We start from the raw sequence: 55,952 nt of genomic DNA on the forward strand, positions 1-55,952 counted from the left end.
AACCTATTATCAACAGAGCTCCAGCGATGGGGCTTTTTATTTTTCTAACCAAAACTAACTTTTTTAAAGCCAAAATCCCCCTAAACAATCAGGGGGATTTCGAGTAGTTTAACATGATGAAAGACTAGGTGCTTAAGCTTATATTCACCAATAGCTCAAATATTATTCCATTTAACCGAATTGACACAATTCCCCAACCCTACAACCTTTATACTGGAAATATAAAACAGTATGGGGGAATGTATATGATGCCCGCGAATACAGGTAAATGGGTAAGGTTGTATATGGATAGACTCAAGGAAGAGGATATTGATCTAGCCAACTGGGGAGCGGTCTACAAAGATATGTATCATTACTTCACGAAAATAGACGAGTTAAGACCTGATGAAGCGTTGAAGATCATGGATGCTTTCCAGGAGGAAGTGAAAGATGAATATATGAGGTTTAAGATGGGGATAGGTGTAGAATAGCAAAAAATAAACGCTCATTTGGAACGTTTTGTAAGAATAACCGCTCAACCCTCAATTGAGGAAGATGTAACCATTGTAACACTTTTCAGCCAATAGTGGTTTAGGTAAGTATTGGAATATTGGTAAATATGAAACCTTTGTTACTTCTTATACGTCTAATTAATAACTAAACTAACTTTTAGTTTAGGGTGAGAGTTTGGGACATTAGTCTGTGTGGCTAATGTCTCTTTTTTGTTTGCTTTCTTGTCCGGTGACATATTATAATGAAATTAATAAATATTAATTCAAGTATATGGTAATACGCCAATGTCGAGGTACTATACAATCTTCATTAATGCTTAGTATGTCCAATATACCTGAATTTATCGAACTTAAACGGATATCGATAATTTACCATTGATAACCCTAACGCCATCGCGACTTGCGGCTGCGGAACCAGCTATAAAACCGCTACAGAAGAGGGTACTCCGGAGAAGTGTGAATAGTTCGTTAAGTAATCGAAATAGCAAAAGCCTGTCAGTTTACGACAGGCTTTTTTAGCGTTCTTTTTATGAATTTCTGTTCCCTAAGATCAACGTATAGACAACGTAAGCTGCCATGGTGCCAAAGGATAGAACAGCAGCAATGATGCCTTCTATGGAAGCACTAGTCCCCCAGAGGAGGAGAGCAGGCAATACCAGGGTCATAAGGACGAGAAACGCAATGTAGAGGATATTGGCGGTACTTCTTGTCATGAGGTCAACCCTCCAATAATGACTTTTTCCTTTACTTTGTCTCATTGGGCGACTCAATATGTACATATTTAAAAATAAAAGGCTAACCCGCATGGCAAATGGGTCAGCCCTTTTTGTCAGTTTACATGTGCATGGAACTGCTGTGGCCCGGTTGAACTTTCGCTTCCGGATCAATGTAGGACTTGGCGTTATTGACCGCTGTTGGGGCCTCACCGAATCCTACGGCAATCAGTTTCACCTTTCCTGGGTAAGTGGCAATATCACCGGCAGCATAGATTCCGGGAATGTTGGTCTCCATCTTAGAATTGACAACGATGCTGCCCTTTTCGAATTCGAGTCCCCAATTCTTGATCGGTCCTAAAGAAGAGATGAAGCCAAAGTTAACGATGACAGCATCCACGTCAAGCACTTTATTTTCTTTCGTTTTGCTGTTTTGGATAGCAACTTGCTCAACGGCATCAGTTCCCACGAGGTCTGTCAGCTCAAAAGGAGTCAGTACATTGACCTCGGAGTTCATGAGATTTTCTACACTGTGCTCATGGGCGCGGAACTTATCTCGACGATGGATGAGATGAACGTGTTTGGCGATCGGTTCAAGCATCAATGCCCAGTCTACAGCAGAGTCCCCTCCGCCAAAAACAGCCACGCGTTGTCCAGCAAACATATTTAAATCGTTTACGAAGTAGTGAAGGTTTTTTCCTTCAAACTGAGGTGCCTTTTCATGTTCTAAGCGCCTTGGTTCAAAGGCGCCAACGCCCGCCGTAATGATAATAGCCTTGGAAAAATGGACGCCCTTATCGGTTGTGATTTCGAATTTGTCTTCTTGTTTTTCTACATTCTGAACGCGTTCTTCTAAGGAGAGGGTAGTTTCAAATTGCATGGCTTGCTCTTTTAGTGCATCTACTAGTTCCTGTGCCCGTACTTTCGGGAATCCGGCTACATCGTAAATAAACTTCTCAGGGTAAAGAGCGGAAAGCTGTCCGCCTAATTGAGGCATGCTCTCAATAATTTTGACGCTGCATTGACGCATCCCGCCATAAAAAGCGGTAAACAAGCCAGCAGGTCCGCCACCGACGATGGTAAGGTCGTACACTTTCTCATCACGATAAAGACTCACTATTAAGGCACCTCCACTTGATACTGTTCTCCTGCGAAACATGTTCTATATTTCAAAAACAAGCTTCCAACTATGAGGCCCATAAGGGAAATAAACTTACCTTATTATACCTGCGAGTTCCATTTAAGGAAAGATAAATTCGAAAAAAATAAGCAAAAGCGAATTATTTTATATTGACATGGTCCTATTGTTAATCTTAAAATTTTGTATAGAAATTCACGAGCTTTGTGCAAAAATTCACTTGTCAAATTTTCATTTCCATTTTACAATAGAAATGTGAATAGATTGTGAAAAAATTCTCAATAGAAGATAGGCTATGCAGATTAGGTAAAACCTGCCAGGAGTTAGCCCTTATCTGCAGGAGAAAATAAGTGAAAAAAGCTACAAGTTTCCTTCACCTGTCGAACTTCATATAGACAGATACATTCAGACAGGAGCAGGAGCACAAAGTAAAATTATCATGATAAATGGATGTGATGGCATTGAGTACGAAGATTGTTATTTTAGGTGCAGGGTACGGCGGAATTATGACAGCAGTTCGATTGCAGAAGCTATTGAACTACAATGAAGCAGAAGTAACATTAGTTAACAAGCATAACTATCACTATCTTACCACCTGGCTTCATGAGCCGGCGGCTGGAACGCTTCATCATGATAACTGCCGCATCGAAATTGATACGGTAATTGACAAGAATAAGGTGAACTTTGTTCAGGGTACTGTTGAGAGCATTCAACATGCAGAAAGAAAAGTGACCCTAGCGGATGGCAGTACCTTAGATTATGATTATTTGGTTATCGGACTCGGAAGCGAGCCTGAAACTTTCGGAATCCAGGGATTGAAAGAGCATGCCTTCAGCATTCGCAGCATTAACAGTGTAAGAATGATTAAGGAACACATTGAATATATGTTCTCCAAGTTCCGCAATGAGCCTGAGCGCACAGATTACTTGACCTTTATCGTGGGTGGCGCTGGTTTCACTGGAATCGAGTTCGTTGGGGAGTTATCGGACCGCATCCCTGAATTGTGCAGCGAATTTGACGTAGACCCTAGCTTGGTTAAGATCTACAACATCGAAGCCGCTCCAACTGCCCTTCCTGGCTTTGACCCGGAATTAGTTGAGTACGCTATGAATGTATTGCGTGAAAAGGGAGTTACCTTCAAGATTAATACGCCAATTAAGGAATGTAATCCAGATGGCGTTATCTTAGCGGATGGGGAAGAAATCAAGGCGGGTACCATCGTTTGGACAGGTGGAGTTCGCGGAAATTCCATCATTGAAAAATCCGGCTTTGAAGTTATGCGCGGAAGAGTCAAGGTGGATGATTTCCTTCATGCGCCAGGACATGATAATGTATTCGTAGTGGGTGACGGCGCGTTGATCTTTAATGAAGAAAATGGACGCCCATATCCGCCAACAGCGCAAATCGCGATCCAGCAGGGAGAAACATTGGCTGCCAACTTAGTCACGTTGCTTCGCGGCGGCGGAGAAATGAAGAAGTTTGTACCAGACCTCAAAGGTACGGTAGCATCTCTTGGCAAGGGCGAAGCGATTGGGATTGTTGGAAACAAGAAGATCTTTGGAAATACAGCAGCTCTCATGAAAAAAGTGATCGATCACCGCTATCTGTATATGCTTGGCGGCGTAGGTCTGGTATTGAAGAAATCTAAGTTCTAGGTGGTTAACCCATGCGCCATGCCAGTATTCAGGTTCGTTCCAAGATGACGAAAGAAGAGCTTGAACGATATGAAAACCTGTTCGAAGTGGGCAAGTTTTTAGAAACTCAGAATCGCTATGACCTGGCCTATACTGTCCAGAGAGAAGTGGATACCTTAATTCTTCCGGCGATTGAGCGGCTAAAGGAAGGAAGCAAGGAGAGGGACCGCCTCACTCAGGATTTTATAGAGCAACAAGATGAAGAGTAGCAATCGAGCGAGCGACTTCCTCAAGAGAGGGGTTGCTCGTTTTTCTTTTGGAGTTGACCAAGCCTTTCGATTCCAGTAAACTGAGGAATGAAAGCTGCAAGGAGGTGTCGTGCGTGAATATTGCTCAATTGATTATTTCGGTTCCTCTATTTCTTGTTTTAGCCTTTGGGATTGGCTTTATCCTGAATATGCTGATCAAGACGACTTGGCTGCCATTAGTGATGTACGCCTTGCTATTGGTTTACCTATTAATAAGTATGGGAAAATTGCTCCCTGTTGACTATATTATCCTAACTTCCGGATTAGCTGGTGCTGTCCTTAGTGGGGTAACGATTCGCTTTTTGAGAGCAAAGGGATACCGAATGTTCTAAAGGACGCTGATGAGGCGTCTTTTTTTGTGCCTTTTTATCCAATTCCTCTTAAATCTGTATATTTCTCTTTTTTTCTGGGGAAATTGTGAATACGGAGAGGAATCAAATAAGAAGGTGAAATGAAAAGTGAAAATCGTACACACAACTTATATAATAACAACGGCGTTATTTGTTATTGCCGCATCGTTTCTATTAAGTGAAAAGCCCGTTCCTTTGCAGGAGACAGAGCGCCCTCAGATCCAAAGCATAGAGAAGGGACCAGAGGCTGTGTCTAAACCGCAACAAGGGATAGAGAGCTCGCATGACTTCTTGGGCCATCTTCAAAAGTACCACGTCGTGGCGACGGGCTATACGGCCGGGATAGAGTCGACAGGGAAAGAAGTTGGACATCCCCAATATGGCATTACATATTCCGGTGCTAAAGTTATCCGAGATGAATATTCAACTATAGCTGCAGATTTAAATGTCTTTCCATTAGGCACGATCCTGTATATCCCTGGATATGGGTATGGAGTTGTAGCGGATATCGGGTCAGCTATCAAAGGGAATAAAATAGATTTGTTTTTTGATACAAAAGAGGATGTTTATAGTCAGTGGGGGAAAAAGAACCTCGATGTCTATGTCGTTCAGCGCGGCGAGGGAGTTGTTACCGACGCCATGATCCAAGAGCTGAACTCGAAAAAAGTGGTGCAGGCAAATGTTCAAGTCAACTGACATGGAGGGGCAAGTTATACTTGCCCTCATTTTTATGTTTATTGAAATTCGAATACAAAGCCGAGTCCAAGTGCAATGAGAATCCCCAGAGATCCTCCGATGAGAACTTCAATCGGCTGATGTCCAAGAAGCTCTTTGAGTTTTTCCTGCTTCACCTGTTGCGCTCCTTCACGCAGCAGCTTAAGTTCTTCTTTGATGGCATGAAATTCCGCCCACAGTATGTTGAGAAGCGCAGCATGCTGACCAGCGTGACGGCGTACGCCAGCCGCATCAAACATGGTTATGACAGCAAAAATAGCAGCAATGGCAAAAAGGCTGGATCCAAATCCTTCAGTCATCCCCACGGCAGTGGCAAGTCCAGTTACTGCGGCGGAGTGGGAGCTAGGCATTCCTCCTGTGCTGAACAGTAAACCCCACTTCCAAGTCCCATGGGTGAAAAAGTGCAAGGGAATCTTGATAGCCTGGGCTAGGCAAATCCCAGTAAGGGAAGCCCATAAAGGATAGTTTTGCAATAATGACATGAGGTCCTTCCTTTCTATTTCCGATCCATACTACCATGGTAATATACTTTGGCCTGTTTATAAAGGGCAATATCGCAGTGTTTGTCTCTCATTGTATCCATTGTTGTATATGGTTATCAACAATTGGTAATATAGTAGGAGTTTGGCTTTTAGATGTTTATGGAGGTGGTCAGGATGCAGGTAAGTGTATTAGCAAAACCGCTGAATGAGGTACAGGCAGATTGCCTTGTTGTTGGTCTGAAACAAGATTTAAAGCAGCCCACGGGAATGTTGGTTGAGTTGGATCAATCGCTGGATGGGCAATTAGCAACTCTTTTGGCTGAAGGGGACTTGTCGGGTAAAAAGAAAGAAACCTTCATCCACTTTACCTTCGGAAAGTTAAAGTGCAAGCGAATTCTATTTATAGGTATGGGACAGCATGCAACGTATGAAACGTTGCGCGAGGTGGCGGCCCGTGCGGTCAGAACCGCATTGAAAAGTGAGGTGAAGCATATAAATGTTGCATTAAATAGTTTAATGGCGGACGGGCTTAGTGCACAAGAGGCTGCGCAAGCGTTTGTCGAGGGTGCCTTGTTAGGGGGCTACCGATATAAAGGGTTTGCTTCCGAGCAAAAAGAGTTTCGTCAAATCGCCAGCCTTTCTCTCGTTTGCGGCGAGGAACAGGAGGAAGAAATAGAACAAGGGTGCTTGGCAGGGGAAGCATTGGCCTCTGGAACGAACCTGGCTAGGGAGCTCGTCAATACTCCCGGTAATCTATTAACACCCGCAGGCATTGCCGAAGCGGCGGTTGAAGTGGCAGCGCGATACGGAATGGAATATGAGATTCTCGAAAAAGCGGATATGGAAAAGTACGGAATGGGCGGATTGCTTGGAGTTTCTCAAGGAAGTGCACAGCCGCCGAAGCTGGTGGCCATCAAGTATAAAGGCCGCCAAAAGTGGGAGGATGTGCTTGGGCTTGTCGGCAAAGGCATCAGCTTTGATACCGGGGGGATCTCCCTAAAGCCTCGGGAAGGCATGGAAGAAATGATCGGGGATATGGGGGGAGCTGCAGCGGTGATTGGCTGCCTAGAGGTCATCGGACGCCTAAAGCCTGAGGTGAATGTACTGGCAGTCCTTCCTTGTGCAGAAAACATGCCTTCGGGTACAGCCCTCAAACCAGGGGATGTCATTACCACGATGAGCGGAAAAACGGTGGAGATCCTCAATACCGATGCTGAAGGGCGATTGGTTCTCGCTGATGGGGTAACTTATGCGAAGAAATTGGGAGCCGATTATATTGTGGATATTGCGACTCTCACAGGAGCGGTGCTTGTTGCTTTGGGTACGTGTACAACCGGTGTCGTAACCAATAATGAAGATTTCGTTGAAGAAGTGATGGAAGCGGCAGCTGAAGCGGGAGAGCCCGTTTGGAGATTGCCGGCTTTTGATCCGTACAAGGAGCAAATCAAAAGCAAAGTGGCGGACTTAAAGAATACTGGAGGACGATATGCGGGAAGCATAACGGCGGGTTTATTCGTCGGAGCCTTTGCGGAAGAAACACCGTGGGTTCACTTAGATATTGCAGGAACATCTTGGGCGGAGAAGGAAACGGATTTTTCTCCTACAGGAGGAACGGGTGCCATGGTCCGAACGTTAGCCCTTTTGGCCATTGGAAGAGGGTTGTAAGCGAATAATAAATGATTTTTATTAAATAAAGTTCGTGATTTTTTAATTTCGGACTTTATTTTTTTATTTTCTTCCGTTATAATGGGTCCATAAACGAATAAATGACTCGTATAATCGCAGGGATACGGCCTGCAAGTCTCTACCGGTCTACCGTAAATGGACCGACTACGAGTGATTGCGATCTTTTGGGGATACTCTTTACCCGGAATGATGGTCTTTCACTTGAAGAAGACTATCGTTCCGGGTTTTTGGCATTTTGAGGAGATCGTAGCCATTTGAGTTGGAGGGACAAACAGATGCAATTGCTAAAAGAGAAAATCTTGAAAGAAGGAATCGCTCTTTCTGAGGAAGTGCTCAAGGTAGATGCCTTCCTGAACCATCAGATCGATCCGGTCTTAATGGTGGAGATGGGAAAGGAGTTTGCCAGGTACTTTAATGAAGGAAAGAAAATCACCAGGGTGCTGACGATCGAGTCATCCGGGATTGCGATCGGAATGACGACGGCATTGGAACTAGGAGTGCCCTTAGTCTTTGCAAGAAAGAAAAAGTCACTTACGATGTCCGATGATATCTTCGTGGCTAAAGTATACTCCTTTACGAAACAAGAAAGCAATGACATTACCGTATCGAAGCGGTTCTTATCTTCGGACGATCATGTTCTTGTCATAGATGACTTTTTGGCTCATGGTGAAGCTGCCCTAGGATTAGCTTCGGTGGTGAAGCAAGCCGGAGCTACGGTAGCGGGAATTGGAATTGTGATTGAAAAAGCGTTCCAAAACGGGGGCCAAAAATTAAGAGAAGCCGGATATGATGTATATTCCCTTGCTCAAATTAAAAGCATGCAAAAAGGACAACTAGAATTTATGGAGGAGGAATTGGTACAATGAAAAACCATCCGGCAAAAGTTTTTTCACTGGGATTTCAACACGTGCTTGCAATGTATGGGGGAGCGGTAGTTGTACCCTTGATCGTAGGTGGCGCGTTGGGTCTAACGACAGAGCAGCTTGCTTATTTGGTAGCCATTGATTTGCTCACCTGTGGGATTGCTACACTGCTTCAAGTGTGGACGAACCGATTTTTCGGAATCGGCTTGCCGGTGGTTTTGGGTTGTACCTTTACGGCAGTAGGGCCAATGATCGCAGTTGGGGGTTCGTACGGGATTCCAGCGATCTATGGATCGATTATTGCATCAGGAATTGTAGTTATTTTGATTGCAGGCTTTTTCGGAAAACTGCTGAAGTTCTTCCCTCCTGTTGTAACAGGCTCAGTTGTTACCATTATTGGACTTACCTTGATTCCTGTGGCTTTGAAGGATATGGCAGGTGGAGTAGGCAGCCCTGATTTCGGCAGCCTGGATAATTTAGCTTTGGCTTTTGGCGTATTGGCCTTTATCCTGATTCTTAATCGTTTCTTTACTGGATTCGTTAGAGCGGTATCGATCTTGTTGGGCTTAGTTGTGGGTACGGTTGTTGCATACGCAATGGGAAAAATTGATCTTTCTCCTGTGGCAGAAGCTTCTTGGTTCCATATGCCTCAGTTGTTCTACTTTGGGATGCCGACCTTTGAGTGGGGAGCCATCCTGACCATGAGCTTGGTGGCCATTGTGAGCATGGTGGAATCGACGGGTGTATTCTTGGCATTAGGCAAGATTTGTGATCGTGATCTTAAACCTGCTGATTTAACTAGAGGATATCGTGCAGAAGGATTAGCGGTTGTGTTGGGCGGGATTTTTAACGCTTTTCCGTATACGACTTTTTCTCAAAACGTTGGGTTAGTGCAGCTATCGAAGGTAAAAACAAGAGATGTTATCGTAGCAGCGGGAGTCATTTTGATTGTCTTGGGTCTATTGCCGAAGTTTGCTACGCTAGCTACCATCATTCCAAGCCCTGTGCTAGGGGGAGCCATGGTGGCTATGTTCGGAACCGTTGTGGCATCTGGTATCAAGATGTTGGGCGGCGTTGATTTCTCGAAGGACGAAAATCTATTAATTATTGCTTGCTCTGTGGGATTAGGATTAGGGGTCTCGGTGGTACCTGAGTTTTTTGCCCAGCTTCCATCTGGCATCCGCATCCTTTTCGATAATGGAATTGTAGCTGGTAGTATCACAGCCATCGCGTTGAATATCTTCTTTAATATGGGCAGCCGCACAGCGCGTGTGGAGGTGCCGCAGCAAAGCCGAGTCAAGGCTAGCTAGTGATTGGAGACGAATCGTCACCCGTAAGGGTGGCGATTTTTGTTTTCATGCCTGCAGACGCAAAAAAGGAAAAACTGGCGCAATGAACCTGCAAATAGATGCAATAAAATAAAAATCGACGCAATTCACCCAAGAAGTGACGCAATTCTTCTGTGGCATGCTCCCCCCATGGAAGGATTTTCCGCAAGAAAATAGAACAAGATAAGAGATGAAAAAAATGGGGAGGAACTAAGATGCCATTTCAAAATCCAAGCAATGAAGAACGGAAAGAAATTCTAGTCAATGCCAAAACGATTGCGGTCGTTGGTTTATCCGATAAACCGGATAGAACAAGCTACATGGTTGCTAAAGCGATGCAGGATAAGGGATATAAAATCATCCCCGTGAACCCGGCGGTGAGCGAAGTCTTAGGGGAAAAGGCAGTGGCTTCCTTAACCGATATCGAAGAACCGGTAGATATCATCAATGTATTCCGCAGAAGCGAGCAAATCATGCCGGTCGCAGAAGAGGCTGTAAAGTATGGAAAGGCGAAGGTGTTTTGGCTTCAGCTAGGGATCGTTAATGAAGAGGCGGCAGAGTATTGCCAGCAGCATGGCATGAAAGTGGTCATGGATACTTGCATCAAAGTAGACCACGCGATTTTGGTACGTTAATAAAGAAAAGTTCCACCTTCAAGTCCTGAAGGTGGTTTTTTCATTTTCTCATGTCCATTCGAATATTAATAGTAATAAGACAGGAGGGAACGGATTTGAAAATATTAATTAAAAACGCTGAGATCGTCACCATGAATCTTCAAGAAGAAATCCTGCATGGAGATATTTTAATAGAGAACGACCGGATTGCAGGGATCGGGGAATTGGGCGATGTCCAAGCGGATCAGATCATCGATGCCACCCACCGCACGGTTATTCCTGGATTCATTCAGACTCATATCCACTTATGCCAAACGTTATTTCGCGGGCAAGCGGATGATCTGGAGCTCATGGATTGGCTAAAGAAAAGAATATGGCCGCTAGAAGCCTCTCATGATGCCGAATCCAGCTATTATTCCGCCATGCTCGGGATTGGGGAGCTGATTCAAAGTGGAACGACATCGATCGTGGATATGGAGACGGTTCATCACGCCAATGAAGCCTTTCAAGCGATGGCTGATAGCGGCATGCGGGTGTTATCCGGAAAGGTGATGATGGATAAGGGGGATGAAGTCCCAGCAAGATTGCGAGAAAAGACGAATGAATCGATACAAGCTAGCGTAGATTTACTAGAGAAGTGGCATAATCATGACCAAGGAAGGATCCAGTATGCGTTTTGTCCACGCTTTGTCGTTTCTTGCACGGAAGAGCTTTTAATAGAAGTAAGAGATTTATCCGCTCAGTATAAAGTGAGAATCCATACCCATGCTTCGGAGAATCGCGGGGAGATCGAACTGGTAGAAAGAGAACGCGGGATGCGCAATGTCGTTTATTTGGATCACCTGGGTCTAGCCAATGAACGGCTGATTTTAGCCCATTGCGTATGGCTGAACGAAGAGGAAAAACGTATCATCCGGGAACGAGGGGTGAAGGTAAGCCACTGTCCAGGTTCAAATCTCAAGCTCGCTTCCGGTATTGCCGATGTCCCGGGATTGCTGGAGGGGGATGCGTTTGTCAGCTTGGGGGCCGACGGAGCCCCATGCAATAACAATTTGGATATGTTTAATGAAATGCGATTAGCAGCCATTATTCAAAAGCCTCACCATGGACCGACCTGCATGGATGCGCAAACGGTTTTTCGTATGGCAACGATCGGGGGAGCGAAGGCGATGGGGCTTGATCAGGAAATCGGCAGCCTTGAGGTCGGTAAAAAGGCCGATCTGGCCATCCTGAATCTCAACGGATTTCATATGTATCCCTCCTTTGGTGCTGACACCATTTCCCGGATCGTGTACTCGGCCACGAGGGCAGATGTGGAAACGACCATGGTCAATGGAAAGATCGTCATGCAAAACCGTGTCATGAAAACGATGGATGAATCGATTGTCTTAAAGGAAAGCAATAAATCGATCAAGAGATTGCTGGCAAAGCTGCCTCATCTTCATTACTAATATACCAACCTACCGTATAGCGTGGTGATTTTATGAGTAAAAAGGCGTTGATTGTGATCGATGTGATTAATGATTTTGTTAAAAATCTGGAGGGTCCGCTTTTTTGTCCCAAGGGCGAAGCGGTGACAGGAAAGATCAAGGAAAGTGTGGCGTACTTTCATGATTTGGACCAGCAGGTGATTTATGTTAATGACTCCCATAGGAAAAACGATGCGGAATTTCTGCTGCGCCCCCTGCATGCCCTGCAGGGAACATGGGGGGCTCAACTGGCTGACGAACTTAAGGCCTGCCAGGAAGAAGAAGACTATCACATCCTAAAGCGGAGACATAGTGCATTTTCTTACACCGACCTGGATCTTTTCTTAAGAGAGGAAAAAATTGAAGATGTCATCTTAGTGGGCGGAATGACGAATGTTTCGATTCGCAGTACCGCTTCCGATGCTTTTTACCAAGCTTATAGAGTAACCGTACTAAGCGATTGCTGCTTTTCTCAATCGGAAGACCTTCATCAATCGGGCTTGAGGGATATTGGAATGTTTGCGGGGATCTATACGTTTCAGGAGTACAAAGGGATTATCGAAAAAGAAAGATAAAGAGAAATAAATACTAGGGTAGAGGCGATCGAATGAAACAGATCAATCTTTGTCTATCTGAGCGGCATTTTCACGAAGAGCTTGGCAAGGAACTCAAGACGCTGGGCTATCTGGTCGTAGACCATCATGCGGAAAATCTCGCAAATCAACTCTCCATTGTGGATCAATATGTTTTGGAGCAGTACCCCTCTAAGTTCAATTATCCCATTTTATACACCGAGAAGATGGCCGAAGAAACCATTAAGGCGGTTGATCTCTATTCCTGCAGCGGAGTCATTGATTCTTCCTGTACGGGATTTTTGCTTAAAGGTGTTGTGGAAGTCTGTTGGGCCCGCAAAAAGGAACGAGATCAGCTGCTCAAGGAAAATCAAAAGCTGAATGCCAAGTTGCAGGATCGAAGAATTATCGAAAAGGCAAAGTTTGTCCTTATGAAACGTTTGCGGACTTCGGAGGAGGAAGCCTATCGGAAAATGCGGACGAAAGCGATGCGGGAGCAAAAGAGCCTAAGGGAAATTGCGGATCTGATTCTTATTCATGAAGAATAAGCGGAATAGGGGAGGAAGCGAGATGGGGCAGGCACTAGGCTTAGTGGAAACCAAAGGGCTAGTAGGGGCGATTGAAGCGGCTGACGCCATGGTGAAGGCGGCAAATGTAGAGATCTGCGGCTTTGAAAAAATCGGATATGGACTCGTTACTGTCATGGTGAAAGGAGACGTGGGAGCGGTGAAAGCGGCGATTGACGCCGGAGCTGAAGCCGTAAAGAGAGTAGGGGAGCTCGTTTCCGTCCATGTCATTCCCCGCCCCCATATTGAAGTGGAGAGGGCGATCCTTTCAAAGAAAGACTAGAACTTTTGTCAGTTCATAGAGAGGGAACGGTGCCATATGAATATCGGTTTGGTTATAGGCAGAGTGATTGCCACCAGAAAAGATGAACGTTTAGTAGGGACGAAGCTTCTTATCACCCATCCGATCGATCTGGAAGGAAGATTAAGCGGGCAGCCTCTGGTAACAGTCGATACCGTCGGCGCCGGAATCGGGGAGAAGGTCATTTTCGTTTCCGGCAGTATGGCTGCCCGTGCCATACATCAGAAAGAAGCTCCGGTTGATGCAGCGATTGTCGGGATTATTGATCAAGTGGAGATTCATAAACCAAGCGAGGGGTAAGACATGACGGAGGGAGGCGTTACTTCATGCCTGTGGCTTTTTTGCAGGAATTATTGCGGATCAATAGCTCCAATCCGCCCGGAAATGAACACGAGATCAGCAAGGTATTGGCCGCACGCGGCGAGAGGGTGGGATTAAAAGGGAAGTTCAGGATGCTCGATGAGAAGCGGAGCAATTATGAAGTGAGGTTGAAAGGAAAAGGGGACAAAGTCCTGTTCTTTTGTGGGCATATGGATACCGTATCTCCCGGCAAAATGGAATGGGAATATCCCCCTTACTCTGGTCGATTGGTGGACAACCGTTTGTATGGCAGAGGAGCATCGGATATGAAAAGTGGACTAGCTGCCATGCTTTTGGCCATGGAAGAGCTGCACAAGGAAGGGATGGTTCTAGCCGGGGATGTAGTGTTTCTGGCCACTGCCGGCGAAGAGGTGGACAGCTGTGGGGCACGCGACTATCAAGCCACGGTGGGCATGGAGGATGTGGATGCCATCGTGATTGCTGAACCCACTCATGAGAAAGTGGTGATTGGCCATAAGGGGGCGCTATGGCTGGAAATCATCACTTTCGGAAAGACCGCGCATGGCTCGATGCCTGATCTCGGAGTGAATGCCATTGAGCATATGATAAGAGTGATCGAGTTCATCCGATCCATGAATCTTGACTGGCGTTTGGAGAAAGCTCCCTTGGGAAAAAGCAGCATGACGGTCACGCAAATCGGAGCAGGAATTCAGACGAATGTGATTCCGGATCAGTGCTTCCTCCATGTGGATATCCGGAGTGTTCCCCCGCAATCCCATCATGAAATCGTCTCCGCCATCCGCGCAAAGCTGGAGGAGTGGCAAAAAACAGTGCCTGGATTTCAGGCGGAGTGTAGGGAGCTGCTTGATCGGGCGGCAGTATGGACGGAGCCGAAGGAATCGATTATTCAGACCGCACTAGAAATCAAAGGACAGAGTCAGAATGATTGCTACGGCGTTTCCTATTATACGGATGCTTCTGTCCTTAATCCTTATAGCAAAATTCCCACCCTCATCTATGGACCTGGAGATGAGAAGCTGGCCCACCAGCCGAATGAATGGGTCGATGTCCAAGCCTATTTGCGGTCGATTTCTTTTTATAAGGAGCTAGCGCTGCGGTTTCTGGGCAAAGCGGATTAACTTGCAAATAGGATTGAAAAAAGGGTGTCCGAAACAGACACCCTACTTCACTCACTACCCGTGGAACATGAAATTAATAATAAAGGCGGCACTCACCAAATATACAATCCATTTGACCTCTTTCGCACGGCCTGTAAATACTTTCAGCAGAGAATAAGATATAAATCCAAAAGCAAGACCCTCAGCGATACTGAATGTCAGTGGCATCATTATGATGGTGAGAAAGGCTGGAATCACATCTGTATAGTCGTCGAAGCGGATATGGGCAATCTCATTAAGCATGAGGGCTCCGACCAACACCAAGACAGGAGCGGTTGCAAAACCCGGAATAAGCATGACAAGTGGCGTAAAGAACAGAGCGAGCAAGAAGAAAGCAGCGACAAACAGCGCTTTTAACCCCGTTCGTCCTCCTTCTGCAATCCCAGTCGCGTTTTCGATATAAGCATTCATGGCGGTAGAACCCATAGCAGCACTGCTCATGGTCGCAATCGCATCAGCGGTAAGGGCGCGGTTCAAATGCTGGATTTTTCCGTCCTTATCCATTAATCCCGCTTTTTTGCTTAATCCGAGAAGCGTGGCCAGGTTATCAAACAACTCTACAATGGTAAAGGAAAAAATCACCGAAATGATCCCATAACTGATGGCGGCCATGATGTCCATTTGCATAAAGGTTTCAGACATGCTCGGCAAGGTAAAGGATACAATGTCTCCTAATCCTGTCGGTGTCTGGGCGGCACCCACGAGCATGGCGACAATGGTGGTAATGAGGATGCTGATGACAAGAGCGCCTTTTATCCTTCTGGTGAGCAGGACGGCTGCCAAAATAAAACCAAGCAAAGCGAGAAGGGGACCTGCTGTTGTAATCTGGCCTAAAGCCACGAAGGTCGCATCGCTTTGAACAATAATTCCTGCATTCTTTAAACCGATAAAAGCAATGAAAAGACCGATACCGACACCAATGGCTGATCGCAGGACTTCGGGAACACCCTCTACAAGCATTTTTCGGATGCCTGTCAGCGTTAAAATCAAGAACACGACACCGGAGATAAATACTGCGCCGAGCGCGGTTTGCCAGCTTAATCCCTGGCCGATGACAACCGTATACGTAAAGAAAGCATTTAAGCCCATGCCTGGAGCTACAGCGATCGGCATATTAGCCCATAAGGCGAATAACACTGTTCCAATGACGCTTGCCCAAATGGTGGCCGCGATAGCCGCTTCCTTTGGAATTCCTGCGTCGGCAAGAATGGCGGGATTGACAAAAATGATGTAGCTCATGGTCATGAACGTGGTTATTGCCGCAATGAATTCGGTTTTGACATTCGTATTCCGTTCCGTTAATTTAAAAAACCGGTCTAGACCCGACAAATTTTGCGTTGAGACATTCCGTGCGACTTCTTTCAATTGCGGTCCGTCGGACATTTTTCAGACCCCTTTCTCTTTTCAATTTAACGTTCCCCTAGAGAACATATCCCTTTAAGCTGTAAGCTGTCCTTGTTTCACCTCCTCTATATGGAATTCCTAAGGGGGAGAACGTCCACATTATATAAATATTGACTTAAATGAAAGTTATGTATATTATGAAAATAATAACTAAGGGGGTAACACAGGTGGTACAGTCTAAAGAAATAGAGACCATTTGCAGCTTTTGCGGAACGGGATGCGGACTCATGGTCCAAGTGGAAGAAGGCAAAATCACAAAAGTGAAAGGAAATCCAAACAATCCTTCAAGCCATGGGGAAACCTGTGTCAAGGGGGCTTTAGGCTGGGGATACATCTACAGCGATAAGAGATTGACACAGCCTCTCATTCGCAAGGAAGGCAAGCTGGTTCCGAGCACCTGGGATGAAGCCATGCAGCATATTGCTGCGAACTTTGGAAGGATCAAGACCGACTATGGTCCCGACGCTTTGGGCTGCTTCAGTTCTTCGCGCTCCACGAATGAGTTGAATTACCTGGCGGCCAAGCTGATGCGGGTGGTGATCGGCACAAACAATATTGACAGCTGCAACCGAACCTGACACGCCCCTAGCGTCACCGGTCTGGTGAACGTATTCGGCACAGGTGCAGCTACCGGATCTTATGATGAGATGGAACAAGCTGACCTCATCATCGCCTGGGGAAGCAATACGCAGGAATGCCATCCCATCATTTTTAACCATATTCGCAGAGGGATCAAAAACGGAGCCAAGATGATCGTGATCGACCCCAGGCAAATCGACCAGACGAAGCTGGCCGAGAAGTGGCTTCCCGTCCGGGTGGGCACGGATATCGCTTTAGCTAATGCCATGGCGCATGTCATCATTGAAGAGGGATTGCAAGATCGAGAATTTATTAACAGGGCGACGTTGGATTTTGATGCCTATCGGAAGCGTGTTGAGGCTTACACGCCTGAGGCTGCAGAAAAAATTACCGGGGTAGCAGCAGAGGATATAAGGGAAGTGGCAAAGATGTATGCCACGGCTGAGAAAGCGATCATCAACTGGACCCTTGGAATTACGGAGCATCACAACGGGACGGAAAATGTCTTTGCCTTGATTAATTTGGCCTTGCTGACCGGTCACATCGGAAAGCCAGGATCGGCGCTGAATCCCTTGCGGGGGCAGAACAATGTGCAAGGCGGAGGGGATATGGGGGCTTTGCCCAACCGACTAACGGGCGGATGGCCTTATAATGATTCCGAAGGAAGAGCGAGGTTTAAAAAGGTTTGGGGTGTCCCTGTTCCTGAAAAGGAAGGGAAGCACCAGACGGCTATGCTTGATGCCATGAGGAAAAAAGAAATCAAGGCACTGTATGTGATAGGGGAAAATCCCATTCAATCCGATGCTGACAGCCACCATATTGAAGAGATATTCGAGGGCCTTGAATTTTTAGTAGTACAGGACATCCTGATGACCAAAACAGCGGAGATGGCAGATGTCGTGCTGCCTGCTGCGGGTTGGGCGGAAAACGACGGGACCATCACAAATTCAGAGCGGCGGGTTCAGCGGGTTCGCCCTGCCATTCAACCGCCGGGTGAAGCTCTACAGGATCATGACATCGTTCAACTCATCGCCAATCAGATGGGAGCGAACTGGATCTACCAATCAGCGGAAGAAATTTGGGAGGAAATTCGCTTGGTTGCCCCTAATTTTGCCGGGATCACATATTCGCGCTTAGACAAGGAAGGCGGGTTGCAATGGCCGTGCCCAGATGAGTCCCATCCGGGAACCCCGTTTCTTCATGAACGCTTGTGGCGTGACGATGTGGGCTTGAAGGCGGCCTTCCATCCCACGGATTATCAAGCACCCGTGGAGGTGCCCGATGATCAATATCCTTTCCAGCTTACGACGGGGCGAAGGTTATCCTTTTATAATACGGGAGTCCAGACGCAGGACTATAAGAAAATAAAGGATGCAGAAGAGTTTTTGGAGATTTCCCTAGAGGATGCCGGAAAGCTGGGCTTGAGCGAAGGCGATTTGGCTCGCGTAACTTCAAGGCGGGGAATGGTCGAGACCAAAATCAAGATCAGCAAAAAGGTCTACCCGGGTCTTGTCTTTATGTCGTTTCATTTTCCAGATCAAACCAATACCAACCGCTTAACGATTAATGCCACCGACCCTCTTGCGGGTACGGCTGAGTTCAAGGCATGTGCCGTAAGGATTGAACCGCTTCAGGCAGGATAAAACTTAAATCTCATCTCGTATAACCCTAACAATATGGGTTGGGGGTCTCTACTGGAATCCTTAAACTTTCCTAGCTACGAGAAAAATCCGCTTGCTTGAAGTGGCTTTTTCTCGCTGCTAGGAATTTTTTTGTTCTTGGGACAATTGGGCAGAAAGTGTCGCATAAAATGAGTACCAACTTGACTTTTTATAAGGGGAGGGGTGCGATTGAAAACCATATCGTTTCGGGTAAACAGCCAGCCTGTTTCCGTCACTGTTCACCCGGCAAAACCGCTCTTGGATGTATTGCGTGAAGAACTGGAGCTTACCGGGAGCAAAGAATGCTGCGGAAAAGGCGAATGCGGGAGCTGTTCGGTCATCGTCGACGGCGAGGTGGTTTGTTCTTGTCTCGTTTTAGTGGGCCAGGTAGACGGAGAAGATATCAAGACCGTGGAGGGAATTGGAAGCGTAGAAAGGCTGGATCCCCTTCAACAGAGCTTTATCGAATGCGGAGCCGCGCAATGCGGATATTGTACGCCAGGAATTATTGTGGCTGCACGTTCGTATCTGGATCAGCTGCAACACCTTCCTTCCCATGAAGAGATCAAAGATGCGCTGGCCGGAAACCTTTGTCGATGCACGGGGTACACCAAAATTATCGAAGCTGTGCACCGAGCGGCTCAAAGGCAGTGGGTGAGCCCATGATCATAAGGGGATTTCATGCTGATCTTTTTCGGCGGCTGTTAACGGAAGTGAAGGCTGGGCGACACGCTTATCTCGGTACGGTCGTGGACGCGGAGGAGGAGCAAGGTGCTAGCCTTTTATGGGATCAGGCTGGGCATGTTATCGCTTCTTCCCTATCCGCCTCCCTCCCATTTCACAAGGATACGGGATTATATTCTGCCACCGTCCAAGGAAAATCCGTCAAGTGGCTTGTTGAGTCTTATTTCCCGCAGCCTACGCTGCTTGTATTTGGGAGTGGGCATATTGCGGAAAGCCTCGTGACGATGGGGAAGATGCTTTCTTACGAGGTAGTTGTCATTGATGATCGCCCTGAATATACGACGGCAGAAAGATTTCCTTTGGCGGATCGCCTCTTTTGCGGACCCTTCAAAGAAATCCTGCCCAAGATTCCCTCCCATTCCGGATGTTTTGCTGTCTTAGCCACCAGAGGGCATCAAACGGATGCCATTTGTTTATCTTTCATGCTTGAAAAGTCCCTGTCTTACATCGGATTAGTAGGCAGCAAACGGAAAATTCAAAGCATCTACTCCTTGCTGCATAATGAAGGAAAGGAGATCAAGGAAACATCCCCTATTTTTGCTCCAGCCGGAATTGATATTCATTCGGAGACTCCACAAGAAATTGCATTATCGATCTTAACGGAAATTCAGCTTCTTCGCTTCGGCGGGACAGGAGAGCTGTTATCCAAACTTCCGTCTCAACGGAAAGTCCATTCTCAAGACCATAAAAGGATGAGGCAGGAACTTCAAATCATTCAGATGATGAAGCAGGCCAGCATGGCCGGAGAAGTCTTCGCCACGATCACCGTGATCGAGTCTTTCGGCCATGTTCCAAGAGGAGTGGGGAGCAAGATGATCGTGTGGGAGGATGGCCGAACCTATCAAACCATAGGCGGAGGAAGAAGAGAACACGAGATGGTCGCCCTGGCCCTGGAATGTATCCGGGAAAAAAAGGCCATCCTTCGCGAAGTGGATTTCCATGGCGAGTATGATTCATTCCAGCCGGTTTGCGGAGGGCGATATACTGTTTTTGTCCAACCTTGCTTCCCGAATCCTTCTTCGGTTGAGGTCAAGCAATGATTGCCGCCATATTGCTCGCCGCAGGCCGTTCGTCTCGAATGGGACAGCCGAAGGGACTTCTTTCCTGGGAGGGAAAGCCGCTTTTTCTCCATCAGCTCGAACAATTTAGAGCGAGCTGCCTAGATCAGATTATCGTGGTATTGGGCCATCAGCCGGAAAGCTACCAGCCGCTCATCGACCCTTTAGGAGAGAGGTGTACTGTCATTTATAATGAGCAATGGAGCCAGGGCAAAAGCCTATCGATTCTTAAAGGGTTAGATGCGCTGCCTGCTTCAACAGAGGGGATCCTATTCGTCAATATTGATCAGCCATTGTCCGCTACTATCATCGAACCACTCCTTGCTTCTTTTGAAAACACGCGCTTCAAGATCCACATCCCCATTCACCAAGGACGAAGAGGTCACCCTATTCTAGTTTCCGCGGAGCTTCTAGCCGAACTGCGTTCTATATCAGAAGATACACAAGGGCTTAAGTCTATCGTTCGAGCCTATGAAAAACAAACCGCCTATGTGGAAATGGAAGATTCATCGATTCTCTATAACTTTAATACGCCAATGGATTATAAGTGCAAGGAGGGCAGCGGATGAGGGTGTCAGACATGGAGCTGGTTACGCCAAAGTCGATTTCGGAATGCCTGGGCTACTTGCAAGATCCGGATCGCAAGGTCCGGATTATCGCCGGCGGAACAGATGCCGTGGTCCAGATGAAGGAAGGGAAGGGAAGGCCGGAGACCTGGGTCAATATCATGGGTCTGAAGGAGCTTCGATACATTCGGCTAGAAAAGGATAGCATCCATATCGGTCCGCTTACGACACATACGGATCTCGTGAAGTCCGCCATCATTCGCAATCAGGCGCATGCTTTAGCCGATGCGGCCTGGGAGGTAGGAGCGACCCAGATCCGCAATAGGGGAACCCTTGGAGGAAATCTTGCTACAGCTTCTCCGGCAGGGGATACCATTCCGGCCTTATATGTTTTAGGCGCAGAGCTGGAACTGCAGTCCATGGCGGGAAAACGAAAGGTAAACATAGAAAACTTTTTTCATGGACCGAGAAAAACCGAGTTAAAGCCGAATGAAATGATTACGAACATCATTTTACAGCCGCAAAAGAACGATGAGGTATCGATCTTCCAAAAGCTGGGTCCCCGTAAAGCCCAGGCGATTTCCATAGTCAATGTTGCCATCAAATTGCAGATGGGAAAGGAGAGCCGAGAATGCCTTGGAGGCAGAATTGCTTTCGGCTCGGTTGCTCCAACCGTGATACGGGCCCGTAAATGCGAGGCGATGCTGAAGCTGTCTCCTTTGACGGATTTCATGATCAACGATATCGGAAAGGCGGCCTGGAAGGAAGTAGCACCCATCTCGGATATCCGGGCCTCAGCGGAGTACCGTCGGGATATGGCTGGAGCTATTCTGGAGCGGGGGCTATACCGATTGCTGAAAAGGTGGGAGAGTCGATGAGTGATTTCCGGTGGATAGGCAAGCGGGTGCAGCGTAAGGATGGACCAGAAAAGGTAACCGGCTCTTTGCAATACATGACGGATTACAGGTTTCCTCATATGGTTTGGGGGAGGGTGCTGCGGGCGAAATACCCCTACGCCAAGATTAAGAAGATAGACACTTCGAGGGCAAAGGCCCATCCTGGGGTTGTTTGTGTTTTGACCCATGAAGACATCCCCGGCTTTAATGGTTTTGGCATTGTTATTCCCGATCAGCCGGTGCTTTGCCATGATGTCGTGCGCTGTATGGGAGATGCCGTTGCTTTAGTGGCTGCGGAAAGCGAAGAGCTGGCGGAAGAAGCTTTGGCGTTGATTGACGTCGATTATGAAGTGCTGGCACCGGTAACAGATCCGGAAGAAGCTATTAAAGAGCAAGCGCCGAAACTGCACCCTTCAGGAAATATTCACAGTCATGTTGTGGTTCAAAATGGAGATGTGGAGAAAGCATTTGCGGAAGCGGATGTCATTGTGGAGAACACCTACTATTCTCCGCGACAGATGCATGCCTTCATTGAAACTGAGGGAGGCTGGGGCATGCTGGAAGAGGATGGTTCTTTGACCATCCGCTGTCCAGGTCAATATGCCTTCCGCGATCGCTTGCAGATTGCCAGAGTACTGGCGTGGAATCCCAACCGGATCCATGTGGTCTCCCATCCGATCGGCGGCGGATTTGGAGGCAAGGACGAAATTACCGTGCAGATTTATCTGGCCCTTCTGGCCCTGCATACGGGTGGAAGACCGGTAAAAATTCACTATAAGCGGGAAGAGTCCGTGATCGCCGGGATCAAAAGGCATCCTTTTAAGGTGACCATGAAAACAGCGGCGAGAAAAGATGGAACCCTGATTGCTAATCAAGTCAAAGCATTCGCTGATACCGGAGCTTACGCTTCCCTTGGCGGGGCGGTCATCAGCCTAGCCATCGAGCATTCCTGCGGTCCCTACTATATTCCCAACGTGGACCTAGACGGCTACTGCGTTTATACGAATAATGGGATTGCCGGAGCCTTCCGCGGCTTTGGGGTGAACCAGGTCTGCATGGCCATCGAAACCAATCTGGAAATCATAGCGGAAAAATTAGGCATGAATCCGATCGAAATCCGCAAGAAAAATGTTTACCATCAGGGTGGACTTTCCAGCATGGGGAACCGGGTGACGACAAGCGTCGGAATCTGGAAGACACTGGACGAAGCGGAAAAGTGCGAGCTGTGGAAGAATCAAGCGGTTTATAAAGCTCAGCCTTCTGAACCTTGGAAAAAGCGAGGCATTGGAGTGGCCTCTTCATTTCATGGCATTGGCATGGGCATCGGGCTGCCGGACTATGGAGCGGCAACCATTGAACTGCTGCCTGGCGGCAGATATAAGGTGGGCGTCTGCTCAGAGGATATCGGGCAGGGAAATGGAACGGTGTTTGCCATAGTGGCTGCTGAGGCTTTGCAATGCCATACGGACGATATTGAGGTAATTCAAGGGGACACGCGGCATACGATCGACAGCGGGACGGTATCTGCCTCGCGCTCTACCTATGTCGGGGGGAACTCGGTGTTGGCTGCAGCTCCGCATATGATTCAACTGCTGCGAGAAACGGCTGCTGAGATTTGGCAAGCACCTCCCGAGCAAGTAAGCTTTCAAAGCGGAAAGCTGCGGTTCGCCCCATCGCCGGAAGCCCCAAAGGAACTGACAGCCGCCGATATTTATCACTATCTCTACGAGTACCGAAGAGAGACGAAGGTAGAAGGTCACTTCATGGTGCCCAAGGCTGAGAAGCAAATTGGCAGAAATGTCGGGATGCCCCATAAGCTGTATGGCTATCAGACGCATGTGGTTCTGGTTGAAGTCGATACGCTGACCGGGGAGACGGATGTGCTGCGAGTGGTGTCCATCCCAGATTGCGGCAAGGTTATTAATCTGCTGGGGCTGGAAGGCCAGGCCGAGGGCGGGGCGGTCATGGGGATCGGATATGCGCTGTATGAAGATACCGTGATAGAGGGCGGATATAACCGGACCACGAACTTTACCAATTACATTCTTCCTACCTTTAAGGAAACGCCAATAATTGAAACGATCCCGGTTGAGGAACGAGAGGAAACCGGCCCCTATGGAGCAAAAGGGATTGGAGAAGTCGTGATGATCCCGATCATCCCGGCCATCATGCAAGCCATCTATGATGCAACAGGAGCAAGAATCAACCATCTTCCGGCGACCCCTGAACGGGTTTACAAAGCCATGAAAGATCAAGGGGTCATCTAGTTCTAATGCAGAAGATTCCATCATATATATCGTGGTATAGGGATATGAGCAAGGGTGCCTATCCTGACAATCTGAACAGGCTAATATCTATACATGGCAAAGGAGCTGTGTAAAAGTGACGTCTCACATAGGGCGGCTTTTGCACAGCTTTTTCATTCTTGAAGAAATCGTTATCTAATGGGAGGAATCGAAAATATGGATCTCATTCTAAAAAATGCAAACATCCCTCAAGGGGACAGACAAGTTCGCACCAATATCCTTGTCAAAGATGAGAAGATTGTAGGTTTTATTGATTCCGTCGAAGGCATTCAGGCAAAACAAGTCATTGATATGAACGGCAAGCTTGTTGTGCCGGGATGCATTGATCCCCATACGCACTTTATGGATCCAGGCTTTGAGCACCGCGAAAATTTCGGTACGGGGACGATGTCCGCGGCAGCGGGCGGGGTGACTACGATCATTGATATGCCTTGCTGCAGCAAGCCCTCGGTCAGGAGTGAAGACAGCTTTTATGCCAAGCTGAATCCGATCAAAGGCAAAGCCTACATTGATTTCGCCTTTTGGGGAGGCATGACCGGGGAAGATGTCCGCGAAGGCTGGCTGGACAATGTTTGGGGGCAAATCGAAGCAGGCGTTACCGCTTTTAAGGTGTATATGACCCCATCCGTTCCTACGTTCCCCAAAGTAACGGATGCGGAGATGCTGGAGATTTTTTACAAAGTAGCAGAGACCGGCTTGCCGATAGGTATCCATGCCGAGAACTATGATATATGCAGTTTTTATACGGAAAAGCTCAAAAAAGAGGGCAGAACGGATGGACCCGCGTGGGCGGAAGCAAGAAAAGCGCTGGCGGAAAAAGTGGCCATTGAGCTGATTATCTCTTATGCGGAAGAAACAGGGGCCCGGGCCCATATTGTACACATGAGTACGAAGGAAGGAGCTGAAGTGGTTCGTCGGGCGAAAGAGCGCGGGGTCAAGATAACGGCTGAAACCTGCCCGCATTACTTAATGCTCAATGCGCAAGAATCGATGACCAAGTATGGATCGTTTGCGAAGATTGCCCCTCCGCTTCGCGGCAAAGAAGACAATGAAGTGCATTGGAAGGCCTTAGCTGATGGGACGATCGATTTTGTCGGTACGGATCATGCCCCTTATGAAATTGCGACGGAAAAAGCAGCGGAGGATTCGACGATTTGGAACAGCTTCCCAGGCATTCCTGGCGTAGAGACGATGGTTCCGATCCTAGTCAGCGAAGGATTGAATAAAGGCAGAATCTCACTTTCTCGCTTTGTGGAGGTTACGAGCCGCAATGCCGCGATGCATTTCGGTCTTTATCCGAAAAAAGGTTCGATGGAAATTGGAAGTGATGCCGATTTTACGGTGATCGATCTGGAGAAGGAAGGGGTCATTGACCAAGAAAAGACCTATTCCATGGCCAAGTACAATCCGCTTCATGGCATTAAGCTCAAGGGTATGCCGGTGATGACCATCGTTCGCGGAAATGTCGTGTATGAAGACGGAAAGGGCATTGTCGGAAAAGCAGGCTACGGTCAATATACCAAGCGCCAGTCCCCAACTCAGCTGCAAAGCACCTTGAAGTTCTAAGCAAAATGAGACAGGTGAGGGAGGATGGATGGAAATGAAAGGTACGAAGCACGCGATTGTCATTATTGATATGTTGAATGATTTTATTGGCCCGAAAGCTACGCTGCGCTGTGCGGCGGGAGAGGAAATTGTCCCCAATATCCGCAGGCTGATTGACTTTGCCCATGATCAGGGCATTCAAGTGATTTTTGTTCAGGAGTGGCATCGCGTGAACGATGCGGACTTCCGCGTTCGCCCCGTTCATGCCGTCAGAGGGACGTGGGGAGCGGACTTCATCCCGGAACTGCGGCCGGATCAGGAAAAAGGAGACTATGTGGTACAGAAGCGCCGCCATAGCGCTTTCTCCTATACCGATATGGACCTGTTCCTGCGGGAAGAGAAAATCGATACGGTCGTTCTGACGGGAGTTTGGACGAATGTTTGCGTCCGAAGCACCGCTTCGGATGCTCTCTATCATGGCTATAACGTCATTACCATGAGCGATGGCACCGCTTCTCAGGATCTGAGCATGCATGAATCCGGGCTCCGGGACATCGGCATCTTTGGCGAAATCTATTCCACGGATGAATACATTGAAGCGTATAAAAAGAGCTTGGCAAATACCGCACCATAAGACGAAGTAAAGAGGGGAAAGGGATGAAGTTAATAGTCGGAATTACAGGCGCAAGCGGCTCTCTTTATGCCTACACGCTCATTCGCACTCTTCGCGAACTTAATGTGGAAACGTACGTGATAGCGACCGAGATGGGTGAGAAAGTCATGCAGTTCGAGTGCGGAATTACGCTAAACGAAATCAAAGAATATGCCACCGTACTTGGCAATCATAACCTGTTTGCATCGGTAGCGAGCGGTTCGTTTAAAACGAATGGCATGGTCATTGTCCCTTGCTCGATGAACACGCTAGGCTCGATCGCGAATGGGGTGGGCGACACCCTGATCAGCCGGGCTGCGAGTGTCGTGCTAAAGGAAAACCGACGATTGGTCATTGTTCCGAGAGAAACGCCCCTCAGTATCATCCACCTGGAAAATATGGTGAAGCTCGCACGGGCGGGAGCCAGCATTATGCCGGCTTCCCCCGGCTTTTATCACCGCCCTCAGGAGGTATGGGAACTGACCAATTTCATGGTGGCAAGGATATTGGACGCCTTTGACATCGAGCATGACTTACTGGCCCGATGGGGGGAGAAGCAATGAGGAATACGACGCTGCGTCAGTTAATTGATTACTGGGATACTAAGGGCGTGATGATGAGGATCCGGAAGGAAGTCGATCCTTTGTTTGAATTGCCTGGCGTCATCAGCAAAAAAGATGGACAGCCATTCTACTTTGAAAAGGTCAAGGGGTATGACATGCCGATGGTTGCCGGCTTTGGCTCCGACCGGGCGCTGATGGCCGACTCCATGGGCATTGCTGAGGAAGAGCTGATCCCTAAAATGATCGATTCGATCGTGAATCCTCTCCCTACGGTGACGTGGGCAACAGGTCCCGTACAGGAAAATGTGATAACCACAGACATCCAGCTGGACCGGATCTTTCCGATATGTACCTATAATGAACTCGATTCCGGAGCTTTCATTGTAGCTGGTGTTCTCGTGGTTAAAGATTTATCCGGAAAAAAGCGCTATACGTCGATTCGTCGCATGCAATTTCTAGGAGGGAACCGATGCGGGATTCTTATTACATCACCTGAGCTGAAAGAGCAATATCTTCGTTTTGAACAAGCCGGTGAACCGATGGAGCTGGCCATTATGATGGGAGTCGTGCCTGCTGTGGTGCTGAGCTCCCAAATCAGTACCCATCTGTATCATGCCGATAAGCTGAACGTGGCCAGTGCGATGCTGGGCGAATCCTTGCCGGTTGTTCAGTGCAAGACGGTGGACTTAGAAGTGTTGGCGGAAGCAGAAATTGTTATGGAGGGAAGAATGCTGCCCCATGTGCGGGAAGCGGAAGGCCCATTCGGGGAATTAGCCGGCTATTATGGTGTCCAATCACCGCAGCCTGTGGTCGAAATCTCCGCGGTAACCTTCCGGAACGAAGCGATCTGTCAGACGATCCTGCCTGCCAGCTTTGAAGAAAAATTGCCTATGGGTTTAGTAAGGGAGGTCTCCCTCTTAAGCTCTGTCCGTCAGGTGGTTCCGAATGTCAAAGATGTGCATATCACCATGGGGGGCGTGGCCCGATACCACGGTGTCATCCGGATTGAAAAGCGCTCAGAGGGAGATGGGAAGCAAGCGGCGTTGGCGGCTTTCGCCAGTGATAAGGATTTAAAGCATGTGGTGGTCGTCGATGACGATGTGAACATCTTCGACCCTTCCGATGTAGAATGGGCGATTGCCACGCGCGTACAGGCGGATCTCGATATTTTCATCGTACCGGGCGCGAAAGGCTCTCCTCTCGAACCCTCGCATAATCTGCGCGGGGTAACGGCGAAAATGGGCATCGATGCGACGGTGCCATTAGCGGAAAAAGAGCATTTCAAGCGGAAGCGAATCCCTGGTGCCGATTTGATCCGATTGGAAGATTATCTCTAGTGTCTGGAGTGAGAAGTAAATGGAAGCGATCGGAATGGTAGAGATGAGAGGTTTAGTCCCCGCAGTCGAAGCCTTGGATGCGATGGCCAAAGCAGCAAATGTCAAGCTGGTCGATATGAAGATTGTCGGTTCCGGTCTCGTATGCGTCATTATTACAGGAGATGTCAGTGCCGTGAAGGCGGCTGTGGATATAGGAAAGGATGTGCACGTGAAGACAGGGGGCGAGTTGATTGCCCAGAACGTGATTCCGCGCCCTCATGCTGAATTGGAAAAAATGTTCTTGGCTTAAGGGAGGTGATGATGAGTGGCAAAATTTATGAAGGACATTGTTCATGAAGTGTTAAACCGGAACAAGCCGCAGACCACAGCTAGCCCAAGCTCTCCCGCGCCCCCGCCTGGGCCTGCGCCCCAGTCCCAGCCCCAGATCCCAGGCATTCACCGGCCCAACTATCAGCGGGAAAAGCGACAGGAGAGATTAAGACCCATTGCAGCTCCCCAGGAGGAGCGGCTATCTGCATTGCAAAGGCTCACGACGGCTCAGGCCATCGATCGGCTTCAGCCGCAATCTTCCGCTTCTTTGAAAGGGAGGCAAGGAGAAGGGGCGCAGTTGATCGGAAAAACCAGAAAAAATCAATATGTATGGCTTTTTCCGTGCTCCAACCCTAAAATCCCTTCCGTTGCCTACGGCGATTCCACCGGGATGATTACAGGCGCTTCGACGAATCCAGGCACTTTCTTTTTAATAGATCAGGCCACAAGGGGCCTTAGCGACATATCGTGCGGAACCCTCGGAGACAAAAGGCAGAATGGGCTGCCTGATGTCATCAAGCTGCATTCCAAAGATCTCCTGACGACACAGCAAATCCTAAAAGATTTATTTAACCAACTTAACCGCACATCGGTTCGCTCCATTGAAACCTATATTTCCGAACATCCTTCCCGGTTTTTGCTAGAATGCTTGAATCAATCCAACGGGGTGAGCATTGGTATGCTGGATGGAGTGTCATACGTTAACGGAATGGCTTTGCTGGACCGTTATTTCAAGCTTTTTCCGGAAACGCCCTTTCAGTTTGACCTGCGGGAAAACTGCCTCTTCCTATCAGGACCAATGGGGGTAGTAGAAAGTGTGCTAGAAAAACTGGAAAAAGACGCTCTTCGATTGCTTACGTAGAAGCCGGCCGCAGGAAGGAGATAACAGAATATGAAATTCGCGTTAGGTCTGATTGAAACAGTGGGTTTTGCTACAGCGGTTTCGGCTGCGGATGCAGCCCTAAAAGCAGCCAATGTCCAGCTGGTGGGTGTGGAGCGGGTGATTGGCGTAGGGGGAGCATTAGGTGTAACGATTCATCTAAACGGAGACGTGGGAGCTGTCAAATCTGCCGTAGAAGCAGGAAAAGCGGAAGCGGAGAAAGTCGGTCGAGTAGTCTCGGCTCACGTAATCCCTCGGAGTCACACAGAAGTAAATGAAAAATTGTTGCCTCACTTTTCATTTCCCGAAGATGCGGCTGCAAAGGCGAAGGCAAAGAAGGTTACCCGGAGAAAAAGGAGCCAGCCTGCGGAGCCAAGCGAGAACCCGTCCAATGATCAAATGGAAGATTCATAACTGAGGAGGAATGAGCATGGGAGAAGCTCTTGGAATGATAGAAACGAAAGGCTTGGTAGGCGCAATAGAGGCAGCTGACGCCATGGTGAAGGCAGCCAATGTGGAAATCTGCGGATATGAGCGCATTGGGTTCGGATTGGTAACGGTCATGGTACGCGGGGACGTAGGAGCCGTGAAGGCAGCTACCGATGCTGGAGCGAATGCGGCCAGCCGAGTGGGGGAGTTAGTATCGGTGCACGTGATTCCCCGGCCGCATAGCGAAGTCGAACGAGCGCTTCTCTCGAAGAAGGGGGAGTAGAAGGATAAATGGCCAAGCAGAGTGCTCTAGTGAGGAACACTTTGCTCACTCTTTCTTATCGGCACAGACCCGAGGCATTAGATCGGGAATATCCGGTTATTCTCGTACTCTTGACACACAGTGTGGTGGGGATGGAAGAGGGGTTTCGCTGCATCGAATCTTTGAACGGGGAAAACGTGCGGCTAAAATTATGGGTGGACGATCAGGTGGCCAGCCGCTATGCCATTCAAGAAGTGATCCGGGAAACGGGTTCGGACGACCTTTGTTTTGAGGAGTCAACAGCATTAAGAGAATCGGCTTATTCTCACCTATTGGTGCCCGTTCTTTCGTATTCCCTGGCTTCCAGAGTGGTATCCCTCGATGACAGGGAGCCTTTTTCCCGGACGATCCTTCAAGCCCTCATGCGGGGAAAAAAGGTGGCAGGGTTGCCCTTAGCAGCGGATCCTTATCATCCCCAATGGAGCAGGAATGGCTTTGGGAATGCTTCACCGCTCTTGAAGCAGGAGATGAAGTCAAGATTGCAGCAGTTGAGAGGGTACGGAATAGAAATGCTGGAAGCCGACCAAGTCAAGGGATGGATTGCACGGTCTAATCGCCTGTCAGCAGGAAGAAATTTGCTTTCCCAACATGACGTCCTTTCCGCTCGCGCCAAACAACAACAAGTGATCGACGTACCGCCTCATACCATTATTACCCCTCTGGCCAGGGACTTGGCCCTGCAATACGGAATTGAGCTTAAGCCAATCGATCGCGGAGGTGAAAGATGAATACGAGAACGCTCAAGCAGGTGATGCAATGGAGGCAGCTGATTGATACCCTGATGGACTCCAATCAATATGCTGATCTCGTGTTGAAAAGCGGGTATTTTCTCAATGTCGTAACGAGGGAAATCTATATCGCTGACGTTGCCATTAAGGGCGAGCATATCCTGATGGTGGGCGATGCCAGCGATTTGATCGGTCCAAGAACGAAGGTAGAGAATGTGGAAGGAAAGTTTATTTCTCCCGGTTTTATTGATTCTCACATGCATTTTGAAAGTGCCATGCTGACGGTCACGGAGTTTTCCAAGCTGTCTATTCCCACAGGAACGACGACGCTTGTAGCCGATCCTCACGAAATCGGGAATGTGCTGGGCGTGATGGGGATGAAGGCGATGATCGAAGAAGCGAAAACCCTGCCCAATAAGGTGCTGTATACGGTTCCTTGCTTGACCCCGGATGTACCGGGTCTTGAGACAGCAGGTTATGATGTGAACTCCAAGGACATGGAAGATCTGCTGAATGACCCCTATGTTCAGGGAATCGGGGAGATTCAGGGCTTTGCCAATGTTCGGCCGGTTTATGAGCATGCTCCCGAAATTATTACCGATCAGCTGGCTTCCGTAAGCTATGCGAAAAGCATTGGGAAAACCGTAGAAGGGAACTGTCCGGGACTGTTCGGCAAGGAGCTGGCCGCCCATATTATTAGCGGCGGGGCGCATATTTCCTGTCATGAGACGACGACAAAAGAAGAAATGATTGAAAAGCTGCGCTATGGAATTAGCGTATTCATGAGAGAAGGCTCTTCCCAAAGGAACATGGCGGAATGCATTCGGGCAATCACAGAGGAAGGGCTGGATTCCCGGAGGGCGATTCTGGTTTCGGATGATATGGTCCCCGAGGATTTGTTGAAATTTGGGCATATGAACGATATTGTACGCAGAACGATCGCCCAGGGAGTCGACCCGGTAGAAGCCATCCAGATGGTAACGATTAACCCAGCTACCCATTTTGGTTTCCAGGACCGCGGTTTATTGGCTCCCGGGAAAAAGGCGGATATCGCCGTGATCAGTGACTTGAACCAGATGACCATTGATCAGGTTTACATTGACGGGAAGAAGGTGGCGGAGCACGGAGAACTGGTCATTGACATTCCTTCTTATGTTTATCCCGACACGGTGAAGAAATCGATCAAGCGAAAACCGGTGAAGACTGAGGAGCTTTATATTGAAGCGAAAGGCAGCCAAGCCCGCGTTCGCGCCATTGAGGTCATACCTGACCAAAATCTGACGGGAGCCAAGGAATTTACCTTATCGGTGAAGTCGGGAGTGGTCCAGCCTTGCATGCAGCAGGATGTGTTGCCGTTGCTGGTCGTTGAAAGGCATGGGCGCAGCGGAAAAATCGGGAAAACGTTCATGAATGGCTTCAAGCTGCAGTCTGGTGCGATTGCCGAGAGTGTGGCCCATGATACGCACAATATTATTGTTTGCGGTACGAATTATGAAGATATGGCGATTGCTATCAATCGCGTCATTTCCATGAGTGGCGGAATCGCCATGATTAAGGATGGCAAAGTCGTTGGCGATCTTCCCTTGCGCGTGGGCGGTCTGATGACAGATGAGCTGACGGGAAAAGAAATGAGCGAGAAAATCGCTGAGCTTCACCGTTTGGCCCGTGAAGAGCTAGGCTGCGGGATTCATGTGCCTTTCATGCATTTATCCTTCGTATCCTTGGTCACCAGTCCGAAGTGGAAGATTACGGATATGGGTCTCATAGAAGTGGATAACTACCAAATTATTCCAACGGTCATTTCTTAGGGGGGAGGATCTGAATGGGGTTCAGGTTAGTTGATCTGACGCAGGAAATCTATCAAGGGATGCCGGTTTTTCCTCTTCACCAGAAAACGATGATTTTTCCCAATCTCACGCATGAAGAATCCATGGAGAAAAACGGCTTTATGTTTGCTACCAATAATCTCCTCATTAATGAACACGGACCGACGCATAGTGATGCGGTTTATGAGTATGATCCCAAGGGAGCGACGATCGATGAGATGCCCCTGGAATACTTTTATGGCCCGGCTATTTGTCTCGATCTGTCCCACATTCCTCCCGAGGTTTATATCAAGAGAGGCGATTTGGAAAATGCGCTGGCCCAATCCAAGCTGCATATCGATAAAGGAGATATTGTTCTCCTCTATACGGGTCATTACAACCGCTCCTATGGTACCGAGGAATGGCTGACCCGATATACCGGCTTGACGTATGAGGCAGCCAAATGGCTGGCCCAGCAGGGGGTTGTCAATATCGGGGTCGATGCTCCGGCAATTGACCATCCAGATGATCCGAGGTACTCAGGTCATCAGGTCTGTAAGGAATTTGCCATCACGAACACAGAGAATCTATGCAATCTGGATCAGATTGCAGGGAAAAGATTCTTGTATTTCGGCTTGCCTTTAAAGATCAGGAAAGGAACCGGTTCACCGATTCGTGCCGTAGCTGTTTTTGTGGACTAGAGTTCAAGGGGCTGAAGGGAGGAGGAAGAAATGCAATATATTAAGGAAGAAATCGTAATCCCTCCATACTCTGGGCGAAGTGTTTTGGTGCGGGCGGGAGAAGAATTGGTCATTATTGATGTCGAAGGCAAACAGGTAGGAGATTTTGTCTGCTTTAACCATGCGTCACCCGAGGAACACGTATCCCCGGTACATATGAGAGCTTCTTTAAGCAGCATCCGCTTGAAGATAGGGGATTATCTATACAGCAACCAGCGAAGGCCTCTCATGCAAATGGTGAAGGATACGGTAGGAAGGCATGACTTCTTTTTTCCGGCTTGCGATTACTGGCGATATAAGGTGGATTTTAATATGGACGACCATCCCAACTGCCATGATAATTTGCGGGAAGCGTTGAAAAAATATCACCTTGACCATCTCCCTGTTCCCGATCCGATTAACTGGTTCATGAATAACGTGTTGGATGAAAACTGGGATTATGTCATTGAAGAACCGCTTTCCAAGCCGGGAGATTATGTGCAGCTCAAAGCTTTGCATGATGTGGTGGTCGCCGTTTCCACTTGCTCGCAGGATATGGCACCCGTGAACGGATTTCATGTAACCTCGCTCAAATTGCAAGTATTGGCCCAACGGTAGAGTACTAGGGGGAGCAGTCCTGAAGGTTGGGGGAGTTAAGTGGAAATCCTCCAATTCAACTAGGTGGAATAACGCCCACTAAAGGCCGTGAAACGCACTAAATAAAGCAATAGAGTTCAATTAGTTGGCGATTATCCAACTACTCCGCCTTTATTTTTGTTGCTTTTGGTTTTAATTGGCGTTTTTCCACTTATTGATCTTCCTTTGGGACACCCTCATCAAGGTTATGTACTGCTTTCTGCCTTCCACGGATCTGGGGGATGGCAGAGGGGAGTGGATAACACTCCAATCCGGCTGTTGTTACTAGCTTCTATCCTAGGTTTGGGGAGGTGATTTCACCTCCCTTTTTTCTTTGTTATTCCAAAGTCTAATGGTTAGAATGGTTGGTGATAGGGAAAGGAGTTCGATTATGACTTTTGATCGCTATATTGGGATTGATTACTCGGGAAGAGGGGAACCGGATCAACGCACCTCAGGGATCCAAGTGGTTGAAATGGACCCAGAAGGTCAGCGCCAGCGAATTTCTCCACCGGGCGGTCATATTCGGACATTCAGTTGGTCACGCAAAGAGGTTTATGAGTATCTAAGAAGTTCATTAGAGAATTCAAACCAGAGACTGGCCATTGGGATCGACCATGGTCTGTCATTTCCCCTCTCGTATTTTGTGCAACATGACCTGCAAAACTGGGATGAGTTTCTTAAGCACTTTCAAGCCTTGTGGAATACAAAGGAAGAGTCGGTGAGGGTGTGCCGAGAAAAAGTGTCAGGCTATCCGAATTCAACCGAGCTGCGAAAGACAGAAACCTTTACATCTTCAGCCAAAAGCGTCTGGAACTTTGAACAAATGACGGGAGCTGTCTCCTATTCCACTCACGCGGGACTGCCGTGGATTTATGAGCTGCGGACTGCTTTCCGGGATCTGCTCCATGTCTGGCCATACGATGGCTGGCAGCCTCCCCCAGAAAAGAGCGTCTTGGCCGAAGTCTATCCTGCGATTCTTTTTCAGCGTTTTAAGCGATTTGACCCTGGTTTTCCTCATGATTGGCCGCGGGATGCTCAGGATGCCTTCGTCATTGCCGCTTGGTTGCGAGAAAGAGACCAAAATGGCACGCTAGTAAGATACTTTCAAGCAGATACGCTCACTGAACAGGAGAAACAGACCGCATCGGAGCGCGAAGGGTGGATTCTTGGAGTGTGCTAGTCGGATATGCGGAAAATTTCGAGGGTTATGCGGAAAAATTGGAGGCTTATGCGGAAATTTTTAAATTTACGCGTAACCAAACAAAACCCACACCAAAGAGGTGATCATTGCGATCACCTCTTTAAAAGTTGTCCGGGCCTTCTTAGATCTTGGATCTCTATCATTCTACCGCTCAATCTCGATTCCTCGGCGGCCCAGGAGAGAATATGGCTGGATAGGAGATCATGAGGGCGCTCAGATGGGCCTAGCCCTTTACCTTGCAATTGCTGAACGAAGTGCTGGATTAACCCGAAATCTCCTCCTGAATGTTGACCAAAAGCAGATGGCGCTACGGTAATGGATTGGGAAGGCCGCCCGAAAGGACGGACGGTCAATTCATTTTTCTTCATATGGCCTTCCAGCTCTCCTTTTGTGCCCAAAATACGAATGGTGCGGGAAAGCTCATCAGTAAAGGCACTCATCGTAAGCGTCGCGGTAATATGGTCCTCGAATTCGAGATGGACCACCTGGTGATCTACCACATCGTTATCGCAGTGATAGACGCACCTTCCGAAAGGTCCCTCTTCTATCGCTTTCTTCCTAGCTTCCAAGCTAGAATCTGTACTGATCGTTGAAACAGGCCAACCCGTGTTGTCGCCAAGATACAGACGAAGCGCAGAGTAGGGGCAACCCGGTTCGATCGCGCATCCGTCCGTACAGCGCAACGTCGATCCCGGGGGAGCTTGATCCGGGCGGAAATGACTAAGATGACCGAAGGAAGAGAGGCGTTGGCAATCCCTCTTGATGAGGTAGGAAAGGATGTCAAAGTCATGGCAGCATTTCGCCATAATCATCGGACTCGACTGTTGGCTTGAACGCCAATTCCCCCTAACGTAGCTGTGGGCCTGATGCCAATATGCCACATTCATATCGAGGGCAACATGGCGAATCTCTCCAAGGATCCCTTCCTGAATGATATCTTTTATTTTTTGAAAGAAAGGGGTATAGCGAAGGACATAGCAAAGCATGAATATGGAGTGGGATTCCTCTGCAGCGGAAATCATTTCCTCGCATTCCTGAAGGCTAGGGCTTAACGGCTTTTCTACCAAAAGGTGATAGCCCTTTGCTAGAGCCTTCATGACGGGTTCGTAATGCTGTTGATCTTGAGTAGTAATAATGAGAGCATCACATAGTCTGGGTCTTGAAAAAAGATCATTCCAGGTTTCAAAGGATAAGTCGCGAGAAAGGCTATGTTTCTCTGAAAAGCGATTCCTTCTTGCCTGATCAGGTTCTGCTACGGCAACGACCTGAAGCTGATTGGGGAATTGCAGGGCATAATCACCATATATATTACCGCGATCCCCCGCTCCTATAACAGCAACACGGATGGGCTTCATGCCTTCACCCCTTTTATAAGAATTTCTTATTCTTATGATAAATGAAATTGTGATGCGTTGTCACGAGGTAAATTTGGCTTCTTCACGGATGAAGATGGACTAAAGCAGACAGACCTAGAATAAATTATTAGTGCACGGCAGCGGCAAGATGAGATTCATTTCGGGAGGAGGGATTAGCGGAAAAAATCGGGTCAGGCTATCTTATATCTAGGGAGGTAAAAGAATGGAAAAGCTGGGCGCATGGAAAATCGGGACATTAGGCTTTCAGCATGTATTGGCCATGTACGCTGGCGCGGTGATTGTTCCACTTATAGTCGGACCTGCCGTGGGCATGACCCCAGAGCAGCTGGCTTACCTGATATCCATTGATTTATTTACTTGCGGCGTCGCATCCTTGCTTCAGGTCGTTGGAGGAAAACACTTTGGAATTAAGCTCCCTGTCATCTTAGGATGTACGTTTACAGCTGTAGGGCCGATGATTGCAATCGGGAATCTGCAAGGAATAACAGCTATTTATGGGGCCATTATTGCTTCTGGTATTATCGTGATGATCCTGGCTCAATTTATGAGTAAAGTAATAAAATATTTCCCCCCTGTTGTAACTGGCTCCGTCGTTACCATTATCGGGGTATCCCTTATCCCTGTGGCCATAAATAATGCTGCCGGGGGAGTGGGGGCACCTGATTTTGGACAACCGAGAAATTTATTCCTTGCGGCCTTAACGCTCGTGTTGATTGTTGTCATCAACCGGTATTTCAAAGGATATATGAGAGCCGTTTCTGTTCTAACCTCGCTCATTATAGGGACCTTCATTGCTTGGCTTTTAGGCATAGTTGATTTTTCTGCAGTTGGCAGCGCCTCTTGGTTCCACATGATCCAGCCGTTTTACTTTGGGATCCCAACCTTTCATGTTTCAGCCATTCTAACCATGGTGCTAGTTGCCGTCGTCAGCATGATCGAATCGACAGGTGTCTTCTTAGCATTAGGGGATGTGTGTGAGAAAAAGATAGATTCTGGCGATATTAAAAAAGGACTTAGAGCGGAAGGATTGGCTGTCGTCCTGGGTGGTATATTTAATGCCTTCCCATATACTACATTTTCTCAAAATGTAGGGTTGGTGGCGCTGACTAGAGTGAAAACCCGAAATGTGGTCATTGCAGCTGGAGTCATTCTAATGGTACTAGGATTATTGCCTAAAGTGGCTGCACTTACGACCATCATTCCCAATCCCGTCCTTGGAGGGGCCATGATTGCCATGTTTGGGATGGTGATTTCCTCCGGGATCAAGATGCTCTCCCGGGTAGATTTCCGGAGAAATGAAAATCTATTAATTGTTGCCGTTTCTGTTGGCATTGGATTAGGGGCATCTGTTGTGCCGGCTGCTTTTGCTGGTATTCCGGAAAGTATCCGACTGCTTTTTGAAAATGGAATTGTCATTGGAAGCTTTTCGGCTATCGGATTAAACCTCTTCTTAAATCGAAGCAAAGGACAGGAAGATGTGGATAGGCTCGAAGAGCTGCGGTCAGATCATTCAATAGAAACTACATTATAAGAGAAAAAGGCGCTGATCCAAGGCGCCTTTTTCCTTCATGGAGGGGAAGCGTATTGATTCAAATCAGTGATTCCGCATGGAAGGAAATCCTTCGAAGGATCCATAATGATGCCACAGAAAATCCAGCAGTCCGCCTCAAGGCGAAGCCGAATGGCGATTGTTGAGGTTCGGTTGTGTTTCACCTAACTCTGGATGAGCTTAGGGATGGTGACTTGGCGATGGATGTCAGGGGGGTCTGCGTCTTGTTGGATCCCTATTCTAAAAGATTTATTTTTAAGACCTTACATATTGACTACGCGACGGAAAGCGGGTTTGTGCTAGTGGACCGATAAATTGCGAGAGAGGTGAGCCTGGATCTACCAATTGCTTTAACTGTCTGAATATGTAATAATTAGGGTACCTACTGCTTCCTTACAGGTCAGGACACTGAAGGTAGGCTCTGGCAGTACGCCAATGTTCATATCACCCTAGCTGACTCATGGTACCAAACAAGTACAGGTAAAAGGAGGAGCTAGAAATGACTTTCGGCAGAATTTCGCATGTAGCTAAGCATACGGCTGTTCCACGTGATGATGTCCATCAACCGGATTGTCAGCATGGGGAAGTGGTTAGCTACCAACTGAATCAGGAAGAACTCGCGAAATACAGAGCAATGCCAATGGATAGTGAAAGATGGTCTGTATTCAAAATTCCCATGAGAGGGAAAAAAGCATAAAGATCTCAACATACATGCCTGCCCGCCTTTGGGTGGGCTTATTTTTGTTCACTATGCACGCCTATTGGAACAGATGAATACACTGGGGTAAGATCTCTGGGCAATAGGTGGAGGAGAAGCTATGAGTGATTTTTTTAATCAGGATTTTGCCTCATATGATTGGAAAAAGTTCAAGGATCAATTCAAGAACATGAAAGGACTAACCGAAAACCAGCCGGTCCCTGAGCTGGATCTTTCTTGGCTGGATAACTATATAGAAACGATGCTTGAAAATTCTCTTCCTGAAGAGGCGGGAAAAGAAGCGGCAAAAAAAGAGTTTCATTATAACCTGTATGAGACTGAGAAAGAGATGATTGTACGAGTTCCCATCTCTCCTCATTGTGATCCGAAGCGGATAAAAGTATGGACGGAAGCGAATCAATTGGTGCTAGCAGGAATTACCCGCAAAAAACGATTGATTCATCTGCCCGGCAAAGTATGCTGGGAACGAAGCAAAGCTTTTTATCGGGAAGGGATGTTGGAACTTCGTTTGCATAGAGATAAAACCAAGAATTATAGAGAGATTCCTATAGATTTTAGAATATAAGCGTGCAAGCGTAGCGTAAAGCTGTGTTTCACGCTTATTTTTGTGGGGTGATTTCCGATTATGTGACAACAGTCACTCCGTCAAGCTTTTCATCCAGGTAGAATAAAGTCAAAGTCAGGTGAAAGAAAGTGGGGTAGATTCACATGTTACCTATGGATTATAATCAAAATCCCTTTATCGTCATTTGGGAATTGACTAGAGCATGCCAATTGAACTGCTTGCACTGTCGGGCAGAAGCCCAGTACAAGCGAGATCCAAGAGAGCTTACTTTTATAGAAGGTCAGAAATTGATTGATGATATTCGAGAAATGGGAAATCCCATGCTGGTTTTTTCAGGGGGAGATCCCTTAATGCGGGAAGATGTTTACGAATTGGCGGATTATGCGATAAAGAAAGGGATTCGGGTGTCGATGACACCGAGCGCTACGCCGAATGTAACGAAAGAAGCGATTCGCAAAGCGAAAGAAGTGGGATTATCCCGATGGGCGTTTAGCATTGACGGTCCCTGTGCGGAAATTCATGATCAGTTCCGCGGCACTTCGGGATCCTTTGATTTAACGATGAAAGCCATTGAATATTTGAATGAATTGGAAATTCCGATTCAGATAAACACGACGGTCTCCCGCTATAATCTTCATTATTTGGATGAAATGGCGGAATTGGTAGAGAAATTGAACTGCGTGCTATGGAGCGTGTTTTTTCTTGTTCCTACCGGCAGGGGGAAGGACTCCGATATGATCTCTCCCGTGGGGCATGAGAAAGTGTTTCTTTGGCTCTATGAGTTAAGCAAACGTGCGCCATTTGACATTAAGACAACAGCGGCACAGCATTACCGCCGGGTGGTCATTCAGCAGAAAATGCGAGAGAAGTCCAATCCGGCAGACGTCATCCAATATGAAGATGCCCTCATGAGGGGCACGACGGGGCAAATTGATGGGTTAGGGCGAGCTCCAAAAGGCGTTAATGATGGAAATGGATTTGTATTCATTTCCCATATCGGGGATGTCTATCCGAGCGGGTTATTGCCTGTGAAGGCAGGAAATGTAAGAGAACAGGGGATTGCCGATATTTATCGCCAATCGCCCATTTTTCAAGCACTCAGAAACCCTGACCAATACAAAGGAAAGTGCGGGGTTTGCGAGTTCAGAAACGTTTGCGGCGGTTCACGCTCCAGAGCTTATGCCATGACGGGGGACTATCTTGAGAGCGAACCGTTTTGTGTATACATCCCGAAAGCCTTGCGTAAAAATCAAGCTGAAATGAGGTGAGGAAAATGAAGTGGCTAGTCCCCAAGCAGCATGGTGCTTGGGCCATGCTCATGCTTCCTTTTGCATTAGGCATAGCAGCCGGTCAGCCCTCGTGGCTGCACCTCCCTTTGTTCATGGGTTGGCTTTTGCTTTATTTTGCCACTTATCCCTTATTGATGGCTGTGAAAGGCAAAAATAAACGCTATTATTTAAAATGGCTAGCGATATATATGAGTATGGCAGCCGTTACGCTGGTCATTCCCTTATTTAGCGTATGGCAGTTCATGTTTTTTGGCTTGGCGATGCTTCCCTTCCTCGCCGTGAATGCCTACTTTGCCAGAATGAATAAGGAACGGGCGCTCCTTAACGATTTTTGTGCCATAGCCGCGTTTAGCATTGGAGGACTTGCCAGCTACTATGCAGGAACTGGTATACTGGATTCAGTCGGGTGGGGAGTATGGGGACTGTCTATGCTGTTTTTTGTAGGCAGTACGTTTTTTGTAAAGACCATGATACGGGAAAAAAACAATTCCAAGTACCGTTGGATATCTTGGGGATATCATCTTGTGCTGGTCGCCGGCTGCTGGGGTATCGGCTTGCCTCTGCTCGCTCTGGCTTATGCGCCAAGTGCCGTTCGGGCGATTGGCTTTTACGGGCGAAAAATGTCAGCCGTAAAGGTGGGAGTATGGGAAATCCTAAATTCCCTTTACTTTATAGTTGTCCTTTTGTTCTTTTTTTAGGCCCGAGGAGGCTTATAAGATAGGAGTGAAGAGATTGGTAGAAAGAAGAGAAGTGGTATCCGTTCGTGAAGCGGTTGAAAAAGTAATGCGGGAGGTGAAGGGAGTAGAGCTGGAAAAGGTTCCGATCGAATGGAGCGATGGGAGGTTTTTGGGAGTAGATTTAATCGCGGAGCAGCCGATCCCTTCCTTTGATCGTTCGGGATTTGACGGCTATGCTGTACGTGCAGCAGACTTGCAAGAAGCAAGCATGGAGCAGCCCGTTGACCTCGAGGTTTTAGAAGAAGTGGGGGCAGGAGCGGTCCCTAGTGTCACCGTGGGAGAGAGTCAAGCCGTTCGGATTATGACCGGGGCTCAAATGCCGCATGGAGCGGATGCCGTGATTATGCTGGAGCTGACGGAAGATGTCCTTTGTGATGGGAAAAAGAGGGTTCGGATCAAGAGGCCTGTACGTTCGGGAGATAATGTCATTTTTACCGGTCAGGATGCCAAAGCGGGAACTGTTCTAGTCTCCAAAGGAACCGTCATTAATCCAGGGGTTAAAGCGCTGTTGGCCACTTTGGGACATCGAGAGGTGACGGTGGCAAAAAAGCCGGTGATCGGATTGTTCGTGACGGGCAATGAGCTGTTGGATATCGATGAGCCGCTTGTCCCCGGGAAAATCCGCAACAGCAATTCCTATATGATTGCGGCTCAGATTACCCGTTCCGGAGGAGAGCCGAAGTATATGGGTAAGCTCCCGGATCATTTGGATACCTGTTACGAGCAGATTCATAACGCTCTGGAAGAGGTGGATATTCTCATTACCACAGGCGGGGTTTCTGTAGGCGATTATGACTATATGCCAGCTATCTACGAAAAATTAACCGCCCAAGTTCTATTTAATAAGATTGCTATGCGTCCAGGCAGCGTGACAACGGTAGCGTCCTGGAAGGGTAAGCTTTTATTTGGCTTATCCGGAAACCCTTCGGCCTGCTATGTCGGTTTTGAACTTTTAGTGCGGCCTGTGGTAAGAAGTCTATTATGTACTCCTAACCCGCATTTAAAGAAAATACAGGCTATGCTGGATACGGATTTTCTTAAGGCGAATCCCTTTACCCGGTTTGTAAGGAGTAAAATAGCTTATCGGGAGGGAAGGGTTGTGGTATCTCCTTCTGGATTGGATAAATCCAATGTAGTCACTTCTCTTGCCCAGTCGGACTCTCTGATGATATTGCCCGGAGGGACGAGAGGATATGAGAAAGGGCGAGACGTTGACGTTTTGCTGTTGGAGGACCAAGAGGGAAGCGAATGGCCTTGGGAGGAGTAAAAAAGCTTCATTGCAGCAAAAAGAGCTGGGGATGACTAGATATCCTCAGCTCTATTCGATATTGCAGGTGACAATGGGGCATTCTTCGCAGTTAATCTCCTGTTTGAGGAAATTGAGGTCATGAATCAGGATACGTCCTTTATGAACCGAGAGAATCTCCTTGCTGCGCAGCTCGCTCAACATTCGGTTCACGGTCTCGCGTGAAATTCCGCAGAAATTGCCTAGCTCATGATTCGTTAAGGGGATATCAATTAAAATCCCTTTTTCGCTTTGCACGCCATAGCTGTTGCTCATCCGGATAAGCGTAGAAAACAGAGCTCCCTTTTTCCCATGGAGGACCAAGTCGTGCAATTTGGTTTGGGTGCGGCGAAAATGGTCACTCATCCATTTCATGAACTCAAAGGCCAGAGCGGGATTTTCAAAGAGCTTTTGCTCCAGATCCTCCTTATTGATGACAGCGACTTCTCCATTCTCCAGCACTTTGGCATTCAGGAGATATTTCGCATGATCCGTAAAAAGGGTCAGTTCCCCGACAATGTCATCCTTTGAACAAATTCTTAACGTAAGCTCTCGTCCATCCGGCGTAATCTTGCTGATTTGAATCCTGCCGGATCGAATGAGATAAAGCTCTTTGGCTTCCCGTCCCTCCTGAAACAGGTATGTTCCTTTTCTTGTTTTCAGCGTGTGTTCTGCTGAATCCAGAAGCTCTTTTAACTCCACGGAAAGTGTATCTTTTTTCGTCTTCGCCGAACATTTCATTTGCTTATCACCTTTGATATGTTTGAAATGCCAAGAACCTACTATGTTTTATTATATGCCTCATCGTTTGCGAGGAGGTGTGACACCTTTATGACATCAATACGATATAAAGAAAAAGACCCTGCAGGATAACTGAGGGTCACTTTTGTTCACTTGACTGATCAATTTTTCGAGCCAGATCCATGTAGCGATCGTATAAGACACTTCCCGGCTCATAAACCGATGGCGTATCACTGCCTTCTCTTGGCGGTTCCATCGGCAAACGGGAAATGACTTCAGTATGAAGCTCTTCTGCTAGCTGATTCCCGCCGCCTTTTCCAAACAAGTAATATTTTTCCTCGCTATGAGGAGGGGAAAAGTAACTCATGTTTTCCACCACGCCAAGGATTTCGTGCTTTGTCTTTAGAGCCATTGTTCCCGCCCGTTCAGCCACATGCGTCGCTGTCGGATGCGGTGTCGTAACAAGAATCTCTTTGCTCTGGGGGATGAAGTGATGAAGGTCCAAGGCCACATCCCCTGTTCCTGGCGGAAGGTCAAGAACGGCATAGTCCAGTTCACCCCAGATGACATCCTTCGTAAAGTTCTCCACGATTTTACCGAGCATCGGGCCTCTCCAGACAATCGGGTCATTTCCCTTAACGAGAAACCCCATAGACATGACTTTGACGCCATGCGACTCCACGGGAATGATCTTTCCGTTCATGGTCTTAGGCTTAGAGGCAATATTAAGAATTTTCGGGACGCTGAATCCGTAGATGTCCAGGTCAATTAAAGCTACGTTTTTCCCCAACCTAGCTAAGGAAAGAGCTAAATTAACGGAGACAGTAGATTTGCCCACGCCTCCCTTGCCGCTCGTAACAGCAATGATTTCTCCATTAAGCATGCTTATGTCACAACTCCTTATTTCTAATTACTCTTATCTTAGAAGGATGACGAAGGTTTGCCTGTGAACTTTATCACACGTCAAAAAGACAATAGATGGTCTTTGTTCAAAAGTTTGTCACTTCAACCTGTGACTTAATTCACAGAGCTTAAATCTTGTTCAGTCTACAATAACCTTACGAAGCATTCGTTGATGAGGCCCAAAACGAAATGAAACTATAGAAAAGGAGAAAGGAAACATGAAGTCCTTTGAACGGTCCTTTTATTCAAAAACAAGTATGTACGCCTTCTTTGTTACTCTGATTTTGTTTGGCACGATGGTGATTGCAACAAAAAATTTTACCCATATTGATATGGCTCTTTTAGGGTATATGATTTCTTCTTTTATCTTCGCCATTGGCATTACGGTCCGGATGAGCTCCTGGTTGATTCGTCCGGCCACTCGACAGATGGTCGCGCGGTCTATACGAAATTTAAAAACTTCCGATCGTGCAGGACGCAACATCCGCTCGATAGCGAAAACGGCCATAGACAATATTATCTTGCAAAAGTTCATCTTTAAGCGTGGAATCTACAGGGGAATCCAGCATTTCCTCATTGCCTGGGGGTGTCTGGGATCACTGGCCATTACCTTTGGCCTTACCTTCGGATGGTTTCATTTTTCGCTGGTTGACCCATTAACCTATCAGATTATTGTGATGGGTGTACCAACGATCAAAATGGCTGCTAACGGATTATTCGCTGAGCTGGTATATAACGGCTTGAATATCACCGCCATTATGGTGATGGTAGGCGTAATTATGGCTATTGTTAGACGAATCAAGGAAAAAGATGTGAAGGTGACGCAGCGCGCCGAGTATGATTTATTTCCCCTTTATTTATTGCTTGCTGTAACGATGACTGGCTTGGTTCTAACCGTATCCTACAAATTCTTAGGCGGTTGGATGCACCAATACCTAACTGTAGTTCATCAAATCACGGTAGTCATCTTCCTTGTTTACTTCCCATTCGGAAAGCTGTTCCATTTGCCGATTCGCCCATTAGCGACAGCGGTACCGATGAACTATCAGGAGGTTGTCAAAGTGGATGCAAGAGCCTGTAAGAAGTGCGGAACGAATTATAGCAATGATGACCAGATTTCTGATGTGAAGGAAATTCTGGCAGCACAAAGCTTTGACTTGAAAATGGCGGATGGTACGTATTTGGCCGATTACTGCCAGCCTTGCCGCAGACGAATCCGCGTAATGAAGCAAATGAACATGGAAGCCCCGCAAGGGAATCCTTATGGTCCGATTCGGACAATGAACGATATTCACATTTCTGGCTTCGGAAAAAAGCGTTCCGATGATTTCTATAACTTGCCGCAGAAAAAAGAGAAAAAAGTATCAGGAAAATAATGGGGGGGAAACAAAATGAATCAATTTGTAACCAAAGACTGGGTGAAGAATCTTCATAAGCCAGGAGAAAAGCTGATTACTACCCATTGCGCCTATTGCGGCATGCAGTGCGGGATGCATATCCGAGTAGAGGAAAAGACAGGGAAGGTCGTTGGGGTGGAGCCGCGCTATGATTGGCCGGTGACGAATGGAAAAATGTGCCCGAAAGGGGTTACAGCGTATCAGACGATCGAGCATAAGGATCGGATCTTGCGTCCTTTGATCAAGAAAAACGGAACATTTGTGGAATCCAGCTGGGAAGAGGCGCTCGACCTGATTGCGGAAAAGTTTCAGGGGCTGCAGCAGCAATACGGAAAAGATGCCTTGTCTGTATTTGGGGGCGTGTCCATGACCAATGAAAAGTGCTACCTCGTAGGGAAGTATGCACGTGCCGTATTGGGTACTCGCTTCATCGACTATAACGGACGATTCTGCATGAGTTCCGCAGCGGGCGGATTTCTAAAGACCCTAGGAATGGACCGTGGTTCTACCTTGCCTTGGCCAGAGCTTGAGCATACGGATTGCTTCTTCATTGCGGGTTCCAACACGGCTGAATGTCATCCTACGAGCATTCAATGGTTGTGGAGAGCAAAAGACAAGGGAGCCAAAATGATCGTAGTGGATCCGCGGGAAACTCCAACGGCACGCATTGCCGACGTTCATTTGGACTTGAAGCCAGGAACGGATTCTGCTTTAGCGAATGGGATCATGCGCATTTTGATCATGGATGGCTACGTAGATGAAGAGTATGTGGCTAACCGCTGCAATAACTATGCAGAGCTGAAAAAAGCGGTTGAGAAGTTTACGCCGGAATACACTTCCAAAATTACAGGCATTGATATGAATAAAATAATTAAGGCAGCACATATATACGGGCAATCTCCGCGCTCTGTCGTGATGTTTGCACGGGGAGCAGAGCAGCAGTCCAAAGGGGTCGATAACGTATCCTTGTACACTTCCATGGCATTGCTTCGCGGGCAAATCGGAAAGTTTGCTTCCGGGGTAGCGACATTTACTGGACAAGGAAACGGCCAAGGCGGACGCGAGCACGGACAAAAATCGGATCTTCTTCCAGGCTATCGCAAAATTACCGATCCAGAAGCGGTTCAGTACATTTCCGAAGTTTGGGGAATGGATCCGAAGGATATGCCGAAGCCAGGGGTATCTGCTTACGAAATGTTTGATCAGATCCATGCCGGCAATATACGTGCCATGCACGTGATCTGCAGCAACCCGGCTGTTTCTGCACCGAATACGGAACATGTATGGAGTGCTTTCCGCAAGCTGGATTTCATGGTCGTGAGCGATTTATTCTTATCCGAAACCGCTGAGTTCGCAGATGTTGTACTGCCGGCAACTTCATGGGCAGAGGATGAGGGGACAACCACGAACCTGGAGGGCCGCGTGGTCCGCATCCGAAAAATTAGAGAGCCACTGGGCGAGTCTTTACCGGATTGGGGAATCATGCAGGCGATTGCTCGACGTTTGGGGAAAGGCCAGTTCTTCCCCTATGAAAATGCAAAACAAATTTTTGAAGAATTCCGTGTGGCCACGAAAGGCGGAAAGGCGGATTACTACGGTATAACGTGGGAACGGATCGATAAGGAAGACGGTGTATTCTGGCCATGTCCATCCGAGGATCATCCTGGAACGCCAACCATGTTTAAAGAAAAGTTCGGTACGCCGGACGGCAAAGCGAACTTGGCGGTTGTGGACTGGCAAGAGCCCGGGGAAATCCCTAGTGCGCAGTATCCTCATATTTTGACCACTGGTCGCGTGGTATTCCACTATTTGTCCGGAAATCAGACGCGTCGCGTCGACTTCCTTATGGAGCAGTGCCCGCTCCCTTATGTAGAGATGCACCCGGAACTAGCAAGCCAATATAATTTGCGCAACGGAGATAAAGTCAAGCTGACCACTCCACGTTCTCATATGACATTAGATGTTCGTTTAACCAAAGCGATTCGCAATGATACCGTATTTGTGCCATATCACTGGGGCAAGGAGCTGGCTGTCAACCAACTGACGAATCCGGCGTTAGATCCAACGTCTAGAATGCCTGAGTTTAAAGTCTGTGCCGTGAAGATCGAAAAAGTATAAAGAAAGCTAGAGGAGGAACCGGCTGTGAATAAAATCATGTACTTGGAGTTTGAACGATGCATCGGCTGCCGCTCATGTCAAGCGGCATGCCGCGAATGCGGAGATCACGAATATAAAGAGCGAAACTATGTAGAATATGTGGACTTCATGGAGAGTCGACAGACCTACCCGATGCTCTGCATGCAGTGTAAAGACCCGGCTTGTGCACGCGTTTGCCCGGCTAATGCAATTCAAATCACGGAAGAGGGTGTCGTTCTCTCTGCCATGGAAGAAAAATGCATTGGCTGCCGGAACTGTACGTTTGGCTGTCCGTTTGGGATTCCGAAATTCGATTTTGAAGCCAATAAAATGTACAAATGCGATATGTGCTATGACCGCTCGAAGCATGATATTGCACCAATGTGTGCTTCCGTTTGTCCGAGCGATGCGATTCGCTTCATCGATTTTGATGAAATGCAGGCCCTGCGCCGCCGCCGTACCCAGATGAACCTGGTGGAAGGGAAGAAGCCTCAGGAAGGCAACAAGTGGGATTATGTGCCGGAATTCTTTGGAGTCTATTCGGATTAGAACGGAAAAGGAGGGGTGAGCGATGCCAGATGAAAAAAAGCTTCGCCGCAACCAAAAGGATACTAATGATGATATGATCAACCTCGTAGATAATATAGAACGTGAAAATGAGTTGAAATACAATCGCCGCTCGTTTCTAAAAACAGCGGTGGGGGCCTCTGTGGCTCTTGGATTGGCTACTGTTCCTTTCTCCATCAAAGCGATGATGGGGAAAGGGGAGGCGGATCCTCTAAGAGTAAAAATCGGAGAACTCTCCCAGCTTCCAAAGGGAGAAGCCTTAAACTTTAATTATCCAACCGAGCATGAGCCGGCGATTCTGGTTCACACCCATGAGGGAGAGTTAAAAGCCTACAATAACAAATGCACGCATCTTCAATGTCCCGTGTTTTATGAGGCAAAGGAAAATATCCTGCTTTGTCCTTGCCACCAAGGCTATTTCAGCGTGGATAACGGACACCCTGTTGCAGGTCCGCCTCAGCGGGAGCTTCCGATGATTGATGTCGAGGTGGTAGACGGTGTGATCTATGCGACAGGAAGGAAGATTCGCCATGATGCCTAAAAAAATGTGGTGGGCTATTATCTTTGTATCGTTAGCGGTGAATGTGGCGATGCTTCATTGGACCATAGAAGCGTATTATGGACTGGAATTTGAGAGGGTATTTACCTTTACGATTATGGCTCTGATTTCCGTAGTTATTGCCTTCCTAGCCTATTTGGGGTGGAGGAAGCAAGAGTATTCAAAGTGAAAACAAGGCTTTCCCACGCGCAGCGAATCGCAAATGGGAAAGCCTTATTTTCTTGAATAATGCACTCTCTCTAAGCGAAAAATGTAGAAGAGTATCGCTTGGAGGGAGGGAACAAACGTGAATCACGAATTGGACTATGATCGCGATAAGATATCGCGGGATCAAATCCCGGGAGACCATTTGTCAGAAATACTGGAGAGTTCCTTGGAGTTGGAAACCGAACTCATGCGCACTTACCTCATTACGGCTGAGAGAATCCATCAAGATCCTATGCTTAAGGAAAGGCTGCAGAACTTTGCGGAAGGAAACGCGAAACGCACTCGGCAGCTGATGGATGAGTTGAAGCAGATACGGCAATAAAATATTTAATTTGAAAAGAATAAAGCCGATCGTCTCCACATACCAAGCGGAAACCATCGGCTTTCTTTGATTCTCACATTTTCAATTAGCCTTCCGGAAAGTCGCTTTAATTGTGATCCTCACCGACCTCTTCCACCTCTGAGCTATATCCCTTCAATTTCATCACGCCAAGCAGCGGAGTGGGCTTGAATAGAGCTTATTCTACACTTTTGCCTGCTGGCATCAACGAGGAAAGCACTAAGATCATCCCTTCGAGATGTCGGCCGCTTAAGGCTACCACTCCCCCGTTGGTTCAATCTTCAGATTCTTTCCGGAAAAGCTCTGTTCGCCAAACGTGGTAACCAGTGTGCATTTTTTGACGGAAAAGAAGGAGTCTTCCTCTGTTTCGAGCTCCATCAGTAATCCTTCCCCGATGACTCTCCCTGACTCCTCTATGACCCTTACCTTTTGGCCTTTCATGGATTTATGCTTTGCCTCTAATAGAAACGAAATCCAGGCTTCGAAGCGGGTAAGAATATGGGCGCCTTCTCCTGAGGGGAGATAGCCGAGCAAGCTATTAGAATCATCTACAGATGCGTTTGCAGCCTTTACAATGTTCTTTAGAGCTTGATGGATGACGATATATTCTTCCATGCCAAGATTACCGGGAAAGGCGAAGGTAAGGGCGCCAGGGGCCGCCTGCAGCTCGGTGCGAGCCAATTACTTTCGATCTTTGGTTTCCAGCACATAGTTACCGCCAAACGGTTTAAAGCCATGATCTACTAGCGTTTCTGCAATAGGATAGGATGGATTGAATTGAATGATAGCCGATAGCATGTTTCTTCCCCATTTCTTTTTTTATGATCGTTCCATCCTATCGGATCCAGCGGCAAAATGCGATGAAAAAAATCACACTTGACATATGTACAAGATAGTTTGTGACTAAAAATCGAATCCCATTCGAAATGTGAGGTTCGTCACACCTGCAATGCATTGAGTTTTTTATGATATACATATCAGCCGAGGTGATACCGAACAGCAAGGTAGTTCAAGGTAGTAACGGCCAACCCGATGATCATCAATAATATTTAGTTTTAAAAAACAAATAATCTAATCTATTGAAGGAGGAATGAAAAATGAACACGGGAACTGTCGGAAATAAACCGACGATCAAGTCAGGCGGGCGGATCGGAGCCAACTGGAATCCGGAAAACGAGCAATTTTGGGAAGCGGAAGGGAAAAGGCACGCAAGGAGAAATCTATGGATTTCAGTTCCTGCATTATTGCTTGCTTTCGCCGTTTGGCAAATCTGGTCCGTAGTGGCTGTTCGCTTAAATGACGTGGGCTTTAGCTATACTTCAGGTCAGCTCTTTACATTGGCGGCTTTACCGGGACTAACCGGTGCGACTTTAAGGATTTTCTACACGTTCTTGCCAGGCATATTTGGGGGAAAGAACTGGACGGTCATTTCTACAGCATCTCTCTTATTGCCGGCGATAGGTATCGGATTTGCGGTGCAAAATCCGGAAACCAGCTTTACGACCATGGCTATTTTAGCGGCCCTTTGCGGGTTGGGAGGCGGAAACTTCTCTTCCTCTATGGCGAATATCAGCTTCTTCTTTCCAAAGAAATCGAAGGGCGCAGCATTAGGGATTAACGCGGGTATCGGAAACCTGGGGGTTAGTACAGTGCAATTCCTTACCCCGATCGTCATTACTACAGGAATCTTTGGCGCAGTAGGCGGAGTTAATCAGCAATTGGCTAACGGTTCTGAAGTATGGATTCAAAATGCAGCATTCATTTGGGTTATTCCGATTATCATCGTTTCCATTGCAGCGATGTTCGGTATGGATAATCTGCAATCTGCAAAGCAATCTTTCAAAGACCAAGCGGTCATTTTCAAGAGAAAGCATACCTGGATCATGACTTGGTTATATACAATGTGCTTTGGTTCTTTTATCGGCTACTCGGCAGCCTTCCCATTGTTGATTAAATCTGAATTCGCCGAATTGAATGTGATTCATCTCGCTTTTCTAGGACCTTTGGTAGGTGCAGTGATTCGTCCTGTAGGAGGATGGTTGTCCGATAAGTTAGGCGGAGCTTTCGTTACCTTCTGGGATATCATCATTATGATCGGTGCTACTTTCGGGGTTATCCACTTCTTAAACAGCAATAATTTTACAGGATTCCTAATTATGTTCTTGATTCTCTTTACAACGACTGGAATTGCGAACGGATCAACCTTCCGCATGATTCCTTTCATTTTCCCGGCCAAGGAGGCAGCCCCTGTTTTAGGATTTACCGCAGCGATCGCTGCTTATGGAGCCTTCTTCATTCCGAAGATCTTCGGATGGTCTATTGAGACGACAGGCGCAGCGAATTTAGCGTTGTATCTCTTCATTGGATACTATGCCATCAGCTTGCTGATCACGTGGTACTATTATTCCAGAAAAAATGCAGAAGTGAAATGCTAGAAATTTTTGAGGTGTGCCTTTTGGCACACCCTTCATAAGAAACTAGAATTTTGGGGGTGTAGAAAATGAGAATGAAAGACTTTGCCAAATCAGGGCATACTCCCACATTAATAGCATCCTTTCTTTATTTTGATGTAAGCTTTATGATTTGGGTCATTCTAGGAACTACAGGTACTTTTATTGTAGAAGACCTTGGGCTGAGTCCTGCGCAAAAGGGTTTGATGGTTGGAATTCCGGTTCTCGGCGGTGCTTTGTTGCGCATTCCCATGGGATTATTGGCGGACCGGTTTGGCGGGAAGAAAATGGGGATGATTGGGATGGTCCTGACGATGATTCCTCTGACCTGGGGATGGTTGTTTGCAGACAGCTTAAGTCAAATTTTTGCCCTCGGATTTTTGCTTGGGATCGCAGGGGCAAGTTTTGCAGTCGCTTTACCCTTAGCGAGCCGCTGGTATCCAAAGGAACATCAAGGATTGGCGATGGGGATTGCCGGAGCGGGCAATAGCGGAACGGTGCTTGCTATGTTGTTTGGACCGCGCATTGCCCAGGTTTATGATTGGCAAACCGTTTTTGGATTAGCTCTAATCCCTCTTGTCTTGGCATTTATCGTGTTCGCCATCTTTGCCAAAGACTGTCCGACGGCGGCAAAGCCAATGAAGTTTTCTGAGTACTTGCGCGTGATGAAGCAAAAAGAACCATGGTTATTCGCTTTTTTCTACAGTCTTTCCTTCGGGGGATTTGTTGGTCTTACAAGTTATCTGACTCTTTTTTTCTTTGACCAATATGGAATCAGTAAAGTTAGAGCGGGGGATTTCGTGACCTTGGTTGTGTTTGCCGGAAGCTTTGTTCGTCCAATCGGAGGTTTCTTGGCGGATAAATTCGGTGGGATGAAATTGATTGTCATTTTGTTTGCTGGAGCAGCCATGACGATGTTTATTGTAGGGACGCTGCCTCCTGTTTACATCGCTTTGTCCTTGCTTTTTGTGACTTTAATCTTTATGGGAGCAGCCAATGGGGCTCTGTTCCAAGTCATTCCTGTCAGGTTCCCTAAAGAAGTAGGTTTATTGACCGGTTTTGTCGGGGGAATTTGAAGGAAGTCATTTTAGAGGTGAAACGAAGCTCGGAGCAAGTAGCCAACTCAGCGGAAGAGCTGACGGCAGGGGCGGAGCAAACCTCTCAAGCGACGCAGCAAATCGCCTCCACGATCCAAGAAGTTGCTGCAGGAGCGGAGAAGCAGGTAGCAAGCATGGAGGAAAGCGCCCAAATGCTATCGGATATGTCCCAAGGCATCCTTCAAATCGCCAATTCGACTCAGAAGGTATCCGCTTCGTCTGCTCATACTTTAGAGCAAGCGAAGGTAGGGGCAGAAGCCATCTCTTCTGCTTCCGAGCAAATGGGTTCTATCCATGAAACAATGAATGGCTTGGCACATGTTGTTAAGGGACTCGGTGAAAGATCCCAGGAAATCGGCAAAATCCTCGAGGTCATTACAGGTATTGCTGCCCAAACGAACCTATTGGCGCTTAATGCAGCGATTGAAGAGGTTTCGGCTAACATCGAGCAAATGTCCGCAAGCAGCGAACAAGTGGTAGAATCAATGGACACCATTACTGGCATTGCTCAGAACTCCTCGGCAGGAACCCAGCAGATTTCCTCGGCTGTTCAAGAGCAGCTGGCAACGATGGAAGAAATCACATCAGCAGCCTTCTCCCTATCTAGGATGGCAGAGGACCTTCAAAAGATGGCAGGGAAATTTAAGATCTAAAAGAGATACATAGAGGCCTGATCATGGAATATGGCTTCCACGGTCAGGCCTTTACGTTCTACGGAATAAGGATGAATAAGCTTCTCCGATTAATCCTCCTTATTCCGCATAAATTCCCTAGCTTTACATCAACCCTCCGGGTTAAATTTGATAAAATCATTTTATCAAATTTGAGGGTTTACCCCTTGATGTAAAGCTAGGGAAAAGGCTTCCTCTAAAGGTGGTCTGGCTACTCTGAATTGCTTCAATAAAGCTTTTTTTATGATACAGAAGAGGTCATGTACGCCTTGGCAATCAGGAAATCGACGAGCTGATCCCAGTGGGTGACCCTCTGAAATTGAGAAATGTGGCGATTCCATGGATGATCGAAGATAATCTTGGTTTTAACGGGGGATTTGAGAATATTATGGGGGCCGTCATCTACAATAATATCCCCTACTATCAAATCCTTGCGATGAGTGAGAACTAGGTTGGGCTTTGATAAAAAGGATAGGTTTTCACGAATCCAGTGATATTTATCCTGGAAGGCATAATGCTCGCTTGCTGTAACAAACACAATATCGTAGTAGAGGGACAGCTCCTTAATACCTTCAATCGCGCCTTCTTTTGCCGGCAGATTCCGAAAGAAACCCGGTTCCTTATTGATTTCCTCAAAGATCATATGCATGATCTCCGGTGGAAGTATGCTTGAAAGATCCCACTTTGTCCATTCTTCCCGGTCATAAAGAGTCCCAGTCTTCTCATAGATCCGTTTTATCCAGGTGGAGGATTGGTCGACAGTTACGTCATCCATGTCTAAAAGAAGAACTTTATTCCGATTGGCAATGGTCATTCATTTTCTCCTTTCATCTGCGGCTCACAAGATGCTGCTAAATAATGCGTCGAAATTTGACCCTACGAATAAGAGGTGATTTTGTCGTGTTATCATATATAGATTTTAAGCAGGGGGTTTAGAACTCATTTAACAGATTAAAATTTTGTTAAAGTTGCCCCGACAGTGAATTACTTTTTTAGAGTGTTTTATATCATAATCAGGTCACTCCCATATGGTGCGAAGCCACATTATTTTCTTCGCCTAAATATGGAAAAAGGACGAAAACTCTTAATGAGTGAAGTGAATTGAATGGGAAGGTTTGGAGAATCGGTTTGATGGGCCAAGAGCAAGCCGCCGTTTTTCAGCCGCAAGCTTAGAAACCCTATTGCTGAAATCGCAAAAATTCACTATAATTACAGCTAAACTAGAATATGATGGTAAACAGGTCTTCATCTTGAAGGATGAAGTTAATAGGGAAGGATGGTGATTGGCAGCCTCATCTGGGATGAGATGCCAAGATTCCAACGCGGTCCCGCCACTGTAAATGGGGAGCTTTTCTCGGGTTATCCACTGTCTTTATGGAGATGGGAAGGAAGAGGAAAGCGATTGATCCATGAGCCAGGAGACCTGCCTGTTTGCGGATTGTGCTTTCCTTCGGGTTAAAGGAAAAGGCCAGGACGATAGATTTTTAGCAGCCTTGGTTCCCTATGGAGTCAAGGCTTTAATTTTTGTTTTGTTTTTTCGAGAGGGGGAGAGACATGGATAAGCCGGATAAGCAGCGCGGACTCGTTTTGGTTTATACCGGGGACGGCAAGGGCAAAACAACGGCAGCGTTAGGAGTGGCCTTGCGAGCAGCAGGACGAGGGAAAAAGGTTTTAATCATCCAATTTATCAAGTCTCCTGAGCGGACCTATGGGGAGAAAATCGTGCTGGACAAGCTGGGAATAGAAATTTATCAAAAAGGAATAGGTTTTACCTGGACCAAGACACCGGAGGAACATCGCAACGCCCTGAGGGAGGCCTGGGAGTTTACCAGGATGAAGGTTAAGCGGGGTACCTATGATGTGGTCATTTTGGATGAGCTGAACAATGCTTTGGCCATTTCTGCATTCCCCGTCGCTGATGTTCTTCCTTTGCATGAAGTAATAGAGTGGATTAAAGAACGCCCCTACGGGATGCATATGGTCATTACGGGGCGCAGCGCGAAACCGGAGATGATTGATGCTGCTGACTTGGTTACCGAGATGAAGCCGGTCAAGCATTACTATAACGAAGGGATTCCTGCGGTTTTGGGGATTGAGTTCTGATGGGCTGGATCGAGCGTTTTGGGCATGGCGGCGATGTAATGACGGCTGCGGCAGCCTTTCAAAAGGATCCTTCCCAGCTTCTTGATTTTAGCGCGAACATTAATCCGCTGGGTCCACCTCAGAGGGTGGTCAAGCAGATTCAGGAACATCTATTATCTATCGTTCATTAC

The 55,952-nt window shown here is 47.4% G+C and carries 61 protein-coding genes, 3 pseudogenes and 3 riboswitches (1 of these 67 running past the window's edge); of the genes and pseudogenes, 55 read left to right on the forward strand and 9 right to left on the reverse strand.

All coding sequences use genetic code 11. The features are described from left to right. Positions 1-245: 245 nt before the first annotated feature. Together ABLT31_RS24430 and ABLT31_RS24435 are read left to right on the forward strand one after the other, a co-directional pair. A complete protein-coding gene (locus tag ABLT31_RS24430; RefSeq protein WP_367756680.1) occupies positions 246-470 on the forward strand; it encodes a hypothetical protein in 225 nt (74 codons plus the stop codon). A 389-nt stretch (positions 471-859) separates the two neighbouring features. After that, positions 860-955 (forward strand): annotated as a pseudogene (locus ABLT31_RS24435) (iron-sulfur cluster assembly accessory protein); the annotation flags it as partial. Between the two features lie 63 nt (positions 956-1,018). On the opposite strand, the gene ABLT31_RS24440 reads toward ABLT31_RS24435, so the two are convergent. Then, on the reverse strand, positions 1,019-1,204 hold the full coding sequence (locus tag ABLT31_RS24440) for a hypothetical protein (protein WP_367756682.1): 186 nt from the start codon (positions 1,202-1,204) through the stop codon (positions 1,019-1,021). Positions 1,205-1,325: 121 nt separating this feature from the next. Further along, positions 1,326-2,363, reverse strand: coding sequence for an NAD(P)/FAD-dependent oxidoreductase (locus ABLT31_RS24445; protein WP_367756685.1), 1,038 nt, complete (start codon positions 2,361-2,363; stop codon positions 1,326-1,328). Between the two features lie 434 nt (positions 2,364-2,797). On the opposite strand from ABLT31_RS24445, the gene ABLT31_RS24450 reads away from it, so the two are divergent. The 4 genes from ABLT31_RS24450 to ABLT31_RS24465 all read left to right on the forward strand — a co-directional run bounded on the left by ABLT31_RS24450 (position 2,798) and on the right by ABLT31_RS24465 (position 5,330). After that, positions 2,798-3,997: an NAD(P)/FAD-dependent oxidoreductase gene (locus tag ABLT31_RS24450; protein ID WP_462976532.1), complete on the forward strand. Its 1,200-nt coding sequence runs from the start codon at positions 2,798-2,800 to the stop codon at positions 3,995-3,997. 11 nt (positions 3,998-4,008) lie between these two features. Further along, positions 4,009-4,245 (forward strand): hypothetical protein, encoded by a 237-nt coding sequence (locus ABLT31_RS24455; protein WP_367756690.1) that lies wholly within the window; start codon positions 4,009-4,011, stop codon positions 4,243-4,245. Between the two features lie 113 nt (positions 4,246-4,358). Then, positions 4,359-4,616, forward strand: coding sequence for a YuiB family protein (locus ABLT31_RS24460; RefSeq protein WP_367756692.1), 258 nt, complete (start codon positions 4,359-4,361; stop codon positions 4,614-4,616). A 126-nt stretch (positions 4,617-4,742) separates the two neighbouring features. Further along, positions 4,743-5,330 (forward strand): 3D domain-containing protein, encoded by a 588-nt coding sequence (locus ABLT31_RS24465; protein WP_367756693.1) that lies wholly within the window; start codon positions 4,743-4,745, stop codon positions 5,328-5,330. Positions 5,331-5,368: 38 nt separating this feature from the next. On the opposite strand, the gene ABLT31_RS24470 is transcribed toward ABLT31_RS24465, so the two are convergent. Further along, positions 5,369-5,851: a divergent PAP2 family protein gene (locus ABLT31_RS24470; RefSeq protein WP_367756695.1), complete on the reverse strand. Its 483-nt coding sequence runs from the start codon at positions 5,849-5,851 to the stop codon at positions 5,369-5,371. Between the two features lie 174 nt (positions 5,852-6,025). Here ABLT31_RS24470 and ABLT31_RS24475 point away from each other — a divergent pair, with 174 nt between their 5' ends. From ABLT31_RS24475 to ABLT31_RS24525, 11 genes are all read left to right on the forward strand, one after another. After that, the gene (locus tag ABLT31_RS24475; RefSeq protein ID WP_367756697.1) at positions 6,026-7,516 is read left to right on the forward strand and encodes a leucyl aminopeptidase; all 1,491 of its coding nucleotides are present in this window, start codon (positions 6,026-6,028) and stop codon (positions 7,514-7,516) included. A gap of 86 nt (positions 7,517-7,602) precedes the next feature. Further along, positions 7,603-7,704, forward strand: a riboswitch (purine riboswitch). Then, positions 7,673-7,795 (forward strand): hypothetical protein, encoded by a 123-nt coding sequence (locus ABLT31_RS24480; RefSeq protein ID WP_367756699.1) that lies wholly within the window; start codon positions 7,673-7,675, stop codon positions 7,793-7,795. It overlaps the preceding riboswitch by 32 nt. A 17-nt stretch (positions 7,796-7,812) precedes the next feature. Beyond that, on the forward strand, positions 7,813-8,403 hold the full coding sequence (locus ABLT31_RS24485) for a xanthine phosphoribosyltransferase (RefSeq protein ID WP_367756701.1): 591 nt from the start codon (positions 7,813-7,815) through the stop codon (positions 8,401-8,403). Continuing rightward, complete coding sequence (locus tag ABLT31_RS24490; protein ID WP_367756703.1) at positions 8,400-9,710, forward strand: nucleobase:cation symporter-2 family protein; 1,311 nt, start codon at positions 8,400-8,402, stop codon at positions 9,708-9,710. Before ABLT31_RS24485 ends, ABLT31_RS24490 begins: the two co-directional genes overlap by 4 nt. A 233-nt stretch (positions 9,711-9,943) precedes the next feature. Continuing rightward, complete coding sequence (locus ABLT31_RS24495; protein ID WP_367756705.1) at positions 9,944-10,363, forward strand: CoA-binding protein; 420 nt, start codon at positions 9,944-9,946, stop codon at positions 10,361-10,363. Between the two features lie 50 nt (positions 10,364-10,413). Then, positions 10,414-11,793: a 5'-deoxyadenosine deaminase gene (locus ABLT31_RS24500; protein ID WP_462976533.1), complete on the forward strand. Its 1,380-nt coding sequence runs from the start codon at positions 10,414-10,416 to the stop codon at positions 11,791-11,793. A gap of 32 nt (positions 11,794-11,825) precedes the next feature. Beyond that, on the forward strand, positions 11,826-12,386 hold the full coding sequence (locus tag ABLT31_RS24505) for a cysteine hydrolase family protein (protein WP_367756709.1): 561 nt from the start codon (positions 11,826-11,828) through the stop codon (positions 12,384-12,386). A 32-nt stretch (positions 12,387-12,418) separates the two neighbouring features. After that, positions 12,419-12,931 (forward strand): ANTAR domain-containing response regulator, encoded by a 513-nt coding sequence (locus ABLT31_RS24510; protein ID WP_367756711.1) that lies wholly within the window; start codon positions 12,419-12,421, stop codon positions 12,929-12,931. 22 nt (positions 12,932-12,953) lie between these two features. Continuing rightward, the gene (locus ABLT31_RS24515) at positions 12,954-13,232 is read left to right on the forward strand and encodes a BMC domain-containing protein (protein ID WP_367756713.1); all 279 of its coding nucleotides are present in this window, start codon (positions 12,954-12,956) and stop codon (positions 13,230-13,232) included. 36 nt (positions 13,233-13,268) lie between these two features. Continuing rightward, positions 13,269-13,550, forward strand: a complete 282-nt coding sequence (locus ABLT31_RS24520) for a EutN/CcmL family microcompartment protein (protein ID WP_367756715.1) — start codon at positions 13,269-13,271, stop codon at positions 13,548-13,550. A 26-nt stretch (positions 13,551-13,576) separates the two neighbouring features. Further along, positions 13,577-14,710 carry a M20 family metallopeptidase gene (locus ABLT31_RS24525; protein ID WP_367756717.1) on the forward strand — a complete coding sequence of 378 codons (1,134 nt, stop codon included), beginning with the start codon at positions 13,577-13,579 and terminating at the stop codon, positions 14,708-14,710. 54 nt (positions 14,711-14,764) lie between these two features. Here ABLT31_RS24525 and ABLT31_RS24530 read toward each other — a convergent pair whose 3' ends face one another. Further along, a complete protein-coding gene (locus ABLT31_RS24530) occupies positions 14,765-16,132 on the reverse strand; it encodes an NCS2 family permease (RefSeq protein ID WP_367756719.1) in 1,368 nt (455 codons plus the stop codon). Between the two features lie 158 nt (positions 16,133-16,290). On the opposite strand from ABLT31_RS24530, the pseudogene ABLT31_RS24535 reads away from it, so the two are divergent. From ABLT31_RS24535 to ABLT31_RS24630, 20 genes and pseudogenes are all read left to right on the forward strand, one after another. Then, a pseudogene (locus ABLT31_RS24535) lies at positions 16,291-16,482 on the forward strand (hypothetical protein); the annotation flags it as partial. A gap of 21 nt (positions 16,483-16,503) precedes the next feature. After that, complete coding sequence (gene fdhF, locus ABLT31_RS24540; RefSeq protein ID WP_367756932.1) at positions 16,504-18,375, forward strand: formate dehydrogenase subunit alpha; 1,872 nt, start codon at positions 16,504-16,506, stop codon at positions 18,373-18,375. Further along, positions 18,371-18,472: riboswitch (purine riboswitch) on the forward strand. Its footprint overlaps the gene before it by 5 nt. 104 nt (positions 18,473-18,576) lie before the next feature. Next, the gene (locus ABLT31_RS24545; RefSeq protein WP_367756721.1) at positions 18,577-19,059 is read left to right on the forward strand and encodes a (2Fe-2S)-binding protein; all 483 of its coding nucleotides are present in this window, start codon (positions 18,577-18,579) and stop codon (positions 19,057-19,059) included. Then, the gene (locus ABLT31_RS24550) at positions 19,044-20,177 is read left to right on the forward strand and encodes an XdhC family protein (protein WP_367756723.1); all 1,134 of its coding nucleotides are present in this window, start codon (positions 19,044-19,046) and stop codon (positions 20,175-20,177) included. Before ABLT31_RS24545 ends, ABLT31_RS24550 begins: the two co-directional genes overlap by 16 nt. Further along, on the forward strand, positions 20,174-20,764 hold the full coding sequence (locus ABLT31_RS24555; RefSeq protein WP_367756725.1) for a nucleotidyltransferase family protein: 591 nt from the start codon (positions 20,174-20,176) through the stop codon (positions 20,762-20,764). Before ABLT31_RS24550 ends, ABLT31_RS24555 begins: the two co-directional genes overlap by 4 nt. Beyond that, the gene (locus ABLT31_RS24560) at positions 20,761-21,639 is read left to right on the forward strand and encodes an FAD binding domain-containing protein (RefSeq protein ID WP_367756727.1); all 879 of its coding nucleotides are present in this window, start codon (positions 20,761-20,763) and stop codon (positions 21,637-21,639) included. The genes ABLT31_RS24555 and ABLT31_RS24560 overlap by 4 nt, the downstream gene beginning before the upstream one ends. Next, positions 21,636-23,924 (forward strand): xanthine dehydrogenase family protein molybdopterin-binding subunit, encoded by a 2,289-nt coding sequence (locus tag ABLT31_RS24565; protein ID WP_367756729.1) that lies wholly within the window; start codon positions 21,636-21,638, stop codon positions 23,922-23,924. Before ABLT31_RS24560 ends, ABLT31_RS24565 begins: the two co-directional genes overlap by 4 nt. 195 nt (positions 23,925-24,119) lie before the next feature. After that, positions 24,120-25,529 (forward strand): dihydroorotase, encoded by a 1,410-nt coding sequence (locus tag ABLT31_RS24570; RefSeq protein WP_367756731.1) that lies wholly within the window; start codon positions 24,120-24,122, stop codon positions 25,527-25,529. Positions 25,530-25,563: 34 nt separating this feature from the next. Continuing rightward, a complete protein-coding gene (locus ABLT31_RS24575; RefSeq protein ID WP_367756733.1) occupies positions 25,564-26,142 on the forward strand; it encodes a cysteine hydrolase family protein in 579 nt (192 codons plus the stop codon). Between the two features lie 23 nt (positions 26,143-26,165). Continuing rightward, entirely contained in the window at positions 26,166-26,723 is a 558-nt protein-coding gene (locus tag ABLT31_RS24580) for a UbiX family flavin prenyltransferase (protein ID WP_367756735.1), read from the forward strand. Next, positions 26,720-28,060 (forward strand): UbiD family decarboxylase, encoded by a 1,341-nt coding sequence (locus ABLT31_RS24585; RefSeq protein ID WP_367756737.1) that lies wholly within the window; start codon positions 26,720-26,722, stop codon positions 28,058-28,060. Before ABLT31_RS24580 ends, ABLT31_RS24585 begins: the two co-directional genes overlap by 4 nt. Positions 28,061-28,079: 19 nt before the next feature. Beyond that, positions 28,080-28,349 carry a BMC domain-containing protein gene (locus tag ABLT31_RS24590; protein WP_367756739.1) on the forward strand — a complete coding sequence of 90 codons (270 nt, stop codon included), beginning with the start codon at positions 28,080-28,082 and terminating at the stop codon, positions 28,347-28,349. 15 nt (positions 28,350-28,364) lie between these two features. Then, positions 28,365-29,231: a hypothetical protein gene (locus tag ABLT31_RS24595; RefSeq protein ID WP_367756741.1), complete on the forward strand. Its 867-nt coding sequence runs from the start codon at positions 28,365-28,367 to the stop codon at positions 29,229-29,231. A 30-nt stretch (positions 29,232-29,261) separates the two neighbouring features. Next, complete coding sequence (locus ABLT31_RS24600) at positions 29,262-29,663, forward strand: BMC domain-containing protein (RefSeq protein ID WP_462976534.1); 402 nt, start codon at positions 29,262-29,264, stop codon at positions 29,661-29,663. Positions 29,664-29,673: 10 nt separating this feature from the next. Beyond that, a complete protein-coding gene (locus ABLT31_RS24605) occupies positions 29,674-29,961 on the forward strand; it encodes a BMC domain-containing protein (RefSeq protein ID WP_367756743.1) in 288 nt (95 codons plus the stop codon). Positions 29,962-29,969: 8 nt separating this feature from the next. Beyond that, positions 29,970-30,728: a hypothetical protein gene (locus ABLT31_RS24610; protein ID WP_367756745.1), complete on the forward strand. Its 759-nt coding sequence runs from the start codon at positions 29,970-29,972 to the stop codon at positions 30,726-30,728. Continuing rightward, entirely contained in the window at positions 30,725-32,536 is a 1,812-nt protein-coding gene (ade, locus tag ABLT31_RS24615) for an adenine deaminase (RefSeq protein ID WP_367756747.1), read from the forward strand. Before ABLT31_RS24610 ends, ade begins: the two co-directional genes overlap by 4 nt. 14 nt (positions 32,537-32,550) lie before the next feature. Further along, positions 32,551-33,234: a cyclase family protein gene (locus ABLT31_RS24620; protein ID WP_367756749.1), complete on the forward strand. Its 684-nt coding sequence runs from the start codon at positions 32,551-32,553 to the stop codon at positions 33,232-33,234. A gap of 30 nt (positions 33,235-33,264) precedes the next feature. Further along, on the forward strand, positions 33,265-33,870 hold the full coding sequence (locus ABLT31_RS24625; RefSeq protein ID WP_367756751.1) for a DUF1989 domain-containing protein: 606 nt from the start codon (positions 33,265-33,267) through the stop codon (positions 33,868-33,870). A 409-nt stretch (positions 33,871-34,279) separates the two neighbouring features. Beyond that, complete coding sequence (locus tag ABLT31_RS24630) at positions 34,280-35,071, forward strand: hypothetical protein (RefSeq protein ID WP_367756753.1); 792 nt, start codon at positions 34,280-34,282, stop codon at positions 35,069-35,071. Positions 35,072-35,184: 113 nt separating this feature from the next. Here ABLT31_RS24630 and ABLT31_RS24635 read toward each other — a convergent pair whose 3' ends face one another. Next, positions 35,185-36,447: a Gfo/Idh/MocA family protein gene (locus ABLT31_RS24635; RefSeq protein WP_367756755.1), complete on the reverse strand. Its 1,263-nt coding sequence runs from the start codon at positions 36,445-36,447 to the stop codon at positions 35,185-35,187. 223 nt (positions 36,448-36,670) lie between these two features. Here ABLT31_RS24635 and ABLT31_RS24640 point away from each other — a divergent pair, with 223 nt between their 5' ends. The 7 genes from ABLT31_RS24640 to ABLT31_RS24670 all read left to right on the forward strand — a co-directional run bounded on the left by ABLT31_RS24640 (position 36,671) and on the right by ABLT31_RS24670 (position 42,593). Further along, entirely contained in the window at positions 36,671-37,999 is a 1,329-nt protein-coding gene (locus ABLT31_RS24640) for a nucleobase:cation symporter-2 family protein (protein WP_367756757.1), read from the forward strand. 173 nt (positions 38,000-38,172) lie between these two features. Beyond that, positions 38,173-38,331 carry a hypothetical protein gene (locus tag ABLT31_RS24645; protein WP_367756759.1) on the forward strand — a complete coding sequence of 53 codons (159 nt, stop codon included), beginning with the start codon at positions 38,173-38,175 and terminating at the stop codon, positions 38,329-38,331. 185 nt (positions 38,332-38,516) lie between these two features. Then, positions 38,517-38,714, forward strand: a complete 198-nt coding sequence (locus ABLT31_RS24650) for a hypothetical protein (RefSeq protein WP_367756761.1) — start codon at positions 38,517-38,519, stop codon at positions 38,712-38,714. A gap of 121 nt (positions 38,715-38,835) precedes the next feature. Continuing rightward, entirely contained in the window at positions 38,836-39,300 is a 465-nt protein-coding gene (locus tag ABLT31_RS24655; protein ID WP_367756763.1) for an Hsp20/alpha crystallin family protein, read from the forward strand. Positions 39,301-39,443: 143 nt separating this feature from the next. Then, positions 39,444-40,568: a TIGR04053 family radical SAM/SPASM domain-containing protein gene (locus tag ABLT31_RS24660; RefSeq protein WP_367756765.1), complete on the forward strand. Its 1,125-nt coding sequence runs from the start codon at positions 39,444-39,446 to the stop codon at positions 40,566-40,568. A gap of 5 nt (positions 40,569-40,573) precedes the next feature. Further along, complete coding sequence (locus tag ABLT31_RS24665) at positions 40,574-41,287, forward strand: YwiC-like family protein (protein WP_367756767.1); 714 nt, start codon at positions 40,574-40,576, stop codon at positions 41,285-41,287. Between the two features lie 34 nt (positions 41,288-41,321). Next, the gene (locus ABLT31_RS24670) at positions 41,322-42,593 is read left to right on the forward strand and encodes a molybdopterin molybdotransferase MoeA (RefSeq protein WP_367756934.1); all 1,272 of its coding nucleotides are present in this window, start codon (positions 41,322-41,324) and stop codon (positions 42,591-42,593) included. Between the two features lie 51 nt (positions 42,594-42,644). On the opposite strand, the gene ABLT31_RS24675 is transcribed toward ABLT31_RS24670, so the two are convergent. Next, positions 42,645-43,352 (reverse strand): Crp/Fnr family transcriptional regulator, encoded by a 708-nt coding sequence (locus ABLT31_RS24675; RefSeq protein WP_367756769.1) that lies wholly within the window; start codon positions 43,350-43,352, stop codon positions 42,645-42,647. Between the two features lie 139 nt (positions 43,353-43,491). Then, positions 43,492-44,217, reverse strand: a pseudogene (locus ABLT31_RS24680) (Mrp/NBP35 family ATP-binding protein); the annotation flags it as partial. 256 nt (positions 44,218-44,473) lie between these two features. On the opposite strand from ABLT31_RS24680, the gene ABLT31_RS24685 reads away from it, so the two are divergent. The 6 genes from ABLT31_RS24685 to ABLT31_RS24710 all read left to right on the forward strand — a co-directional run bounded on the left by ABLT31_RS24685 (position 44,474) and on the right by ABLT31_RS24710 (position 49,443). Next, positions 44,474-45,631: an MFS transporter gene (locus ABLT31_RS24685; protein WP_367756773.1), complete on the forward strand. Its 1,158-nt coding sequence runs from the start codon at positions 44,474-44,476 to the stop codon at positions 45,629-45,631. Positions 45,632-45,646: 15 nt separating this feature from the next. After that, positions 45,647-47,770: a formate dehydrogenase subunit alpha gene (fdhF, locus tag ABLT31_RS24690; RefSeq protein ID WP_367756775.1), complete on the forward strand. Its 2,124-nt coding sequence runs from the start codon at positions 45,647-45,649 to the stop codon at positions 47,768-47,770. Positions 47,771-47,794: 24 nt separating this feature from the next. Then, on the forward strand, positions 47,795-48,337 hold the full coding sequence (locus ABLT31_RS24695; RefSeq protein WP_367756777.1) for a 4Fe-4S dicluster domain-containing protein: 543 nt from the start codon (positions 47,795-47,797) through the stop codon (positions 48,335-48,337). Positions 48,338-48,359: 22 nt separating this feature from the next. After that, on the forward strand, positions 48,360-48,896 hold the full coding sequence (locus ABLT31_RS24700; protein ID WP_367756779.1) for a QcrA and Rieske domain-containing protein: 537 nt from the start codon (positions 48,360-48,362) through the stop codon (positions 48,894-48,896). Beyond that, a complete protein-coding gene (locus ABLT31_RS24705; RefSeq protein ID WP_367756781.1) occupies positions 48,886-49,083 on the forward strand; it encodes a hypothetical protein in 198 nt (65 codons plus the stop codon). Before ABLT31_RS24700 ends, ABLT31_RS24705 begins: the two co-directional genes overlap by 11 nt. Before the next feature lie 117 nt (positions 49,084-49,200). Beyond that, on the forward strand, positions 49,201-49,443 hold the full coding sequence (locus ABLT31_RS24710) for a hypothetical protein (RefSeq protein ID WP_367756783.1): 243 nt from the start codon (positions 49,201-49,203) through the stop codon (positions 49,441-49,443). Between the two features lie 273 nt (positions 49,444-49,716). On the opposite strand, the gene ABLT31_RS24715 is transcribed toward ABLT31_RS24710, so the two are convergent. Then, positions 49,717-50,142, reverse strand: coding sequence for a hypothetical protein (locus tag ABLT31_RS24715; protein ID WP_367756785.1), 426 nt, complete (start codon positions 50,140-50,142; stop codon positions 49,717-49,719). 416 nt (positions 50,143-50,558) lie between these two features. Between ABLT31_RS24715 and ABLT31_RS24720 the strand changes: the two genes are divergently transcribed. From ABLT31_RS24720 to ABLT31_RS24730, 3 genes are all read left to right on the forward strand, one after another. Next, the gene (locus ABLT31_RS24720; RefSeq protein ID WP_367756787.1) at positions 50,559-51,896 is read left to right on the forward strand and encodes an MFS transporter; all 1,338 of its coding nucleotides are present in this window, start codon (positions 50,559-50,561) and stop codon (positions 51,894-51,896) included. A 65-nt stretch (positions 51,897-51,961) separates the two neighbouring features. Next, positions 51,962-52,987 (forward strand): nitrate/nitrite transporter, encoded by a 1,026-nt coding sequence (locus ABLT31_RS24725; protein WP_367756789.1) that lies wholly within the window; start codon positions 51,962-51,964, stop codon positions 52,985-52,987. Further along, entirely contained in the window at positions 52,984-53,661 is a 678-nt protein-coding gene (locus tag ABLT31_RS24730) for a methyl-accepting chemotaxis protein (RefSeq protein ID WP_367756791.1), read from the forward strand. The genes ABLT31_RS24725 and ABLT31_RS24730 overlap by 4 nt, the downstream gene beginning before the upstream one ends. A gap of 259 nt (positions 53,662-53,920) precedes the next feature. On the opposite strand, the gene ABLT31_RS24735 is transcribed toward ABLT31_RS24730, so the two are convergent. Further along, positions 53,921-54,493, reverse strand: a complete 573-nt coding sequence (locus tag ABLT31_RS24735; protein WP_367756793.1) for a 5' nucleotidase, NT5C type — start codon at positions 54,491-54,493, stop codon at positions 53,921-53,923. Between the two features lie 408 nt (positions 54,494-54,901). Next, positions 54,902-55,124: riboswitch (cobalamin riboswitch) on the forward strand. 109 nt (positions 55,125-55,233) lie between these two features. Between ABLT31_RS24735 and cobO the strand changes: the two genes are divergently transcribed. Both cobO and cobD read left to right on the forward strand, forming a co-directional pair. Beyond that, a complete protein-coding gene (gene cobO / locus ABLT31_RS24740) occupies positions 55,234-55,782 on the forward strand; it encodes a cob(I)yrinic acid a,c-diamide adenosyltransferase (protein WP_367756795.1) in 549 nt (182 codons plus the stop codon). Further along, positions 55,782-55,952, forward strand: the 5' portion of a protein-coding gene (cobD, locus tag ABLT31_RS24745) for a threonine-phosphate decarboxylase CobD (RefSeq protein ID WP_367756798.1). Its footprint extends 936 nt past the window's final position; the window shows 171 of its 1,107 coding nt (coding positions 1-171); the start codon lies at positions 55,782-55,784; the stop codon falls past the right edge of the window. The genes cobO and cobD overlap by 1 nt, the downstream gene beginning before the upstream one ends.

The sequence above is a fragment of the Ammoniphilus soli genome (genome assembly GCF_040813775.1).

What these genes read in the sequence shown, in the direction of transcription:
- ABLT31_RS24430 (WP_367756680.1), top strand. Translation starts at nt 246, where the DNA reads ATGATGCCCGCGAATACAGGTAAATGGGTAAGGTTGTATATGGATAGA.
- ABLT31_RS24440 (WP_367756682.1), bottom strand. Translation starts at nt 1,204, where the DNA reads ATGACAAGAAGTACCGCCAATATCCTCTACATTGCGTTTCTCGTCCTT.
- ABLT31_RS24445 (WP_367756685.1), bottom strand. Translation starts at nt 2,363, where the DNA reads ATGTTTCGCAGGAGAACAGTATCAAGTGGAGGTGCCTTAATAGTGAGT.
- ABLT31_RS24450 (WP_462976532.1), top strand. Translation starts at nt 2,798, where the DNA reads ATGGCATTGAGTACGAAGATTGTTATTTTAGGTGCAGGGTACGGCGGA.
- ABLT31_RS24455 (WP_367756690.1), top strand. Translation starts at nt 4,009, where the DNA reads ATGCGCCATGCCAGTATTCAGGTTCGTTCCAAGATGACGAAAGAAGAG.
- ABLT31_RS24470 (WP_367756695.1), bottom strand. Translation starts at nt 5,851, where the DNA reads ATGTCATTATTGCAAAACTATCCTTTATGGGCTTCCCTTACTGGGATT.
- ABLT31_RS24475 (WP_367756697.1), top strand. Translation starts at nt 6,026, where the DNA reads ATGCAGGTAAGTGTATTAGCAAAACCGCTGAATGAGGTACAGGCAGAT.
- ABLT31_RS24480 (WP_367756699.1), top strand. Translation starts at nt 7,673, where the DNA reads ATGGACCGACTACGAGTGATTGCGATCTTTTGGGGATACTCTTTACCC.
- ABLT31_RS24485 (WP_367756701.1), top strand. Translation starts at nt 7,813, where the DNA reads ATGCAATTGCTAAAAGAGAAAATCTTGAAAGAAGGAATCGCTCTTTCT.
- ABLT31_RS24490 (WP_367756703.1), top strand. Translation starts at nt 8,400, where the DNA reads ATGAAAAACCATCCGGCAAAAGTTTTTTCACTGGGATTTCAACACGTG.
- ABLT31_RS24495 (WP_367756705.1), top strand. Translation starts at nt 9,944, where the DNA reads ATGCCATTTCAAAATCCAAGCAATGAAGAACGGAAAGAAATTCTAGTC.
- ABLT31_RS24500 (WP_462976533.1), top strand. Translation starts at nt 10,414, where the DNA reads ATGTCCATTCGAATATTAATAGTAATAAGACAGGAGGGAACGGATTTG.
- ABLT31_RS24505 (WP_367756709.1), top strand. Translation starts at nt 11,826, where the DNA reads ATGAGTAAAAAGGCGTTGATTGTGATCGATGTGATTAATGATTTTGTT.
- ABLT31_RS24510 (WP_367756711.1), top strand. Translation starts at nt 12,419, where the DNA reads ATGAAACAGATCAATCTTTGTCTATCTGAGCGGCATTTTCACGAAGAG.
- ABLT31_RS24515 (WP_367756713.1), top strand. Translation starts at nt 12,954, where the DNA reads ATGGGGCAGGCACTAGGCTTAGTGGAAACCAAAGGGCTAGTAGGGGCG.
- ABLT31_RS24520 (WP_367756715.1), top strand. Translation starts at nt 13,269, where the DNA reads ATGAATATCGGTTTGGTTATAGGCAGAGTGATTGCCACCAGAAAAGAT.
- ABLT31_RS24525 (WP_367756717.1), top strand. Translation starts at nt 13,577, where the DNA reads ATGCCTGTGGCTTTTTTGCAGGAATTATTGCGGATCAATAGCTCCAAT.
- ABLT31_RS24530 (WP_367756719.1), bottom strand. Translation starts at nt 16,132, where the DNA reads ATGTCCGACGGACCGCAATTGAAAGAAGTCGCACGGAATGTCTCAACG.
- ABLT31_RS24555 (WP_367756725.1), top strand. Translation starts at nt 20,174, where the DNA reads ATGATTGCCGCCATATTGCTCGCCGCAGGCCGTTCGTCTCGAATGGGA.
- ABLT31_RS24560 (WP_367756727.1), top strand. Translation starts at nt 20,761, where the DNA reads ATGAGGGTGTCAGACATGGAGCTGGTTACGCCAAAGTCGATTTCGGAA.
- ABLT31_RS24565 (WP_367756729.1), top strand. Translation starts at nt 21,636, where the DNA reads ATGAGTGATTTCCGGTGGATAGGCAAGCGGGTGCAGCGTAAGGATGGA.
- ABLT31_RS24570 (WP_367756731.1), top strand. Translation starts at nt 24,120, where the DNA reads ATGGATCTCATTCTAAAAAATGCAAACATCCCTCAAGGGGACAGACAA.
- ABLT31_RS24575 (WP_367756733.1), top strand. Translation starts at nt 25,564, where the DNA reads ATGAAAGGTACGAAGCACGCGATTGTCATTATTGATATGTTGAATGAT.
- ABLT31_RS24580 (WP_367756735.1), top strand. Translation starts at nt 26,166, where the DNA reads ATGAAGTTAATAGTCGGAATTACAGGCGCAAGCGGCTCTCTTTATGCC.
- ABLT31_RS24585 (WP_367756737.1), top strand. Translation starts at nt 26,720, where the DNA reads ATGAGGAATACGACGCTGCGTCAGTTAATTGATTACTGGGATACTAAG.
- ABLT31_RS24590 (WP_367756739.1), top strand. Translation starts at nt 28,080, where the DNA reads ATGGAAGCGATCGGAATGGTAGAGATGAGAGGTTTAGTCCCCGCAGTC.
- ABLT31_RS24600 (WP_462976534.1), top strand. Translation starts at nt 29,262, where the DNA reads ATGAAATTCGCGTTAGGTCTGATTGAAACAGTGGGTTTTGCTACAGCG.
- ABLT31_RS24605 (WP_367756743.1), top strand. Translation starts at nt 29,674, where the DNA reads ATGAGCATGGGAGAAGCTCTTGGAATGATAGAAACGAAAGGCTTGGTA.
- ABLT31_RS24610 (WP_367756745.1), top strand. Translation starts at nt 29,970, where the DNA reads ATGGCCAAGCAGAGTGCTCTAGTGAGGAACACTTTGCTCACTCTTTCT.
- ade (WP_367756747.1), top strand. Translation starts at nt 30,725, where the DNA reads ATGAATACGAGAACGCTCAAGCAGGTGATGCAATGGAGGCAGCTGATT.
- ABLT31_RS24620 (WP_367756749.1), top strand. Translation starts at nt 32,551, where the DNA reads ATGGGGTTCAGGTTAGTTGATCTGACGCAGGAAATCTATCAAGGGATG.
- ABLT31_RS24625 (WP_367756751.1), top strand. Translation starts at nt 33,265, where the DNA reads ATGCAATATATTAAGGAAGAAATCGTAATCCCTCCATACTCTGGGCGA.
- ABLT31_RS24630 (WP_367756753.1), top strand. Translation starts at nt 34,280, where the DNA reads ATGACTTTTGATCGCTATATTGGGATTGATTACTCGGGAAGAGGGGAA.
- ABLT31_RS24635 (WP_367756755.1), bottom strand. Translation starts at nt 36,447, where the DNA reads ATGAAGCCCATCCGTGTTGCTGTTATAGGAGCGGGGGATCGCGGTAAT.
- ABLT31_RS24640 (WP_367756757.1), top strand. Translation starts at nt 36,671, where the DNA reads ATGGAAAAGCTGGGCGCATGGAAAATCGGGACATTAGGCTTTCAGCAT.
- ABLT31_RS24650 (WP_367756761.1), top strand. Translation starts at nt 38,517, where the DNA reads ATGACTTTCGGCAGAATTTCGCATGTAGCTAAGCATACGGCTGTTCCA.
- ABLT31_RS24655 (WP_367756763.1), top strand. Translation starts at nt 38,836, where the DNA reads ATGAGTGATTTTTTTAATCAGGATTTTGCCTCATATGATTGGAAAAAG.
- ABLT31_RS24660 (WP_367756765.1), top strand. Translation starts at nt 39,444, where the DNA reads ATGTTACCTATGGATTATAATCAAAATCCCTTTATCGTCATTTGGGAA.
- ABLT31_RS24665 (WP_367756767.1), top strand. Translation starts at nt 40,574, where the DNA reads ATGAAGTGGCTAGTCCCCAAGCAGCATGGTGCTTGGGCCATGCTCATG.
- ABLT31_RS24675 (WP_367756769.1), bottom strand. Translation starts at nt 43,352, where the DNA reads ATGAAATGTTCGGCGAAGACGAAAAAAGATACACTTTCCGTGGAGTTA.
- ABLT31_RS24685 (WP_367756773.1), top strand. Translation starts at nt 44,474, where the DNA reads ATGAAGTCCTTTGAACGGTCCTTTTATTCAAAAACAAGTATGTACGCC.
- fdhF (WP_367756775.1), top strand. Translation starts at nt 45,647, where the DNA reads ATGAATCAATTTGTAACCAAAGACTGGGTGAAGAATCTTCATAAGCCA.
- ABLT31_RS24700 (WP_367756779.1), top strand. Translation starts at nt 48,360, where the DNA reads ATGCCAGATGAAAAAAAGCTTCGCCGCAACCAAAAGGATACTAATGAT.
- ABLT31_RS24705 (WP_367756781.1), top strand. Translation starts at nt 48,886, where the DNA reads ATGATGCCTAAAAAAATGTGGTGGGCTATTATCTTTGTATCGTTAGCG.
- ABLT31_RS24720 (WP_367756787.1), top strand. Translation starts at nt 50,559, where the DNA reads ATGAACACGGGAACTGTCGGAAATAAACCGACGATCAAGTCAGGCGGG.
- ABLT31_RS24725 (WP_367756789.1), top strand. Translation starts at nt 51,962, where the DNA reads ATGAGAATGAAAGACTTTGCCAAATCAGGGCATACTCCCACATTAATA.
- ABLT31_RS24735 (WP_367756793.1), bottom strand. Translation starts at nt 54,493, where the DNA reads ATGACCATTGCCAATCGGAATAAAGTTCTTCTTTTAGACATGGATGAC.
- cobO (WP_367756795.1), top strand. Translation starts at nt 55,234, where the DNA reads ATGGATAAGCCGGATAAGCAGCGCGGACTCGTTTTGGTTTATACCGGG.